This is a genomic window from Vineibacter terrae, from assembly GCF_008039615.1.
GTDB classification, from domain to species: Bacteria; Pseudomonadota; Alphaproteobacteria; order Reyranellales; family Reyranellaceae; genus Vineibacter; species Vineibacter terrae.
On record NZ_VDUZ01000029.1, the window covers coordinates 55,781 to 111,392 of the forward strand.

General features: G+C 68.5%; 50 protein-coding genes and 1 pseudogene (1 of these 51 only partly in view). 29 read left to right on the forward strand and 22 right to left on the reverse strand.

Going from position 1 to position 55,612, the window contains the following annotated elements:
• On the forward strand, positions 1 to 770 hold the 3' end of the coding sequence (locus tag FHP25_RS23435; protein WP_147849393.1) for a DUF3987 domain-containing protein. The gene continues 1,435 nt to the left of window position 1, outside the view; the window shows 770 of its 2,205 coding nt (coding positions 1,436–2,205); its start codon lies off the left edge, out of view; the stop codon is at positions 768 to 770.
• Positions 771 to 827: 57 nt separating this feature from the next.
• Here the strand turns inward: FHP25_RS23435 and FHP25_RS23440 are convergent, their stop codons facing one another.
• Complete coding sequence (locus FHP25_RS23440) at positions 828 to 1,037, reverse strand: hypothetical protein (protein WP_147849394.1); 210 nt, start codon at positions 1,035 to 1,037, stop codon at positions 828 to 830.
• Between FHP25_RS23440 and FHP25_RS23445 the strand changes: the two genes are divergently transcribed.
• The 8 genes from FHP25_RS23445 to FHP25_RS23475 all read left to right on the forward strand — a co-directional run bounded on the left by FHP25_RS23445 (position 1,024) and on the right by FHP25_RS23475 (position 10,646).
• Positions 1,024 to 2,112: a M14 family metallopeptidase gene (locus tag FHP25_RS23445; protein WP_147849395.1), complete on the forward strand. Its 1,089-nt coding sequence runs from the start codon at positions 1,024 to 1,026 to the stop codon at positions 2,110 to 2,112. The genes FHP25_RS23440 and FHP25_RS23445 overlap by 14 nt on opposite strands.
• Positions 2,113 to 2,241 (forward strand): hypothetical protein, encoded by a 129-nt coding sequence (locus FHP25_RS42280; RefSeq protein ID WP_269434403.1) that lies wholly within the window; start codon positions 2,113 to 2,115, stop codon positions 2,239 to 2,241.
• Between the two features lie 19 nt (positions 2,242 to 2,260).
• Positions 2,261 to 3,775, forward strand: coding sequence for a M81 family metallopeptidase (locus FHP25_RS23450; protein ID WP_147849396.1), 1,515 nt, complete (start codon positions 2,261 to 2,263; stop codon positions 3,773 to 3,775).
• A gap of 176 nt (positions 3,776 to 3,951) precedes the next feature.
• The gene (locus FHP25_RS23455; RefSeq protein WP_147849397.1) at positions 3,952 to 5,907 is read left to right on the forward strand and encodes a glycoside hydrolase family 17 protein; all 1,956 of its coding nucleotides are present in this window, start codon (positions 3,952 to 3,954) and stop codon (positions 5,905 to 5,907) included.
• Between the two features lie 77 nt (positions 5,908 to 5,984).
• Positions 5,985 to 6,656, forward strand: a complete 672-nt coding sequence (locus FHP25_RS23460) for an SRPBCC family protein (protein ID WP_147849398.1) — start codon at positions 5,985 to 5,987, stop codon at positions 6,654 to 6,656.
• Positions 6,657 to 6,933: 277 nt separating this feature from the next.
• Complete coding sequence (locus tag FHP25_RS23465; RefSeq protein WP_408068539.1) at positions 6,934 to 7,413, forward strand: (2Fe-2S)-binding protein; 480 nt, start codon at positions 6,934 to 6,936, stop codon at positions 7,411 to 7,413.
• 52 nt (positions 7,414 to 7,465) lie between these two features.
• Entirely contained in the window at positions 7,466 to 9,826 is a 2,361-nt protein-coding gene (locus FHP25_RS23470) for a xanthine dehydrogenase family protein molybdopterin-binding subunit (RefSeq protein ID WP_147849400.1), read from the forward strand.
• Positions 9,827 to 9,851: 25 nt separating this feature from the next.
• Entirely contained in the window at positions 9,852 to 10,646 is a 795-nt protein-coding gene (locus FHP25_RS23475) for an FAD binding domain-containing protein (protein WP_147849401.1), read from the forward strand.
• 85 nt (positions 10,647 to 10,731) lie between these two features.
• Here FHP25_RS23475 and FHP25_RS23480 read toward each other — a convergent pair whose 3' ends face one another.
• The 9 genes from FHP25_RS23480 to FHP25_RS23520 all read right to left on the reverse strand — a co-directional run bounded on the left by FHP25_RS23480 (position 10,732) and on the right by FHP25_RS23520 (position 15,999).
• Positions 10,732 to 11,757: a methyltransferase gene (locus FHP25_RS23480; RefSeq protein WP_147849402.1), complete on the reverse strand. Its 1,026-nt coding sequence runs from the start codon at positions 11,755 to 11,757 to the stop codon at positions 10,732 to 10,734.
• Positions 11,754 to 12,233 (reverse strand): SRPBCC domain-containing protein, encoded by a 480-nt coding sequence (locus FHP25_RS23485; RefSeq protein WP_147849403.1) that lies wholly within the window; start codon positions 12,231 to 12,233, stop codon positions 11,754 to 11,756. Before FHP25_RS23485 ends, FHP25_RS23480 begins: the two co-directional genes overlap by 4 nt.
• Positions 12,230 to 12,586 carry an ArsR/SmtB family transcription factor gene (locus FHP25_RS23490; protein WP_147849404.1) on the reverse strand — a complete coding sequence of 119 codons (357 nt, stop codon included), beginning with the start codon at positions 12,584 to 12,586 and terminating at the stop codon, positions 12,230 to 12,232. Before FHP25_RS23490 ends, FHP25_RS23485 begins: the two co-directional genes overlap by 4 nt.
• A complete protein-coding gene (locus FHP25_RS23495; RefSeq protein WP_147849405.1) occupies positions 12,583 to 13,035 on the reverse strand; it encodes a VOC family protein in 453 nt (150 codons plus the stop codon). Before FHP25_RS23495 ends, FHP25_RS23490 begins: the two co-directional genes overlap by 4 nt.
• A gap of 83 nt (positions 13,036 to 13,118) precedes the next feature.
• A complete protein-coding gene (locus tag FHP25_RS23500) occupies positions 13,119 to 13,709 on the reverse strand; it encodes a GNAT family N-acetyltransferase (protein WP_218578538.1) in 591 nt (196 codons plus the stop codon).
• A complete protein-coding gene (locus FHP25_RS23505; protein WP_178133734.1) occupies positions 13,706 to 13,987 on the reverse strand; it encodes a DUF427 domain-containing protein in 282 nt (93 codons plus the stop codon). The genes FHP25_RS23500 and FHP25_RS23505 overlap by 4 nt, the downstream gene beginning before the upstream one ends.
• Positions 13,988 to 14,047: 60 nt before the next feature.
• A complete protein-coding gene (locus FHP25_RS23510; RefSeq protein WP_147849407.1) occupies positions 14,048 to 14,755 on the reverse strand; it encodes a DUF899 domain-containing protein in 708 nt (235 codons plus the stop codon).
• A gap of 41 nt (positions 14,756 to 14,796) precedes the next feature.
• Complete coding sequence (locus FHP25_RS23515) at positions 14,797 to 15,501, reverse strand: DUF899 domain-containing protein (protein ID WP_147849408.1); 705 nt, start codon at positions 15,499 to 15,501, stop codon at positions 14,797 to 14,799.
• 132 nt (positions 15,502 to 15,633) lie between these two features.
• Positions 15,634 to 15,999, reverse strand: a complete 366-nt coding sequence (locus FHP25_RS23520; protein ID WP_147849409.1) for a YciI family protein — start codon at positions 15,997 to 15,999, stop codon at positions 15,634 to 15,636.
• Positions 16,000 to 16,197: 198 nt separating this feature from the next.
• Between FHP25_RS23520 and FHP25_RS23525 the strand changes: the two genes are divergently transcribed.
• The 5 genes from FHP25_RS23525 (at position 16,198) to FHP25_RS23545 (ending at position 22,540) form a co-directional block, all read left to right on the forward strand.
• Positions 16,198 to 16,989 (forward strand): N-acyl homoserine lactonase family protein, encoded by a 792-nt coding sequence (locus FHP25_RS23525; protein ID WP_147849410.1) that lies wholly within the window; start codon positions 16,198 to 16,200, stop codon positions 16,987 to 16,989.
• A 28-nt stretch (positions 16,990 to 17,017) separates the two neighbouring features.
• The gene (locus FHP25_RS23530; RefSeq protein WP_147849411.1) at positions 17,018 to 18,166 is read left to right on the forward strand and encodes a 2-methylaconitate cis-trans isomerase PrpF family protein; all 1,149 of its coding nucleotides are present in this window, start codon (positions 17,018 to 17,020) and stop codon (positions 18,164 to 18,166) included.
• Positions 18,167 to 18,197: 31 nt separating this feature from the next.
• Complete coding sequence (locus tag FHP25_RS23535) at positions 18,198 to 20,147, forward strand: oxidoreductase (RefSeq protein ID WP_147849412.1); 1,950 nt, start codon at positions 18,198 to 18,200, stop codon at positions 20,145 to 20,147.
• Positions 20,148 to 20,227: 80 nt separating this feature from the next.
• Positions 20,228 to 21,724 carry an FAD-dependent tricarballylate dehydrogenase TcuA gene (gene tcuA / locus FHP25_RS23540; protein ID WP_147849413.1) on the forward strand — a complete coding sequence of 499 codons (1,497 nt, stop codon included), beginning with the start codon at positions 20,228 to 20,230 and terminating at the stop codon, positions 21,722 to 21,724.
• Positions 21,725 to 21,790: 66 nt separating this feature from the next.
• Complete coding sequence (locus FHP25_RS23545) at positions 21,791 to 22,540, forward strand: GntR family transcriptional regulator (RefSeq protein WP_147849414.1); 750 nt, start codon at positions 21,791 to 21,793, stop codon at positions 22,538 to 22,540.
• Positions 22,541 to 22,647: 107 nt separating this feature from the next.
• On the opposite strand, the gene prpB is transcribed toward FHP25_RS23545, so the two are convergent.
• Together prpB and FHP25_RS23555 are read right to left on the reverse strand one after the other, a co-directional pair.
• Positions 22,648 to 23,577, reverse strand: a complete 930-nt coding sequence (gene prpB / locus FHP25_RS23550) for a methylisocitrate lyase (RefSeq protein ID WP_147849415.1) — start codon at positions 23,575 to 23,577, stop codon at positions 22,648 to 22,650.
• A 34-nt stretch (positions 23,578 to 23,611) separates the two neighbouring features.
• Positions 23,612 to 25,090, reverse strand: coding sequence for an aldehyde dehydrogenase (locus FHP25_RS23555; protein WP_147849416.1), 1,479 nt, complete (start codon positions 25,088 to 25,090; stop codon positions 23,612 to 23,614).
• A 150-nt stretch (positions 25,091 to 25,240) separates the two neighbouring features.
• Here FHP25_RS23555 and FHP25_RS23560 point away from each other — a divergent pair, with 150 nt between their 5' ends.
• The 5 genes from FHP25_RS23560 to FHP25_RS23580 all read left to right on the forward strand — a co-directional run bounded on the left by FHP25_RS23560 (position 25,241) and on the right by FHP25_RS23580 (position 29,990).
• Positions 25,241 to 26,407, forward strand: a complete 1,167-nt coding sequence (locus FHP25_RS23560) for an ABC transporter substrate-binding protein (RefSeq protein WP_147849417.1) — start codon at positions 25,241 to 25,243, stop codon at positions 26,405 to 26,407.
• Positions 26,408 to 26,677: 270 nt separating this feature from the next.
• Complete coding sequence (locus FHP25_RS23565) at positions 26,678 to 27,547, forward strand: branched-chain amino acid ABC transporter permease (RefSeq protein WP_147849418.1); 870 nt, start codon at positions 26,678 to 26,680, stop codon at positions 27,545 to 27,547.
• A 3-nt stretch (positions 27,548 to 27,550) separates the two neighbouring features.
• A complete protein-coding gene (locus FHP25_RS23570; protein ID WP_147849419.1) occupies positions 27,551 to 28,507 on the forward strand; it encodes a branched-chain amino acid ABC transporter permease in 957 nt (318 codons plus the stop codon).
• Positions 28,504 to 29,277: an ABC transporter ATP-binding protein gene (locus FHP25_RS23575; protein ID WP_147849420.1), complete on the forward strand. Its 774-nt coding sequence runs from the start codon at positions 28,504 to 28,506 to the stop codon at positions 29,275 to 29,277. Before FHP25_RS23570 ends, FHP25_RS23575 begins: the two co-directional genes overlap by 4 nt.
• Positions 29,274 to 29,990: an ABC transporter ATP-binding protein gene (locus FHP25_RS23580; protein WP_147849421.1), complete on the forward strand. Its 717-nt coding sequence runs from the start codon at positions 29,274 to 29,276 to the stop codon at positions 29,988 to 29,990. The genes FHP25_RS23575 and FHP25_RS23580 overlap by 4 nt, the downstream gene beginning before the upstream one ends.
• Positions 29,991 to 30,195: 205 nt before the next feature.
• Here the strand turns inward: FHP25_RS23580 and FHP25_RS23585 are convergent, their stop codons facing one another.
• The 6 genes from FHP25_RS23585 to FHP25_RS23610 all read right to left on the reverse strand — a co-directional run bounded on the left by FHP25_RS23585 (position 30,196) and on the right by FHP25_RS23610 (position 38,712).
• Entirely contained in the window at positions 30,196 to 31,092 is an 897-nt protein-coding gene (locus tag FHP25_RS23585) for an NAD(P)-dependent oxidoreductase (protein WP_178133735.1), read from the reverse strand.
• Positions 31,093 to 31,209: 117 nt separating this feature from the next.
• On the reverse strand, positions 31,210 to 32,685 hold the full coding sequence (locus tag FHP25_RS23590) for an MmgE/PrpD family protein (protein WP_218578539.1): 1,476 nt from the start codon (positions 32,683 to 32,685) through the stop codon (positions 31,210 to 31,212).
• Positions 32,686 to 32,838: 153 nt separating this feature from the next.
• Complete coding sequence (gene tcuA, locus FHP25_RS23595) at positions 32,839 to 34,323, reverse strand: FAD-dependent tricarballylate dehydrogenase TcuA (RefSeq protein WP_147849424.1); 1,485 nt, start codon at positions 34,321 to 34,323, stop codon at positions 32,839 to 32,841.
• 172 nt (positions 34,324 to 34,495) lie between these two features.
• Complete coding sequence (locus FHP25_RS23600) at positions 34,496 to 35,761, reverse strand: RNA polymerase sigma factor (RefSeq protein WP_147849425.1); 1,266 nt, start codon at positions 35,759 to 35,761, stop codon at positions 34,496 to 34,498.
• A gap of 671 nt (positions 35,762 to 36,432) precedes the next feature.
• Positions 36,433 to 37,713 (reverse strand): LLM class flavin-dependent oxidoreductase, encoded by a 1,281-nt coding sequence (locus FHP25_RS23605; protein ID WP_147849426.1) that lies wholly within the window; start codon positions 37,711 to 37,713, stop codon positions 36,433 to 36,435.
• Between the two features lie 39 nt (positions 37,714 to 37,752).
• Complete coding sequence (locus tag FHP25_RS23610) at positions 37,753 to 38,712, reverse strand: alpha/beta hydrolase (protein WP_147849427.1); 960 nt, start codon at positions 38,710 to 38,712, stop codon at positions 37,753 to 37,755.
• Between the two features lie 324 nt (positions 38,713 to 39,036).
• Here FHP25_RS23610 and FHP25_RS23615 point away from each other — a divergent pair, with 324 nt between their 5' ends.
• The gene (locus FHP25_RS23615; protein ID WP_147849428.1) at positions 39,037 to 40,974 is read left to right on the forward strand and encodes a sigma-54-dependent Fis family transcriptional regulator; all 1,938 of its coding nucleotides are present in this window, start codon (positions 39,037 to 39,039) and stop codon (positions 40,972 to 40,974) included.
• A gap of 21 nt (positions 40,975 to 40,995) precedes the next feature.
• Here FHP25_RS23615 and FHP25_RS23620 read toward each other — a convergent pair whose 3' ends face one another.
• Entirely contained in the window at positions 40,996 to 44,241 is a 3,246-nt protein-coding gene (locus tag FHP25_RS23620; RefSeq protein ID WP_147849429.1) for an efflux RND transporter permease subunit, read from the reverse strand.
• A 290-nt stretch (positions 44,242 to 44,531) separates the two neighbouring features.
• Positions 44,532 to 45,689, reverse strand: coding sequence for an efflux RND transporter periplasmic adaptor subunit (locus FHP25_RS23625; protein ID WP_178133736.1), 1,158 nt, complete (start codon positions 45,687 to 45,689; stop codon positions 44,532 to 44,534).
• 138 nt (positions 45,690 to 45,827) lie between these two features.
• On the opposite strand from FHP25_RS23625, the gene FHP25_RS23630 reads away from it, so the two are divergent.
• The gene (locus FHP25_RS23630) at positions 45,828 to 46,499 is read left to right on the forward strand and encodes a TetR/AcrR family transcriptional regulator (protein ID WP_178133737.1); all 672 of its coding nucleotides are present in this window, start codon (positions 45,828 to 45,830) and stop codon (positions 46,497 to 46,499) included.
• Between the two features lie 39 nt (positions 46,500 to 46,538).
• Here the strand turns inward: FHP25_RS23630 and FHP25_RS23635 are convergent, their stop codons facing one another.
• Positions 46,539 to 47,288 (reverse strand): SDR family NAD(P)-dependent oxidoreductase, encoded by a 750-nt coding sequence (locus tag FHP25_RS23635; RefSeq protein ID WP_147849432.1) that lies wholly within the window; start codon positions 47,286 to 47,288, stop codon positions 46,539 to 46,541.
• A 160-nt stretch (positions 47,289 to 47,448) separates the two neighbouring features.
• Between FHP25_RS23635 and FHP25_RS23640 the strand changes: the two genes are divergently transcribed.
• Positions 47,449 to 48,372 carry an AAA family ATPase gene (locus tag FHP25_RS23640; RefSeq protein ID WP_147849433.1) on the forward strand — a complete coding sequence of 308 codons (924 nt, stop codon included), beginning with the start codon at positions 47,449 to 47,451 and terminating at the stop codon, positions 48,370 to 48,372.
• Positions 48,373 to 48,704: 332 nt separating this feature from the next.
• On the opposite strand, the gene FHP25_RS23645 is transcribed toward FHP25_RS23640, so the two are convergent.
• On the reverse strand, positions 48,705 to 49,136 hold the full coding sequence (locus FHP25_RS23645) for an endonuclease domain-containing protein (protein ID WP_331461700.1): 432 nt from the start codon (positions 49,134 to 49,136) through the stop codon (positions 48,705 to 48,707).
• A gap of 92 nt (positions 49,137 to 49,228) precedes the next feature.
• Between FHP25_RS23645 and FHP25_RS23650 the strand changes: the two genes are divergently transcribed.
• From FHP25_RS23650 to FHP25_RS23680, 7 genes and pseudogenes are all read left to right on the forward strand, one after another.
• Positions 49,229 to 50,485: a vWA domain-containing protein gene (locus tag FHP25_RS23650; protein WP_147849434.1), complete on the forward strand. Its 1,257-nt coding sequence runs from the start codon at positions 49,229 to 49,231 to the stop codon at positions 50,483 to 50,485.
• Positions 50,486 to 50,585: 100 nt separating this feature from the next.
• Positions 50,586 to 50,918 (forward strand): XdhC family protein, encoded by a 333-nt coding sequence (locus FHP25_RS23655; RefSeq protein WP_147849435.1) that lies wholly within the window; start codon positions 50,586 to 50,588, stop codon positions 50,916 to 50,918.
• Between the two features lie 36 nt (positions 50,919 to 50,954).
• Positions 50,955 to 51,680: an XdhC family protein gene (locus tag FHP25_RS23660; protein ID WP_147849436.1), complete on the forward strand. Its 726-nt coding sequence runs from the start codon at positions 50,955 to 50,957 to the stop codon at positions 51,678 to 51,680.
• Between the two features lie 9 nt (positions 51,681 to 51,689).
• Positions 51,690 to 53,357 carry an NTP transferase domain-containing protein gene (locus tag FHP25_RS23665; RefSeq protein ID WP_147849437.1) on the forward strand — a complete coding sequence of 556 codons (1,668 nt, stop codon included), beginning with the start codon at positions 51,690 to 51,692 and terminating at the stop codon, positions 53,355 to 53,357.
• A gap of 136 nt (positions 53,358 to 53,493) precedes the next feature.
• A complete protein-coding gene (locus FHP25_RS23670) occupies positions 53,494 to 54,717 on the forward strand; it encodes an aminotransferase class V-fold PLP-dependent enzyme (protein ID WP_147849438.1) in 1,224 nt (407 codons plus the stop codon).
• Entirely contained in the window at positions 54,714 to 55,124 is a 411-nt protein-coding gene (locus tag FHP25_RS23675; protein ID WP_147849439.1) for an iron-sulfur cluster assembly scaffold protein, read from the forward strand. The genes FHP25_RS23670 and FHP25_RS23675 overlap by 4 nt, the downstream gene beginning before the upstream one ends.
• Before the next feature lie 63 nt (positions 55,125 to 55,187).
• Positions 55,188 to 55,612, forward strand: a pseudogene (locus FHP25_RS23680) (hypothetical protein); the annotation flags it as partial.

Below are 55,612 nucleotides of genomic sequence, written 5' to 3' on the forward strand. Positions count from 1 at the left end.
GCGGGCCGGTGCGGCGTGCCGGCGATCAGGCCTGCGGCGCCGCCAGCGTCCTGGGCGCGATCGAGCCCGATGCGCTCGCCGCCGCGCTGGCCGGCGACGACGACAGCGTCGGGGCGCGGCTGCTGTTTGCGCAGCCCGGGCGCGGCCCGGTGGCGGTGTTGGGGGAAGGGGCGGCGGCGTTGGCGGCGCCGGCGCAGGCAGCGCTGCGCCTTTTGCGCGACATACCCGACACGCCGCGCACCCTGGCGTTGTCCGCCGGCGCGCAGGCGGCCTTCGAAGGCTTCCGGAAGATGCTCGATATCGATGGGCTGGAGGATGCCGAAGCGGCGTGGTGCAGCCGCGGGCCCAGCCTCGTGCTGCGCCTCGCCGGCATCTGGACCTTCCTCGACTGGGCGGCGCAGGCCACGGGCAATGAGCCTCGCGCTGTCGGGGCGCCGGCGCTGACGGCGGCAAGCGATCTCTGGCTGCGCTATCTGTGGCCGCATGCCCGATCGGTGCTGGGCACGATCGGTACTGGCGGCCGGCGGCGCCGGATGCGCAAGGTGCTGCTGTGGATACGGCGCCGGGGATTGGCCGAGATCGGGCGCGAGGATGTGTGGCGCCACGCCCGCGCCGCCCGCAACGCGCCGGACGCCGATCTCCTGCTGGATGGGCTCGTGGCCGCCGGTTGGCTGCGGCCGGTCGATGCCATCAGGGCAGGGCGGGGCCGGCCGCGGCTGCGCTGGCAGGTGAATCCCGGGCTGCTGGATGGGGTGACCCATGAAGCGTGACAACGAATTTTCGTATTTTCCGATATTTGCGTCACGCTGCTCCGAGTATGAAAAATGCTATGCCCCTGATTCGCCGTTATTTTTTCGGCTGTGGTCGGGCCGCGCCGCTCCAGCGGCGCTCTTTCTCCTTGATGATTGAAAATGAAGAAGAGCGCCGCTGGAGCGGCGCGGCCCGACCATCATGATCGTCACCCCCTCTTTCGCTGCCGCGCCGCCGGCGGCCATAATGCCGGCCAACTGTCCCGGAGCGCCGATGTCGACCTTCACCTCCTTTTCCGCCGACTACAGCGAGGCCCGCGAGAAGTTCCTCGCCGCCGCGCGCATCGCCGGCGCGGTGACGGCGCGCTACGACACCACGGCCAAGGGCCCCCAGGGCGAGTCCCTGTCGACCGATGTCGCCTGGCTGGGGCCGCACGACGCCGGCAAGGTGGTCGTGGCCGTCTCCTCGACCCACGGCGTCGAGGGGTTCTGCGGCTCGGGCTTCCAGGTCGACTGGCTGGCGCGCAAGGGCGCGGCGGCGCTGCTGCGCGGCACGGCGGCGCTGTTCGTGCACGCCATCAATCCCTATGGCTTTGCCTGGCTGCGGCGCGTGACGGAGGAGGGCAACGACCTCAACCGCAACTTCGTCGACCATGGCAAGCCCTATCCCGACAATGCCGGCTATGCCGAGATCGCCGATGCCCTGGTGCCGCCGGCGCTGAGCGGACCGGCGTTCGAGGCGGCGGAGGCCAGGCTCAAGGCCTACCGGGCGCAGGTCGGCGACACCGCCTTCCACCGCGCCATGTCGGGCGGGCAGTACACCCACGCCGACGGCTTCTTCTTCGGCGGCGGCGGGCCGTCCTGGTCCAACCGCACGACGCACGCCATCATCGCCCGCTACCTCGCCAGCCGCGGCGACATCGCCGTGATCGATTTCCATACCGGTCTGGGGCCGTTCGGCTATGGCGAGCTGATCACGCATTACGATCCCGACACCGACGGCTCGCGGCGCGTGCGCGCCTTCTGGGGCGAGTCGGTGACGGAGTCCAAGCGCGGCCAGACGGCATCGCAGGCGCGCGACGGGCTGGGGCACTACGGCTACAACCGGGCACTGCCGCAGGCGCGGGTGACGATGGCGACGCTGGAGTTCGGCACCTACGACCGCGAGAGCGGCCGGCGCGCCTTCCGCGGCGATCACTGGCTGCACAAATACGGCGATCCGCTGGGCCGCGAGGCCGGCCCGATCCGCGCCGCCATGCGCAAGCAGTTCTATCCCGACACCGACGAGTGGAAGGAGATGGTGCTGTTCCGCGGCCACCAGGCCATCCGCCAGGCGATCGCGGGATTGAATGCGCCGCTTTGAATGAGCACGAGCGTTGCTGGTGACGGCTGGGACCGCGCCGCTCCAGCGGCGCTCATGATCCGGCGCTGCGCGCCGGTGCGTCGCTGGAGCGACGCGGTCCGGCCCGTCATGCCCACCGACATCGACTGAACAAGTAGAGGAGCAGCCCGTGCCGCCCGCATCGCCGCGCATCGCGCTTCTGGGGTTCGCCATCGAGTGCAACCGCTTCGCGCCGGTCAGCACGCGCGAGGATTTCCGCGACATGCGCGGCAACGAGCTGCTGGTCGAGGCACGCAAGCCGGCGCCCGCCATGATGCCCGACATGCCCGGCTTCGTGACCGAGATGGACCGCAGCGGCGCCTGGACGCCGGTGCCGCTGCGCACCGCCGCGGCGCAGCCCGGCGGCCCGGTGGAGCAGGGCTATTTCCGCGAGCTGATGGCCGAGTTCGAGGACGGCCTGCGCCGCAGGGGACCGTTCGATGGCGTCTACGTCTCCTCGCACGGCGCGGCGCTCACGACCGACAGCGATGACCCTGACGGCGACCTCTACGAGGCCATCCGCGGCATCGTCGGGCCGGACGTGCCCATCATCGGCACCTTCGACCTGCATGCCAACGTCTCGCGCCGCATGGTCGACAACATCTCCGTCTTCGTCGGCTATCGCTGCAATCCGCACACCGACATCCGCGAGCGCGGCGTCGAGGCGGCGCAGCACATGCGCACCCTGCTGGGCGGCGTGCGCACGGCCACCGCGATGGTGAAGATTCCGCTGGTCGCGCCGCAGATCTCGCTGCTGACGGCATCGGGCCCCTATGCCGACGTCATGAGCTACGGCCTGTCGCTGGTCGGCGGCAAGGTGATGAACGTGTCGGTGATGGCCGGGTTCTCCTACAGCGACAGTCCCAAGAACGGGCTCACCGCGATCATCACGACGCGCGATCGCGACCTGGCGCTGGCGCAGAAGCTGGCGCTCGACATCTGCAGCCGTGCCTGGGACATGCGCGCGCGCTTCAAGCGCACGATGACCGCGCTCGAGGAGGCGGTGCGCATGGCCGTCGCCGTCGGCAACGACCCGGCCCAGCCGCCGATCATCCTGGCCGACGTGGCCGACAACCCCGGCGGCGGCGGGCGGGGCAACACCGTGCATCTGCTGCGGGCCCTGAAGGACGCCGGCGCCAGGGGCGTGATCTTCGGCGTGTTCAACGACCCGGCCGTGGCGGCCGAGGCCCATCGCCGCGGCCGCGGCGGCGCCTTCCGGGCGCGCTTCAACAGCCGCGAGCAGGATGCGTTCTCGCAGGCCTGGGAATGCGATGTCCGGGTCAAGGCGCTGTCCGACGGCCGCCATGTCGGCCGCCGCGGCCTGGCGCGTGGCATGTCCTGCCAGATGGGGCCGTCGGCGCTGCTCGACCTCGACGGCATCTCGCTGGTGGTGATCACCCACCGCCAGCAATGCCTCGATCCGATGCAGTTCGAGCAGTTCGGCCTCGATCCGGCGCTGGCGCGCACCATCGTGGTGAAGAGCCGCGGTCATTTCCGTGCCGGCTTCGACGGCTTCGTGCCGGCCGAGCGCACCTACGAGGTCGATTGCCCGGGCCTGACCTCGCCCAACCTCGCGACCTTCCCCTGGAGCCGCCTGCCGCGCCCGGTCTACCCCCTGGACGAGCACACGACATGGACGCCTTGATCTTCCTCCCCACGCAGTGGGGAGGTGCCCCGAAGGGGCGGAGGGGACCCGACGTGGTTTATATAACTGAGACCACGTAGGCTCCCCCTCCGGCCTTCGGCCACCTCCCCCAACTTCGTCGGGGGAGGGAAGATTTTTCCCCATCGACCTTCAGAGCAAGGCTGCTAAAACGAACCATGACGCGTGTGCTGGCCGCCATTATCGCCCTCGTCGCCGTGACGGCCCTGAACTGGTTGTGGTGGAGCGTTCCCAACGAGCCACGCACGATCGACTGGCAGCCGGGACCCGTCCAGGGCCTGTCCTTCGCGCCGTACCGCCCCGGCCAGAGCCCGCTGACCAAGACGTTCCCCACGGCGGCCCAGATCGAGGCCGACCTCAAGCTGCTGCAGGGCAAGACCCAGTCGGTGCGCACCTACACCAGCCTGGAGGGCATGGAGGCGGTGCCGCGGCTGGCCGGCAAGTACGGGCTGAAGGTCTGGCACGGCGCCTGGCTCAACAACGTCGAGCGCGAGAACCTCGAGCAGATCTCGGCCCTGGTCGAGCATGCCAACCGCTACTCCGAGAACGTCGAGCGCGTGATCGTCGGCAACGAGGTGCTGCTGCGCAAGGATCTCACGGCCGACCAGCTGATCCGCTACATCCGGCAGGTCAAGCGCGCGGTGAAGCAGCCGGTGACCTATGCCGAGGTCTGGGAGTACTGGCTGCGCAACCCGCAGGTGGCGGACGAGGTCGACATCATCACCATCCACATCCTGCCCTACTGGGAGGATGAGCCGATCGGGATGGACCGGATCGACCCCAACGGCGATCCGGCCTATGGCAAGCTGGCGATCAAGACGCACATCATGGATGTCATGGCGCGCGTGAAGAACGCCTTTCCCGGCAAGCGCGTGGTGATCGGCGAGAGCGGCTGGCCCAGCGCCGGCCGCATGCGCGCCGACGCGCGGCCGGGGCTGGTCGAGCAGGCCCGCTACTACGCGCTCTTCAAGCGCCTGGCCGAGACCGAGAAGCTCGAATACAACCTCGTCGAGGCGTTCGACCAGCAGTGGAAGAGCTACCAGGAGGGCACGGTCGGCGCCGAATGGGGCCTGTTCGACACCGCCCGCGAGCAGAAATTCCAGATCGGCGCCAAGGTCAGCGCCGACCCGCACTGGCGCACGCCGCTGGTGATCTCCAGTGTCGCCGGCGTGCTGCTGGTGCTGGCCTTCGCCCTGTCGCGCGGCCGGCCCGGGCCGCTGGCCATCGTCGCCTTCGCGCTCTTCGCCCAGGCCGTCGCCACGTGCCTGACCCAGGCGACCTGGCTCAACTATGCGCATGCCTTCTACACCACGCGCATGATCGGCACCGTGCTCTACCTCATCGCCGGGGCCGTCTTCGGCTACGCGCTGCTGCGCGGCATCGGCGACATCCTGACCGCGCGCATGACGGATGCCTCGCTCTACGGCGCCCGGGTGCGCGAGGCGTGGTCGTCGTGGCGGGCGCTGCCGCGCGCCCATATCCTGCAGCGGCCCGACCTGCTGCTGCAGATCGCCTTCCTCGGCTTCACCGTGCTGTGCATCTTCCACCTGATCGTGCTGACGGTGGACTGGTACATCGCCGCCATCCCGATCGGTGATTCGGTGCGCGTGATCGCCATCGACGGCCGCTATCGCGACTTCCCGATCATGGATTTCGCGGTGCCCGCGGTCGTGCTGATGACCTGGAAGCTGGCCACGCTGCTGCGCACCGGCGGCGTGCCGCGGGCGCAGGCGGTCGCCAAGGCGCTGTCGTTCGGGCGGCTGCTGGGCTACGACGGCGGCAAGGGCTATGTGCGCATGGAGCCGACCCATAGCCGCTGGGCGCCGCTGTGGCCGGAACTGCTGCTGACGGCGTTCCTGGTGGGCGGCGCCGTGGTACTCACCCTGACCGAAGGGGCCATCAAGATCCATGGCGCCGCCGCGCTGCTGGCCTCGGGCTGGCCGGCCCCGGACGGCGGCAAATGGGTGATCCGGGCTTTGTTCACCAATGTGCAGTCCAACTGGTTTTCGGCCATGGCATTGCTGATGGCGGTGCCCTATATCGCTACGATCTACGTCTCCCTGCGCCAGCCACTGGCCGAGCCGCCGCCGGAATCCTTTACCGGGAAGTGGTGAGCGCAGCTTCGGTCGCCACCCCGAGCCCTGATCGTCTGCGGACCGGTTGCCTGGCGTCGCTGTGAAAGGAATGAACCATGGAATTTTCCGGCGAGTACCGAATCCCGGCGTCGCGCCAGAAGGTGTGGGACGCGCTCAACGACGCGGCGGTGCTGCAGCAATGCATTCCGGGCTGCGAGACGCTGGAGAAGGTCAGCGACACCGAGCTGAAGGCGACGGTGCGGATGAAGATCGGGCCGGTCAGCGCCAAGTTCGGCGGCAAGGTGACCTTGTCCGACATGGACCCGCCCAACGGCTACAAGATCACCGGCGAGGGGCAGGGCGGCGCCGCCGGCTTCGCCAAGGGCGGTGCTGCCGTGAAGCTGACCGAGGCGGACGACGCCACGGTGCTGAACTACACGGCAGACGCCCAGGTCGGCGGCAAGATCGCGCAGATCGGTGCCCGGCTGATCGACGGCACGGCCCGCAAGCTCGCCGACGAGTTCTTCAGCAAGTTCTCGGAGGTTGTCGGCGGCGAGGCGCCGGAAGCGGCGCCCACGGCCACCGACACGCCGAGCATGGCGGATGTTCCGCCGGTGGCGGATCCGACGCCAACGCCAGCCCCCGCCGCTTCGACCGGCAGCGGGGTCAACGGCGCCGGCTCGCCGGCGCGGCCCGCGACCGATTCGGCCGAGCGCGGCTACAAGCACTGGCTGCTGATCGGCGCCGGTATCGCGCTGCTGGTGATCGCCTACATCGCGATCCGGTGATTTGCCCCTCTCCCGCAAGCGGGAGAGGGAGGGGCCCATTGCGCGCAGCGCAATGGGAGGGTGAGGGGCCACAGTCGCGGCGCTTCGTCCTTGGGCCCTCACCCGCCGAGCGCTGCGCGCTCGGCGACCTCTCCCGCAAGCGGGAGAGGTGAACGCCAATCCCCTTGACCCATCCAGCTGCAAATTGCCATGCTGAGCATGATCTGCGGACGCACGGCGCGTCGCCACGACGGCCGTCCTTCAACACTGTGGCGGTAGGGAGCACTCCAATATGACGATGTCCGTGTCCATGTCCGTGAACGGCAAGACCGTCTCCGGCAATGTCGAGGCGCGCACGCTGCTGGTCCAGTTCCTGCGCGAGAACCTGGGCCTGACCGGCACGCATGTCGGCTGCGACACTAGCCAGTGCGGCGCCTGCGTCGTGCATGTCGACGGTATCTCCGTGAAGTCGTGCACCCTGCTGGCCGTGCAGGCCGACGGCGCCAAGGTCACCACGATCGAGGGCCTGGCCAAGAGCGCCGAGCAGCTGCATCCGATGCAGGAGGCGTTCCGCGAGAACCATGGCCTGCAGTGCGGCTTCTGCACGCCCGGGATGGTGATGAGCGCCATCGACCTGGTGAAGCGCCACAACTACGAGGTCACCGAAGAGATCGTGCGGCACGGCCTGGAGGGCAACATCTGCCGCTGCACCGGCTACCACAACATCGTCAAGGCGATCGTCGCAGGCGCGTCGGCCATGAAGGCCGCCGGCGTCTGAGCTCCGTCCGAAACAAGACAAGCAAGCGGACTGTTCCTCGAGGGAGGGCACGATGGCCAAGATCGGTGACCGCATCAAGCGCACGGAGGACCGGCGATTCCTGACCGGCGCCGGCCGGTATGTCGATGACCTGCAGCTGGCGCGCTGCACGCACGCGTATTTCCTGCGCTCGCCGCATGCGCACGCCAGGATCAAGAGCATCGACGTGGCGGCCGCCAAGGCCGCGCCGGGCGTGGTCGAGATCTTCACGGGCAAGGACGTCGCCGACTCCAAGGTCGGCAGCCTGATCTGCGGCTGGGTGGTGAAGGACAAGCACGGCCAGCCGCACAAGGCGCCGGCGCATCCCGCGATCGCGCTCGATACGGTGCGCTATGTCGGCGACACCGTGGCCATGGTGATCGCCGAGACCTACGCCCAGGCCAAGGACGCGGCTGAGCAGATCGCGGTCGACTACGAGGTCCTGCCGGCCAGCATCGATCCCGTGAAGACGCTCGATGCGGGCGCGTCGCAGGTGCACGCCGATGTGCCCGGCAACCTGTGCTACGACTGGGAGCTGGGCGAAAAGGCGAAGGTCGATGCGGCGTTCGCCACGGCGGCCCACGTCACCAAGCTCGACCTGGTCAACAATCGCCTGATCCCCAACGCTATGGAGCCGCGCGCGGCGGCGGCCGAGTATGACCGCGGCACCGGCAATTACACGCTCTACACCACCAGCCAGAACCCGCACGTGGCGCGCCTGGTGCTGTCGGCCTTCGTGCTGGGCATTCCCGAGCACAAGCTGCGCGTGGTGGCGCCGGATGTCGGCGGCGGCTTCGGCTCCAAGATCTTCATCTACGCCGACGAGACCCTGGTGGTCTGGGCCGCCGGCAAGATCCAGCGTGCCATCAAGTGGACGGCCGAGCGCGGCGAGTCGTTCATGACCGATGCGCATGGCCGCGACCACGTCACCCACGCCGAGCTGGCGATGGACAAGGACGGCAAGTTCCTGGCCTTCAAGGTCGACACCATCGCCAACCTGGGCGCGTATCTGTCGACCTTCGCGACCGCGGTGCCGACCTATCTGTACGCCACCCTGCTGGCGGGCCAGTACACGACGCCGCTGATCTACTGCAACGTGCGCGCAGCGTTCACGAACACCGCGCCGGTCGATGCCTATCGTGGCGCCGGCCGGCCCGAGGCGACGTACCTGGTGGAATCGATCGTCAGCAAGGCGGCGAGCGAGATGAAGATCGACGCGGCGGAGCTGCGCCGGCGCAACTTCATCGCGCCCGATGCCTTCCCCTACCAGACGCCGGTGGCGCTGACCTACGACTCGGGCAACTACGCGCCGATCCTCGACCAGGCGATGCAGCTGGCCGACTATGCCGGTGCCGCCGGCCGCAAGGCGACGGCCAAGGCCAGCGGCAAGCTGCGCGGCGTCGGCATCTGCTCCTACATCGAGGCTTGCGGCATCGCGCCGTCGGCGGTCGTGGGCTCGCTGGGCGCCGGCGTCGGCCTGTGGGAGAGCGCCGAGCTGCGCTTCAACCCGACCGGCAACCTGCAGATCCTCACCGGCTCGCACAGCCACGGCCAGAGCCACGAGACGACGTTCGCGCAGATCGTGTCGGACAAGCTCGGCATCCCGATGGACCAGATCGAGGTCGTGCACGGCGACACCTCGCAGGTGCCGTTCGGCATGGGCACCTACGGCTCGCGCTCGCTGCCGGTGGGCGGCTCGGCGATCATGAAGGCCGCCGACAAGATCATCGCCAAGGGCAAGACGATCGCCGCCCATCTGATGGAGGCGTCGGAGGCCGACATCGTGTTCGAGGACGGCACCTTCAAGGTCGCCGGCACCGACAAGGCGGTGCCGCTGGGCCAGGCCGTGTTCGCCGCCTACGTGCCGCACAACTACCCGTCCGACAAGCTCGAGCCGGGCATGGACGAGAACGCGTTCTACGATCCGTCGAACTTCACCTATCCGTCGGGCACGCAGATCTGCGAGGTCGAGATCGATCCCGACACCGGCGTGGTCGACATCGTGAACTTCGTGGCGGTCGACGATTTCGGCAACATCGTCAACCCGATGATCGTCGAAGGCCAGGTGCATGGCGGCATCGCCCAGGGTGTCGGCCAGGCGCTGCTGGAGAACGCGGTCTACGACAAGGAGTCGGGGCAGCTGCTGAGCGGCTCGTACATGGATTACTGCATGCCGCGCGCCGACAACCTGCCGTCGTTCAAGCTCGGCTACCAGGTGACGCCGTGCCCGCACAACCCGCTGGGGGTGAAGGGCTGCGGCGAGGCCGGCGCCATCGCGGCGCCGGCGGCGGTCATGAACGCCGTGCGCGACGCGCTCGCGCAGGTCGGCGCCCAGGACCGCATCGAGATGCCCGCCACGCCGCGTGCGGTGTGGGAAGCCATTCACGCGCAATAGGCGCCCGGGATTCCAGGAGGAAGCTATGTACGATTTCGAGTACCACAAGCCGAAGTCGGTGGCCGATGCGGTGGCGGCGCTGAAGAAGGCGTCCGACGGCAAGTTCATGGCCGGCGGCATGACCTTGATCCCGACGCTCAAGCAGCGCCTGGCGCAGCCGTCCGACGTGATCGACCTGGGCGCCATTGGCGACCTGCGCGGCATCAAGGTCGACGGCAACACCGTCACCATCGGCGCCATGACCAAGCATGCCGAGGTCGCGGCCTCGGCCGAGGTCGCCAAGGCGATCCCGGCGCTGGCCAAGCTCGCCGCCAATATCGGCGACGGCCAGGTGCGCAACCGCGGCACCATCGGCGGCTCGGTCGCCAACAGCGATCCGGCGGCCGACTATCCGGCGGCGGTGCTGGCGCTGGGCGCCACCATCACCACCAACGAGCGCAAGATCGCGGCCGACGACTTCTTCAAGGGGCTGTTCGAGACCGCCCTGAAGGAAGGCGAGATCATCACGTCGATCAGCTTCCCGACGGCGACCAAGGCCGCCTACATGAAGTTCCCCAACCCGGCCTCGCGCTATGCGATGGTCGGCGTGTTCGTCGCCCAGACCGCATCGGGCCCGCGTGTCGCGGTGACCGGCGCCGGGGCGTGCGCCTTCCGCGTCAAGGAGATGGAGGACGCGCTGGCCAAGAACTGGTCGCCCGATGCCGTCGCCGGCGTCAAGGTCCCGGCCGACGGGCTGAACGGCGACATCCACGGCAGCCCGGAATACCGGGCGCACCTGGTCACCGTGATGGCCAAGCGCGCGGTGGCGGCCGCGGGCTGATCTTGAGAGCCTTCATGGTGAGCACAGGTGAATGCTGCGCATTCACCGAGTCGAACCATGAAGGCTTCAGCCTGGAGCCAGGGCGTTACAGCTTCACGCCCTCGATCACGCTGACGCGCGCCGGCGTCGGGATGATCCGGGTGAGCCGGAAGCCCGCTTCCCGATAGAGGTCGCGGAACTCGGCTTCCGAGCGCTGCCGGCCGCCGGTACAGACCAGCATGTTCACGTCGTTCGATGCCGCCGCGAAGGCGGCATCCGACTGGTCGACAAGCGGCGGGTACACACCTTCGACCAGCAGCAGCGTGCCGTCGGCGGCCATGGCGCGGTGGCAGTTGCGCAGGATCGTGGTGGCGCGCGCGTCGTCCCAGTCATGGATGACGTGCTTGAGCATGTAGGCATCGGCGCCGCCGGGGATGTCGGTGAAGAAATCGCCGGCCGCGACGGCGCAGCGGTCGGCAAGGCCCACCGACGCGATCCGCGCCCGGGCGCGCTCGGCGACGTGCGGCAGGTCGAGCAGCAGGCCGTGCAGGCCGGGGTTCGCGCCCAGGATGCCCTCCAGCAGCATGCCGTTGCCGCCGCCGATATCGGCCACGCAGGCAAAGGGCGAGAAGTCGTAGGTGGCGGCGACGGCCCGGGCGATCATCTGGGTGAAGCCGGCCATGGCGGCGTCGAAGATCGCGGCCTCCTCGGGATGCTCGGCCAGGTGGGCGAACGCATCCCGGCCGAAGACGTGGCGGTAGGCCGGCTCGCCGGTGCGCACGCTGTGCTGCAGCGCGCTCCAGGCCTGCTGGGTGCTGCCGCCGAACAGCAGCGCGGCGGCATGCATGGAGCCGGGCACGTCGCGGCGCAGGCAGGTGCCGATGGCGGTGAGCGAGAACCGTCCATCCGCATCCTCGGCCAGCACGCCGGCGCCGACCAGCAGCCGCAGCACGCGGCGCAGCGAAGGGGCATGCGTTCCCGTGCGCTCGGCCAGCGCCGCGTGGTCGAGCGGGTCCGGGGCCAGCAGGTCGGCGATGCCCAGCGCGGCCGCGGCGTGGACCGCGCGCGACACGTAGTAGCCGGTGACCATGCGGAAGAGGGCGATCGGTGGTGGAAGCTCCTGTGCCGTCATGTCGTGCTCCTCGCTGCCTTGAGGCTGGCAAGCTGCTCCTGCCACCAGCCGGCCATGCTGTGCAGGAACGGCACGTCGTCCATGCCGTGGCGTGCCGGGTGTCGGGCCGGCAGGTTCTCCCAGCCGCTGTGCTCGACCACGACGCGCGTGCCCTTGGCGGCGGCGGTGAAGCGCACCTCGACCGTCGTGGCCTGGCCTGGCCGGTAGTTGGGGCCGCGCCATTCGAAGGCCAGCCGCGATCCGGGCTCCCAGGCCAGGATCCGGCCGACCTCGTAGAGATCGCGGGCGGCATCGTCGTAGACCTCGACCAGCCGGCCGCCGACACCAGGCTCGAAGCGCATGGTGCCGGTGCGCTTGCCGCGGAAGCGGTATTTCGGCCCGCGCCGCCACCAGGAGTCGACCTCCCGGGTGAAGATGTCGAAGGCATCGGCCGGCGTGGCGTCGACGAGCACCGCCACCATCACCTTGGCGCTCACCGCGGACTCCGCCGGCGGCGCGCGACATGGTCCTTGAAGGCGTCGAGCTGGTCGCTCCAGAAGGCCTGCACCTCTTCGAGCCAGGCGCCGAGATCATCGAAGGGCTCGGGCCGCAGCCGGTACAGGCGCATCCGTGCGTCGTCCTCGACCGGCATCTCCTCGATCAGCCGACCCTGGCGCAGCACCCGCAGGTGCTTGCTCATCACCGGCAGGCTGACGTCGAAGGCGGCCGCCATCTCGGCCGGGCGGCGCGGGCCGCGGCGCAGCATGTCGATCGCCTGCCGGCGCACCGGATCGGCCAGCGCCGCGAGCGTGCGGTCGAGGTCGCTGGCGGCAGGGGCGGGCGAGGTCACGGCCGCTCCCGCACCTTCAGGCCGGTGGCGGCTTCCATCTCCGCCGCCGACACCTCCCGCACCGGCTGCGCGAAGGTCCAGACATGACCCTCGCGGTCGCGGGCGCGATAGGTGCGGTGGCCGTAGAACTGGTTCTCCGGCTCGGCCAGGATGTCGGCGCCCGCCGCCCGCGCCTGCCGGCAATGGCCATCGACGTCATCGACCTCGACATGGACGCTTTGCGTGTTGGCCCCCGACACCGCCTGCGGGCTTTTCGCCCAGTCGGCCCAGCCCACCGGTCCCAGCATGATGCGGCCGCCGCCATAGGTGAGCTCGGCATGCTGCACGCGGCCATCGCCATCGGTGATGCAGAGCCCGGGCTCGAAGCCGAACGCGGCTTCGAGGAATGCCACGGCGGCATTGGGATCGGCATAGCTCAGGGCCGGCACGATCGTGACGCGATCAGTCATGGGGGCCTCGATTCTGTTGGCGGGACAATAATTTCCATAATTGGAAATGATTGTCAATATCGCCAACTATATCGACGGCTCTCTCAGCGTGCCTTGCGCAGCATGGCAGTCATCGGCGGCGATGATCCTGCCTGGATGGTGCCCAGGACATCGAAGCCGTGCCGCCGGTACAGCGGAATGTTGGCCGGATTGCTCGACTCCAGATAGGCCGGCACGTGGTCCTCGTCGCAGCGACGCAGCGCATGGCGCAGCAGCGCCGAGCCGTAGCCCCGGTGCTGGCATGTCGGGTCGACGCCGATCAGGGGCAGGAACCAATGCGGTTCAGCCGGGTGAAACTGGGCCATCTGCTCGACCACGGCCGATACCTCGGCGTGCAGCCGCTCGGGGACGCCGGCCATCGTCCCGGCCAGCGCCGCGTGATCGGGCGCGACACCGGGTGGCAGCCACAGCGCCACGCCGGTGCAGCCATCGATGTGATCGGCGCTGCCATGCGCGAAGCCCTGGCCGCCCATGGCCCGCACCACGGCCGGGAAATGCGCCAGGTAGAGATGCGGGTCGGGATAGCTCCAGCGCGCCATCGGATCGCGGCTGAAGGCGAGCACGATCACGGCGATCGCCCGCTCCCGGTCGGACGCGGGAACGGACGTCACCGGCGGCGTCGAGGCCGCGGTCACGTGACCTCGACGTCTTCCCAGAAGCCGATCCAGTGATCGACCGGCTTCATCGCCGCGCGCGGCGCCTCGTACGACCACGCTGCTCGCGGGCTGCGCGCGCCGTCGCCCGCGACGTCGTAGAACTGCACGCCGTGCGGGCACTTCAGATCGTTCTCGGTCTTGGGTGTCAGGTGCAGCAGGTCCATGCGGACCGTTTCCCGCGGGAAATACCGGTAGCCGCCGACCTCCAGGGTGCGATCGCTGTCGGCGATCACCTGGCCATGCCATATCGCCTTCATGGTGAGATCCTCCATTGGCGCTCAGGGGCACCCGAAACATAGGGTGGCTGAGCGCAGCGCTCAATCGCCGTAGCGGTCGTGGTGGCGCACCCAGGCCATCGGGAATTCCAGGCCGCCCTCGTTGCGTCCCTTGGGCACGAGGTCGAGGTAGTTGTAGGTGCCGATCAGCGGCTCGCCGCCGCGGGCGTAGGCCGAGTAGGTGTGGAAGATGTCACCCGCCTCGTCCTTGTAGAACACGCTGATGCCCGGCGCCTCGCCTTCGGCCTGCGCGCTCCGGACCTCGTAGTTGTAGACCGTCGCGCCCTGGGCCAGGTCGGCGGCGGTGAACGACACGTGATAGTCGCTGTTGAAATCGCTGCCATGGGACGACACCCAGGGGAAGCGCCAGCCCATGCGGGCCTTGAAAGGCAGCAGCTCAGCCAGCGGCGCGCGCGACACCGCGACCACCATCACGTCGTGGTTCTCCAGGTGTGGCCGCGCGCCGTCGAGGTGATCGACGAGGAACGAGCAGCCCGCGCAGCCTTCCTGCCAGCCCGGGCCGAACATGAAATGATAGACGATGAGCTGGCTGCGGCCCGCGAAAAGCTCGGCCAGCGACCGCTTGCCCTCGGGGGTGTCGAAGACATAGGCCTTCTCGACCTTCACCCAGGGCAGCGCCCGGCGCTCGGCGCTCAACTGGTCGCGCAGGCGGGTGAATTCCTTCTCCTTGGCGAGGAAGCGGGTGCGGGCGGCAAGCCATTCGTCCCGGGATACGATTTGATGCTGCATGATCAGATCTCCATCCGATGGTTGCTGTGCAGAAAGCGGTGTCAGCTGCCGTAGCGGTCGTGATGGCGCACCCAGGCCTGCCAGTGCCCTTCCTCCTCCTGGCGGCCCAGCGGTGTGAGGTCGATGTAGTTGTAGGCACCGCACAGCAGCTCGGCGTCGCGGCCGTAGGCGGAATAGGTATGGAAGACGGTGCCCCAGGGGTCCTTGTGGAAGACGCTGACGCCGGGCAGGTCCTCGCTCGCGAACTCGCGCATTTCATAGTTGTAGTAGACCGTGCCCATAATCATGGCGTCGCGCGTGAACGACACGTGGTAGTCGTAGTTGAAGTCGCTGCGAAACGACGACACCCACTTGAAGCGCCAGCCCATGCGCTCCTTGAAGGCTTCGATCTGGGGCAGGGGCGCGCGCGCCACCACCACCAGCGTGATGTCGCGATGCTCGATATGAATGCGCGCGCCGTCGATATGGTCGGCGAGGAACGAGCAGCCGACGCAGCCTTCCTTCCAGCCCGGGCCGAACATGAAGTGGTAGATGATCAGCTGGCTGCGGCCGGCAAACAGGTCGTCCAGCGTCTCGATGCCGTCAGGCCCCTCGAAGCGGTAGGCCTTGTCGACCCGGACGCGCGGCAGGCTGCGGCGCTCGGCGCTCAGCTCGTCGCGCAGGCGCAGAAATTCCCGCTCGCGCTGCAGGTGCTGCCGGCGGGCGGCCAGCCACTCGGCGCGGGACACGGTTCTCTGGACATCCATCCGACGCTCCTCCGGTTGATCGCGAGGCGCCGGGCGCCGTCGCGATCACTCTGAGGACGGATGACGGCCCGGCGGTCCGACACAGGGCCGCAAATTTTTAGCGACCGAGGTGCTCGGGCGAGAGGTGGCGCATCATCCCTGCTCCGGCAGGGCGCTGCCGGGAAAGAACCGGTGCACCGGCCGGACCTCGAACGTCCCCCAGGGCATGCTGCGTGCGATCGCCACCGCCTCGTCGAGGGTCGCGCAGTCGACGACATAGAGCCCCATGAGCTGCTCCTTGGTCTCGGCGAACGGGCCGTCCGTCACGATCGACTCGGCGCCGTTGCGCACCGTGACGGCCGTGGTCGTGGGCATCAGGCGGACGACGGGTCCGACCTTGCCGGCTTCGGTCAGCTTCTGCCGCACCGCCGTGTGCTGGGCCACGACCGCATTCTCCTGCTGCGCGCTCCACGAGGCGACCTCGGCCTCCGGACCATAGATGAAGATGGAATACAGCATGCGAGCCCTTTCCTGATTGTCGCCGAACTACGTCCTACGGACGGCCGGCAACGGTCAATCGATGATCAAGGACGAACGCGGCGGCACCGCTCCGACAACGCGGCAAGAATTTCCCATCGCTGCTGAAGGTCGGCAGTCAACTGTTGACAGAAACACGGGGCGCGCACAAAAGTTGGCGTGCGTCGCAAGGGAGTGACCATGTCCGAGTACGAGATCTGGGCGATCCGCTATGCCCACAACGAAGCCCGGCGCACGCCGGAAAACTTCCTGGGCGGTGATCCGCACGACGATCTGATGCCCATGGATTTCTTCGTGTGGGTGCTCAAAGGCGGCGGACGCACCATCGTGGTGGATACCGGCTTCGACGAGGCCATGAGCCGCAAGCGCCAGCGCCGCATCGTGCGGCCGGTGGCCGAGGGGTTGAAGGCGGTCGGTGTCGACCTCGCGAGCGTCGAGGATGTCGTCGTCACGCACATGCATTACGACCACGCCGGCAACCATGACCTGTTCCCCCGGGCCCGCTATCACGTGCAGGACCGCGAAATGGAATACTGCACCGGTCGTTGCATGTGCCATGGCGCCCTGCGCCACGCCTTCGAGGTCGACGACGTCACGGCCATGGTGAAGCGCCTGTTCGAGGGGCGGGTGAAGTTCCACAACGGGGCAGGCGAGATCGCCGACGGCGTATCGGTCCACCTGGCCGGGGGCCATACGCGCGGCCTGCAGTTCCTGCGCGTGCGCACCAGGCGCGGCTGGGTGGTGCTGGCGTCGGATGCCTCGCACTACTACGCCAACTTCGAGCAGGGACGCCCGTTTCCGGTTGTCTACGATGTGGGTGAGACGCTGGAAGCCTACGAGGCAATGAAACGCCTGGCGTCGTCCATCGACCATGTCGTGCCCGGCCATGACCCGCTGGTGCTGCAGCGCTATCCGGCCGAGGCCGGGCGGCCGCTGGACATCGTTCGCCTGGACGCCACGCCGACACGCTAGAGTGGCCGAACCAGCGAAAGAGGATCCCATGCCGAACCGGCGATTGAGGGCGGTGTTCATGCGGGGCGGCACGTCCCGGGCCGTGATGTTCCGGCAGGAGGATCTGCCGGCGGACCGCGTGGGCTGGGATCCGATCTTCCTGCAGGTGATCGGCTCGCCCGATCCCAACGGCCGGCAGCTCGACGGCATGGGCGGCGGCATCTCTTCGCTGTCGAAGGTCTGTGTCATCGGGCCGTCCAGCCGGCCCGATGCTGATGTCGACTACACCTTCGCGCAGGTGTCCGTGCGCGAGCCGCTGGTCGACTACAGCGGCAATTGCGGCAACATGTCATCGGCTGTGGGGCCGTTTGCGATCGAGGAGGGGATCGCCACGGCGCCGCGCGACGGTGAGGCGGTGGTGCGCATCCACAACACCAACACCTCCAAGATCATCGTTGCGCGCTTCCCGGTCGAGGCTGGCGAGCTGGCCGCCACCGGCGATCTCGAGATCGACGGCATCGCCGGCAAGGCTGCCCCGATCCGGCTGGAGTTCCTTGAGCCGGGCGGCGCCAAGACCGGCAAGCTGCTGCCCACAGGCCGCGTCTGCGACAAGCTGGAGGTGCCCGGGCTCGGGACAGTCGATGCGTCCTGCATCGACGCCGCCAATCCCTGCGTCTTCGTCGCGGCCGAGCAGGTGGGCAAGACCGGCACCGAGCTGCCGGATGCCTTGGAGGGGGACGCCCGCTTCCTGCAGGCGATGGAGGGTATCCGCCGCGCGGCGTCCGTGCGCATGAGCATTGCGCCCGACATCGATGCGGCCGGCCGGGTGACGGGCGTGCCCAAGGTCGCGATGGTGTGCCGTCCCCAGGTGGCGCCGACCCTGTCGGGGCGCCAGCTGACGGCGGCCGATGCCGATATCGTCGTGCGCATGATCTCGGTCGGCCAGCCGCATCGCGCGGTGCCGATCACCGGCGCCATATGCCTTGCGGTCACGACGCGGGTTGGGGGCAGCATGCCGCAGCTTTTGAGCACAGCGTCGGCCGGGCCCATCCGCATCGCTCATCCTTCGGGTGTCACGCTGGTCGACGCCAGCGTCACGGCCGGCAACACGCCCGAGGCGATCCACGCCAAGTACGGCGCGGTCTACCGCAGCGCCCGCCGCCTGTTCGAAGGCAAGGTGCTCTATCGCGGCCCGTGACGGCCGGCATCCCAGCAGGAGGAAAGCGCGCATGGCGACCTTCCCGTGTCTGTTCAGCCCCGGTCGGATCGGGTCGCTCGCTGTGCCCAATCGTATTGTCTTCGCGGCCACCAGCTCGGAGCTGGCGGACAAGGACGGGTTCGTCGGCGACGATGTCGTCGAGTACTATGCCGAGCGGGCGCGTGGCGGTACCGGCCTGATCGTGGTCGAAGCGACCTATGTCGAGCAGGAAGGCAAGCGGCTGCACCATAACGCGATGCTGCACGAGGATCGCTTCATCCCCGGCATGCGCAAGATCGTGCAGGCGGTCCACGCCCAAGGCGCCAGAATCGCGCTGCAGCTCAATCACGGGGGCCGCGAATCGACCGTGGCTGTTTGTGGCTCGATCCCGTTGGCGCCGTCGCCGCTGGCCTCGCCCTTCACCGGCGTGGGTGGCGAGGTGGTGCCCAAGGAGCTGACGGTCGGCGAGATCGAGCGGATCGTGGGACGCTTCGCCGACGCGGCCGTCCGGGCTGCGGAGGCCGGCTACGACGCCGTCGAGCTGCATGGCGCCCACGGCTATCTGATCGGCGAGTTCCTGTCGCCCGAGGCCAACAAGCGCGAGGACGCCTATGGCGGCGACACCAAGCGACGGGCGCGCTTCTGCATCGAGCTGGTGCAGGCGATCAAGGCGCGGCTCGGAGCCGATTACCCCGTGATCGTCCGCATGAACGGCCGCGACCATGTCCCCGGCGGCCTGGAGCTCGACGAGGCGATCGAGATCGCGACCCTGCTCGAGGCGGCCGGGGCCGATTCGATCAGCGTGTCCGGCGGTGTGCATGCCTCGCGGCCCTATATGGTGGTGCCCGGGATGTCAGTCGAGCGCGGCTGCTACATCGCCTACAGCGAGGCGATGCGGCAGCGGCTCGATGTGCCGGTGATGACCGTCGGCCGCATCAACACGCCTGAACTGGCCGAGGAGATCCTCGCCCGAGGCCAGGCCGACTATATCTGCCTCAGCCGGGCGTTGATCGCCGATCCGTATTTCCCTGCCAAGGCCAGGACGGGACGCGTCGAGACCATCGCGCCCTGCATCGCCTGCAACGAATGCATCGCGACCGTGCACCGCCACAAGGGGCTGGCCTGCACGGTGAACCCGATGGTCAGCCGCGAGCTGGAGCTCAAGCCGCTGGTCGCCGCGAAGCCGATCCCCCGGCGCATCGCGGTGGTCGGCAGTGGCGCTGCCGGCATGTCGGCGGCGGTGACGGCGGCGCGTCGCGGCCATGAGGTCCATCTCTTCGAGAAGGAGGCCCGGGTCGGCGGCCAGCTGCTGCTGGCCTACCAGCCGCCGCACCGCGAGGAGATCGAGAACGCCTTGCGCTACTTCAGGGCCGAGGTGGCACGCCTCGGCGTTTCGGTGCGGCTCAACGCACCGTTCTCGCTGGATGATGCGCGTACGCTTGATCCCCAGGCGATCATCGTCGCGACCGGCGCGGCGCCCTTGCGTCCGGACGTGCCCGGCGCCGACCTGCCGCACGTGCTCACCGGCTGGCGGGTGCTGGCCGGGCTGGAGGAGACGGGCCAGATCTGCGTCGTCGTGGGCGGCGGCCTGGTCGGCATGGAGGTCGCCGACCACCTGGCCGAGCAGGGCAAGACCGTCGTGCTGATCGCGCGCTCGGAACTCTTGAAGAAAGCCGTGCATGCCGACCGCGTCTACTTCCTCGACCGCATCGCCGCGCTGAACATCGAGGTGCTGACGCATACCCGTCTGCTGGCGGTGGGCGAGGGCTGGGTCGAGATCGCACCCGAGAACCGCATCCGCCGCACGCTGCAAGGTGTGGACAGCGTGGTCTTCTGCACCGGGTATGCGCCGCGCAAGGCCGAGACCGATGCCCTGGAGGGGCTGGGCGTGCCGGTCCATTATGCCGGCGATGTGCTGGGCTCGCGCAAGTTCTTCCAGGCCATTGAGGAGGGCACGATGGCTGCCTTGAATATCCTCTAAGCGTCAACTGTTGACAGTTTGCGAGCGGACCGCTAGCTTCCGACCACGCTGAAACGGACAATCGGAAAAGGAGAGACGCGATGGCCGCAGCCGCCGTTTACGACGTGATCGTGGTGGGCGCCGGCAACGCGGCGATCTGCGCGGCGCTATCGGCGTCGGAGCAGGGCGCCAAGGTGCTGATGCTGGAGAAGGCGCCCGAGGCGGAGCGCGGCGGCAACTCGTTGTTCACGGCTGGCGGCTTCCGCTTCGTGCATGACGGGCTGGACGACCTGCGCGGCGACATCCTGCAGGATCTCTCCGAAGCCGAGGTGGCGCAGATCGTGCTGCCGCCGCTGCCCAAGCAGACCTTCGTCGACGACCTCATGCGCGTCACCGAGAACAACGCTGACGAGGGACTGGCCGAGCTCCTGACCGGCCGCTCGCGCGACACCATGCGCTGGATGCGCCACCACAAGGTGCGCTTCGTGCCCATGTTCGGCCGTCAGTCCTACAAGGTCGACGGCAAGCACCATTTCTATGGCGGCGTCAACATCGAGGCCGTCGGCGGCGGCTGGGGCCTGGTCGACCAGCTCATGAAGGCGGCCGAGCGCAACGGCATCGACATCCGCTACGACACGGGCCTGGTCCGCCTGATCCAGGACAAGCGCGGCAAGGTCGTGGGCGTGACGGCCAAGGGGCCCGAGGGCTTCGAGGACCTCAAGGCACGGGCCGTGGTGCTGGCCTGCGGCGGCTTCGAGGCCAACCCGGAAATGCGCACCCGCTATCTGGGGCCGGGCTGGGAACTGTGCCGGGTGCGCGGCACGCGGCATAACACCGGTGACGGCATCAGGGCCGCCCTCGACATCGGCGCCCAGCCGTTCGGCGGCTGGTCGACCTGCCATGCCGTGGCCTGGGACATCAGCGCGCCACCCTATGGCGACCGGGTCATCCTCGACAACTTCCAGAAGCATTCCTATCCGATCGGCATCGTCGTCAACATGAAGGGCGAGCGGTTCGTGGACGAGGGTGCCGATTACCGCAACCATACCTACGCCAAGTACGGCCGCGAGATCATGAAGCAGCCGCAGCGGGCGGCGGTGCAGATTTTCGATGCCAAGACGATCGGCATGGTGCGCGACGAGTATCGCATCCGCCAGGTGACCAAGGCCGAGGCCAACAGCCTCGAGGAGCTGGCCCAGAAGCTGGAGATTGACGTCGAGGGCCTGACCCGGACCGTCCGGGAGTTCAACGCCGCCTGCCAGCCCGGCACCTACAACCCGTCCATCCTCGACGGCAAGGGCACCAAGGGCATCACCCCGCCCAAGTCCAACTGGGCCCTGCCCATCGACACGCCGCCATACGCCGGCTTCGTGGTCACCTGCGGCATCACCTTCACCTTCGGCGGCCTGCGGATCAGCACGGAAGGAGAGGTGCTGGACCTCGTGGACCGGCCGATCCCGGGCCTCTACGCCGCCGGCGAGCTGGTGGGCGGCATCTTCTACGGCAACTACCTGGGCGGCGCCGGCCTGATGTCAGGTGCCGTGTTCGGTCGGCTGGCTGGACAAAGCGCCGGGCGGCATATTAAGAACGCGCGCTGAGTTGACCGAGTGCGCGCCGGGTCTTCTCGCGCAGACTGAACGACCAGGCGAAAAGGGCCTCCCTTGATGAGCGGCCTTCTGAACAACAAGGTTCGGGCACAATCACTCGTTGATGTCGTCGCCGAAAGGATCGAGGCGGCGATCATCAGCGGAGACCTTCAACCGGGCAGCAAGATCAGCGAGCAGGCCCTGGCCGCCTCGCTGGGGGTGAGCCGCGGTCCCCTGCGCGAGGCCATCAGGCGGCTGGAAGGCCGCAAGCTCTTGCAGCGCACGGCCAATATCGGCGTGCGCGTCGCCGAATTGTCGCTGCAGGACCTCCATGCGGTGCTGCAGGTGCGGGAAGCGCTGGAGGGCATGGCCTGCGCGCTCGCCGCTCAGAACATGACCGATGCCGAGCTCAAGGCGTTGGCCGAGCTGCTGGACGCGCACCAGCAGCAGAAGAGCATCCGGGACGGCACCGGCTACTACCAGGAATCGAAGGATTTCGATTTCCACTTCCGGATCGCCAAGGGCAGCCGCAACGAGCGCCTGGTGCAGATGCTGTGCGAGGATCTCTACTACCTGCTGCGGGTCTATCGCTACAAGTCGAGCACCAAGGCCGGTCGCGCCAAGAGGGCGCTGCAGGAGCACAAGGATATCGTCGCCGCGCTCATGCGCCGCGATCCCGTCGACGCGGAGCAGAAGATGCGCCAGCACCTGCGCAACGCCCGCGAGTTCGTGGAGGAGCAGCTGCGCGACGCCGAGGCCGCTCCCAAGCCGGCACCCGTCAAGGGGCCGGAGCCGCGCGTGCGTTCGCTGAAGCCAACGGGGGCGTGACGAGCCAACCGGTCATCCCGAGCGAAGCGAGGGATCTCCTGAGGATCGAGGCTCCCTTCGCAGGAGATCCCTCGCTGCGCTCGGGATGACGTGGTGATCTTCGGCGCTTACCGCTTCGCGATGGTCTGCGGCATGCCCTCCGGGACCACCGACGTGATGATCGAGGAGTCGAGCGCCTCGTACTGGTGGTAGCCGATCGTGGCGTAGAGCTCCGACCGTGTCTGCATGCGGTCGATCAAGCGATGCGTGCCGCCGTCGTGGCGGATGCCGGCGAACAGCTCGCCATGGGCCTTGGCCGCCATGCGCAACGCGCTCACCGGCCAGATGATCATCTTGTAGCCCAGCGCCTCGAACTCCGACGCCGTCATGAACGGCGTGCGCCCGAACTCGGTCATGTTGGCAAGCAGCGGCACCTTGATGGTCCGGGCGAAGGTACGGAAGGCCTCGGCGTTGCCCAGAGCCTCGGGGAAGATCGCATCGGCGCCGGCATCGATATAGAGCTGCGCCCGCCTGATGGCACCTTCCAGGCCCTCGCTGTCGGCGGCATCGGTGCGCGCGATGATGTAGAGATGCCGGCGTGCGCGCGCGGCGGCCGCGATCTTCGCCGCCATGTCGTTGGGGGCCGCCAGCCGCTTGTCGTTGAGGTGGCCGCACTTCTTGGGCAGCAGCTGATCCTCGATCTGGACGGCGGCGGCGCCGGCATCCTCGAACGCACGCACCATGTGCATGACGTTCAGGGCTTCGCCGAAACCCGTGTCGCCGTCGACCACGACCGGCAGCTGGGCCGCGCGCGCCACCTGGCGCACGAAAAAGCAGACGTCGTCGATCGTGAGGATGCCGAGGTCGGGCAGCCCCATGGAGGCGGACATCGCTGCGCCCGACAGGTAGAGCGCCTCGAACTGCGCTTCCCTGGCTTGCAACGCCACCAGGCCATTATAGGCGCCGGGGATCTGCAGGATGCCGGGCCGATCCAGCAGCTTGCGAAGGCGAAGGCCGGCCGGCTCGGCCGGCAGGTCCTGGGCGACCAGATAAGTCATCGGGCATCCATGCCTGTGTGAGAGTCGGGTCGCCTCACGCCTTCACCGCGAAGGGGTCGCGCGTCTCGTCGGAGAAATCGATCATGACGTTCTTGCTGGTGGTGAACTCCAGCAGGCCTTGCTCGCCGCGCTCGCGGCCGAAGCCGCTATGCTTGACGCCGCCGAACGGCGCCTGGGCCGCGACCATGCGGTAGGTGTTGACCCAGACCACGCCGGTGCGCATGGCGCGGATCATGCGCAGCGCGCGTGACACGTCGCGGGTCCATACGCCGCAGGCAAGGCCGTAGGGCGAGGCATTGCCGATCGCCACGGCCTGCGCTTCCTCGTCGAACGGGATCACCGAGAGCACCGGCCCGAAGATCTCCTCCTGGGCCACGCGCATCGTGTTGTCGACGTCGGCGAAGATCGTGGGCTGGATGAAGAGGCCCTTGGCGAGATCGCCGTCGCGCGCCGGGCCGCCGCCGGTCACCAGCCGCGCGCCTTCCTTCCGGGCGATGTCGATGTAGTCGAGGATGCGGCGGAACTGCGGCTCGTTGGCCGCGGTGCCCATCTCGGTGGCAGGGTTGCGCGGATCGCCCATCACGATCTTCTGCGCCCGCTCGGCCAGGCGCGTGACCATCCGGTCGTAGACCGGCCGCTGCACGAGAAGCCGGGAGCCGGCGATGCAGGTCTGGCCGGTGGCTGCGAATATCCCTGCCAGCGCGCCGACCACGGCCTTGTCCATGTCGGCATCGGCGAAGACGATGTTGGGCGACTTGCCGCCGAGCTCCAGCGTCACCGGCGTGAGGTTGCGGCCAGCGGTGGCCGCGATCTCGCGTCCGGCGTTGGGGCTGCCGGTGAAGCTCACCTTGTCGAGGCCACCGCCGGCCACGAGCGCGCGTCCGATCCTGGCATCGCCAGTGACGATGTTCACGACCCCGGGCGGGAAGCCTGCCTGCTCGACAAGCTTGCCGAACTCCAGCGTGGTGGCCGACGCATGCTCCGATGGCTTGATCACGACGCAGTTGCCGGCCGCCAGCGCCGCCGGCAGCTTGTTGGCCAGCAGCGCGATAGGGGAGTTCCAGGCCGTGATGATGCCGACGACGCCGTAGGGCTCGCGCACCGCGAAATCCATGATGTCGGGCTGGTCGAGCGGGATCACGTTGCCCCAGATCTTGTCGGCGTAGCCGGCGAAGAAGCGGTAGACGCGGGCGGCGAAGAACATCTGCGAGCGCGTCTCGCGGATCACCTTGCCGTTGTCGGTGGTCTCCAGCAGCGAGATGCGGTCGGCGTTCTCCTCCAGCAGCGCCGCCAGCCGGTTGAGCAGGGTGGCACGCTCAAGGCCGCTGGTGCGGCGCCACGTGGCTTCGAAGGCCTGCCGTGCCGCCGCCGTGGCGGCCGCGACATCGGCCTCGGTCGCGGCCGGGATGTGAGCCCAGACCTCCTGGTTGAAGGGGTTTATCGCCTCGAATGTTCCGCCGTCCGCGCTGTCCCGCCACTTGCCATCGATGAAGAGCTGATACTTCGCGACCATGAACGCGGATCTCCTGCGGCGCTGAGTAGCCGCATTGTCGACAAACTCAACAAAAGTGTCAACAGTTGACTATAAGCAGACAACTGCCTAAAGTCCGCGGCCAATGCCGCTTTCGAATGCGCGATTGCCGGCGGTTCCAAGGAGGAAACCATGAAGCGGCTTCTGACGGCTGCGCTGCTGCCCGCGGCGTGCGCGATCGCCATCCCGGCGGCGCAGGCCGAAACCCTGAAGATCGGCGTGCTGGCCACCCTTTCCGGGGCGGGTACGGCCTGGGGGATGTCGATGCAGGGCGCCGCGGATCTCGCCGCCGAGGACGTCAACGGCAAGGGCGGCCTTGAGGTCGGCGGCAAGAAGTACAAGATCGAGGTCGTGGCCTACGACGACAAGTACAAGGCAAGCGACGCGCTGACCGCCATCAACCGCCTGGCGTTCGACGACCGCATCAAGTTCGTGGTCGGGCCCGTGGGCTCGGCGCCGGCGCTGGCCATCCTGCCGGTGAGCACGGAGAACAAGGTCATCACCATGACCATGGGCTTCACGCCCAAGGCGCTGTCGCCGGATTACAAGTACAGCTTCCGTCCGGTGCTGCCCTCCGACGTCTTCTCCGACCCGCAGATCAAATGGGTCGTCGAGAAGCTGGGCGGCAAGCGTATCGGCGGCCTGTTCCCCAATGACGAGAGCGGCCAGCAGGTGGCGGCGGCCAACGAGAAGGCCTACGAGGCCGTCGGCGCCAAGTTCGTGGCCAAGGAGTTCTTCGAGCGCGAGCGCGTCGATTTCGTGCCGCTGCTGACACGCGTCCTGGCGCAGAAGATCGATGCCTTCGAGCTCGACGGCAACTCGCCGCAGACCGCCGGCCTGCTGGTGAAGCAGCTGCGCGAGCTCGGCTTCAAGGGGCCGATCATCCGCACCGGCGGCGATGCCACGGCCGACATCGTGAAGATCGCCGGCAAGGAGGCGACGGAGAACGTCTATGTCCACCAGCCGATCGACCTGTCGTCGCCGGCCATCCAGCAATACACCAAGCGCTTCGAGGACAAGTACAAGATCCCGCTGAACGCCTTCAGCCCGTTCTTCTATGCCAACCTGCAGATGCTGTTCGAGGCCATGCGCAAGGCCGGCACCGTCAGCGACACCGACAAGATCCGCGACGCGATGCTGGCGCTGAAGGATTTCGACACGGTCCTGGGCAAGGTGAACTGGACCGGGCAGGCGCAGTGGAAGTCGAACCAGCAGCTCGACGCGCCGTTCTACGTGGCGCTGATCAAGAATGGCGCGCCTGTGGTCGTCGCCAAGTGCACGCCCGCCAAGTGCGAGTAGCCAGCACCAGGTGAGCCATAGCGGTCAGCCCGAGCGTGTGCAGCTTAATCCTTCCCCCGGAGGGGGAAGGTGCCCCGAAGGGGCGGATGGGGGATGTTTGAACGAATTCGCTGATCCTAAGCCACATCGAATCCGTTGCAACATCCCCCTTCCGGCGCTTCGCGCCACCTTCCCCCTCCGGGGGAAGGAAAAGATCGCAAGCTCCGAGCGAGCGTGGTGATGCTCGCTGTGCCCGGGATGACAGCCGTTATCTGACACAAGGCGACGCCAATGGACTACCCGACGCTCCTGGCGCAGGCCACGGTGAACGGCCTCGTCATCGGCACGATGTACATGCTGATGGCCGTAGGCTTCACCCTGGTGTTCGGAATCATGCGCGTGGTCAACTTCGCGCATGGCGAATTCTACATGCTGGGCACGTTCGTGGCGTTCTTCACGTACGCCCAATGGGAGCTGCCCTTCATCGTTGCGCTGGCTGCGGCGGCATTGTGCATCGGCATCCTGGGCGCGCTGGTGGAGCGCGCCGTCATACAGCCGTTCCGCACCGATGAGCTGTCCGGCATGATCGCCACGCTCGCGGTCTCGGTGATCATCCAGAACGGCGCCGTGCTGGCCTGGGGGCCGACGCCGCGCTCGATGCCCAATGTCATCGACGGCGTCCTGACCATCGGCCCCTTCACCTTCCCGTGGTCGCGGCTGCTGGTGATCGCGGCTGCGGCGCTGATCTTCGCGGCGTTCTGGTTCTTCATCCAGCGCACCCGGATCGGGCGGGCCATGCGCGCGGTCGCGCAGGATACCGAGACCGCGCTCATCCAGGGAATCCGCGTCAATACCATCTACCCGATCGCCTTCGGCATGAGCGTGGCGCTGGCGGCCCTGGCGGGTGCGCTGATGGCGCCGATCTTCTCGGTATCGCCGTTCGTGGGCCTGACGCCGATGCTGAAGGCCTTCGTGGTCGTGATCCTGGGCGGGCTGGGCTCCGTGCCCGGCGCCGTGGTCGGCGGCCTGCTGCTGGGCCTGATCGAGAGCTTCACGGCGACCCTGTTCGGCTCGCTGGTGGCCGATATCCTGCAGCTGCTGCTGGTGATCCTGATCCTGCTGGTGCGGCCCTGGGGCCTGCTCGGCCAGAAGGAGGCGTAGGCGATGTCCCGCAAGACCCTGGGATACGCCGCGGCGGCCGCCGGGCTTGTGCTGGCGATCGCCGTGCCGCAGCTCACGGCCAATCAGTTCTACCTGCACCTCGCGAACCTGGCGCTGCTCAACGCCATCTTCGCGATGAGCCTGGGGCTGATCGCGGCTGTCGGGCAGCTTTCGCTGGGCCATGCCGCCTTCGCGGCCATCGGCGCCTATCTCTCGGCCCTGGGCGCCATGCAGCTCAAGATCCCGCCCATCCTGGGCATCGTGCTGGCCGGCCTGGTCACCGGGCTGCTGGCGGCGGCGCTCGGCCGGGTCATCCTGCGCCTGCGTGGCGTCTATTTCGTGCTGGTCACGTTCCTTGTCGGTCAGGTCTGCACGCTGGTGGCGCTGAACTGGGAAAGCGTGACGCGCGGCGCCAACGGCCTGGTGGGCATCCCGCCCATCAGGGTGTTCGATCAGGCGCTGGGCTCGCGGGCATATTTCTACTACGCCGCGCTCACGGCCTTCGCGACCGTCTTCGTTTTCATCTGGGCGCTGATGCGCTCGCAGTACGGCCGTGCCTTCCGCTCGATCGCCGAGAACATCCAGCTGGCCGAATCGAGCGGCATCGACACCAGCCGCTACCAGGTGATCGCTTTCGCGCTCGGCAGCGGTATCGCCGGCGCTGCCGGCGCCGCCATGGCGCACTACATCCGCTACATCTCGCCCGATACGTTCACCTTCCACGACTCGGTGGCCTACATCACCATGCTGGTCGTCGGCGGGCGCCAGACATTGGTCGGCGGCGTGCTGGGCGCCGCGTTCCTGACGCCGCTGCCGGAGCTGCTGCGCGGCCTGGAGGGCGTTCAGCACATCATCTACGGCGCCATCCTGCTGGGTGTGCTGCTGTTCCTGCCTGGCGGCCTGGCCTCGATCGGCAAGCGCGTCCTGCGGCGCAAGAAGGGCGTGGAGACGCCGACATGAGCGCGCTGCTGGAGGTCGAGCAGCTGAGCCGCCGCTTCGGTGGCCTGAACGCCCTGAGGAATGTCACCTTCTCGGTGAAGGCCGGCGAGATCGTCGGCCTGATCGGCCCCAACGGCGCCGGCAAGACCACGTGCTTCAACGTGGTCAGCGGCGTGCTGCCGCCGTCGGATGGCAGCATCCGCTTCAAGGGCCGCAGCATCGTGGGCATGAAGCCCAGCGCCGTTGTGGCTGAAGGCCTGGTGCGCACATTCCAGGCGACCACCGTGTTCCCGGCCGCGTCCGTGCTCGAGAACGTCATGCGCGGCGCCTTTGCGCGCACGCCGGTGTCGCTGATCGGCTCGGTCTTCAACACCCGCGCCGCGAGGGATGTGCTGGCGGCGGCCCGGGAGCGCTGCGAAGGGCTGCTCGACCGTCTGGCGCTGGCCCGCTTCAGGGACCAGCCCGCGGGCGAGCTGCCCTATGGCTACCAGCGGCGCCTGGGCGTGGCCATCGCGCTGGCCGCCGAGCCGCAGCTGCTGATGCTCGACGAGCCGGTCGCCGGCCTCAACCCCGAGGAATCGGCTGAAATGGGCCGCCTGATCGAGACGGTGCATGAGACAGAGAACGTCACCGTGCTGCTGGTCGAGCATCACATGCGGCTGGTGATGGGCATCTGCGATCGCATCGTGGTGCTCGATCACGGCGAGAAGATCGCCGAGGGCCTGCCGGCGGAGATCCGCGCCGACCGCAAGGTCATCGAGGCCTATCTCGGCACCGAGGATGTGACATGACCGGCGCGCTGCAGATCCGCGACATCCACGTCGCGTACGGCCCGCGCATCGCGCTCAGCGGCGTCAGCCTCGACGTCGCGCCGGGCCGGATCGTGGCGCTGGTCGGAGGCAACGGCGCCGGCAAGACCAGCACCCTGCGCGCAATCATGGGGCTGCGCCCGCCGAGCCGGGGAGAGATCGTGTTCGACGGCACGCGGATCGACCGCCTGGCGCCGCCGGACATCGTGGCGCGCGGCATCGCCCTGTCGCCCGAGGGCAGGCGTGTGTTCCCGCGCATGACCGTGCACGACAACCTGCTGCTGGGCGGCTACCTGCAGCGCGACAACGCCGTCCTGCATGCCGGCGTCGAGCGCATGTTCGAGCACTTTCCCAAGCTGCGGCAGCGGCGCGGCCAGCTCGCGGGCTCGCTGTCGGGCGGCGAGCAGCAGATGCTGGCCATCGCCCGCGCATTGATGGCGCAGCCGAAGGTCCTGCTGCTGGACGAGCCGTCGCTGGGGCTGGCGCCGATCATGGTGCAGGAGATCTCCCGGCTGATCGTGGCCATCAGCCGGGAGCAGGGGCTGTCGATCGTTCTGGTGGAGCAGAACGCCAACCTCGCGCTGCGCCTGTGCCATCACGCCTATGTGCTGGAGAACGGCCGCATTGCGCTGAGCGGCAGCGGCAGCGAGCTGGCGAAGAGCGAGTACGTCCAGCGCGCCTATCTCGGGGTGTAGCTTGCTCTCCTCTCCCCGCGCTCGCGGGGAGAGGAAGGGGCCCATGCCGAAGGCATGGGAAGGTGAGGGGTAGGAACGATCAAGCCATGCGGCAAAGAACAGGGACTGATCGCTCGTACCCCTCACCCTCCCATCGTGCTGCGCACGCTGGGCCCCTCCCTCTCCCCGCGCTCGCGGGGAGAGGTGTTGATGGTACGTCTACCGCTCACTTCTGGTTGCTGCCGTCGGCGCGAGCCCAGCGCTGGTACATCGCCAGCAGGGCGACGATGTCCTGGCCGCGGAAGCCTTCCGCCAGAGCCATGGCGTAGAGCTCGCGCACGGTCGAGGCGGTCGGTGTCGGCAGCCGCAGGCTGCGTCCCAGGTCGATGGCCAGGGCCATGTCCTTCTCGCCCAGCTCCATCTTGAAGCCGGGGTTGAAATCTCCCTTCAGCGCGTTGGGGAAGCGCTTGGTGAAGTGATGCGAGCGGCCGCCGCTCACCGACAGCACGTCGTAGAGCTTCTCGGGCTCGACGCCGGCTGCCACGCCCAGCGCAAAGGCCTCGGATGCGACCAGCACATTGCCCATCGACATCATGTTGTTGACGATCTTCACCACCTTGGCGGTGCCGACGCCGCCGGTGTGCTTCCAGTCGCTGCCCAGCAGCTTCAGCACCGGCTCGGCGCGGGCGAGATCCTTCGGTTCGCCGCCGGCGATCAGCACCAGCTTGCCGTTGCGCGCCTCGGCCGGGCTGCCGCTGACCGGGCAGTCGATCACGGCCACGTCGCGCTCGACCGCGGCAGCGGCGACATCGCGCATGGTCTGCGGGTCGATGGTGCTGAGCTCGATGCACAGGGTGCCGGGGGCGGCATGGGCGACGATGCCGTCCGAACCCAGCCAGGCCTCGCGCACGGCCTTGGGGTCGGGCAGGCTGGTCAGCACGATCGAGCGGCCGGCCAGCGCCTCCTTGATGCTGGCCGCCATGTGGAAGCCGGCGGCGGCCTGCCGGCTGCGCTGCTCGGCGCTGATGTCATAGCCGACGACATCATGGCCGGCTTCCTTCAGCCGGCCGGCCATGCCGGAGCCCATCTGTCCCATGCCAATGACGGCAATCAGCTCAGCCATCCTGTCCATCTCCTGAAAAGTTCGCTGTCATCCCGAGCGCAGCGAGGGATCTCCCGAGGGTGGAGACTCCGTGCGCGGGAGATCCCTCGCTGCGCTCGGGATGACAGTCCGTAGCTTCTACGGCACCCAAGTCGTCTCTGGCGCATCGTACGCGTCATGGCGCGCGAACGACACCCGCCCGGCGTGCGGTCTGTCATGCAGCCGGCTCACTGCAGCCAGCTGCGTGACCTGGCCGATGTCGGCGGCGCTGTCCAGCGTCTCCAGGCGCTCGAACAGCGGCGCGATCTGCTCCCGTGGCAGGGCACGGGCGGCGCAGTCGCTGAACTTCTCCCACAGCTCGTCCGATGTCATGGGGTTGTCGCCGCCGCGTCCGACCAGGTTGTCGACACGGCGCGCCAGGCGTCGGCCATCCTTCAGCGTGACGATGACCTCGGCGCCCCATTGCGCCGGGGCGTCATCGGCCATGTCCGGATGCGGGCGTGCCTCGGTCACGGCCAGCAGCCGCGTGACCGCCGGCTCGAGATGAGCCTCGCCCTCGAAATCCTTGAGCCGCACCGTGCCGTCGAGCAGGGCACGCACGACGGCATACTGCACGCTGAACTTGGCCTGCAGGCTGGTCTTGGGCTGCGGTGTGTTGGTGTGCCGCAGCCGCCGGCCGTGCGGCAGGACCTCGATACGCGCCACGTCCTCGGCGCGGATCGCCGCGTCGCGCGCCAGCGCCAGCATCATCATGATCGCCGGGTGCGTGCTGCCGCAGCAGGGGAACTGCTTCAGGGCAATCGACTCGTGCTCGACCTCCAGCGGCGCGCCCCAGTCGGCCAGCGCCTTTTCGGCATCGAACAGCCCGGGGCCGTTGAAGACGTTGAAGAAGCCCTGGTGATGCTCGAAAACCCCGGGATTGGCGTCGAAGCCGCCCTCGGCCAGCAGGGTCGCCATCAGGCCGTTGCGGCCGCACTGGCCGATATGCAGCGGCTTGGTCATGGTGCCGAAATTGGCCTTCAGCCCGCTCGACAGCGAGGCTGCGATGGCCAGCGACAGGGCCGTGCGCCGTGCATCCAGGCCCAGCAGATGCGCCGTCGCCGCGGCGGCGCCGATCGTGCCCAGGGTCGATGTCGGGTGCCAGCCCTTGTCGTAGTGATGGAAGTTCACCGCGCGCGACAGGCGGATCTCGGTCTCGACACCCACCAGGTAGGCCAGCATGAGCTGCTGGCCGGAGACCTTGCGTTCCTCGCCCAGCGCGAACAGCGCCGCGACCAGCGGTACCGACTGGTGGCCACCCAGCAGCCCGCTGAAATCGTCATAGTCCAGCGCATGCGAGGCGGTGCCGTTGACAAGGGTGGCGTCGAGCGCGCTGGTGCGCTGGTCGGTGCCGAAGATGACGGCGTCGCCCGGCGCGGTGGCGATGCCCGGCGTCTGCAGCAGCACTTGGGTGCAGGGCTCGGGAACGCCGGCCAGGGTGACGGCAATGGTGTCGATGATGGCCGTGCGCGCCTGCGCCAGCGCCCGCACGGTCGCGGCCTTGGCGTGGAAGCCGCAGATCTTCTCGGCCAGGCGGGCCGCAAGCGGCGGGGTGGGATCGGGCATGTCGGTCATGGACTTCCCCTCCATTCAGGCGCTGACGTTGCTGGCGACGGGTCGGACCGCGTCGCTCCAGCGACGCTCATGGACAATCGTCGGAAAGAGCGCCGCTGGAGCGGCGCGGTCCCAGCCGTCACCAGGATTGTCGGTGACTGGAACATGCTGTCGCTACCGTGCGGCCAACGCCGCGTTGCGTCCGGCGATGCGGCCGAAGGTGGCGCCGGCCACCAGGCCCGTACCGGCCGGATAGTTGTCGTAGAACAGTCCGCCCACCATCTCGCCGCAAGCGTAGAGGCCCGGTATCGGGCGCCAATCCGTGCCCATGACCTGCGCGCCCTCGGTGATCTTCAGGCCGCCGAAGGTGAAGGTGATGCCGCCGGTGGCGCTGTAGGCGTAGTAGGGCGGTTGGTCCAGCCGCAGCGCCCAGTTCGTCTTTTCGGGGTCCAGGCCGCGCGTGGCCAAGCCATCCTTGCGCGTGGGGTCGAAGCCCTGGTCGGCATCGCATGCCGCCTTGTTGTAGTCCGCCAGCGTCCGCAGCGCCTGCGCCTTGTCGTCGATATCGAGCTGCGCGATCAGGCTCTCCAGCGTGTCGGCGGTGATCGGCTTGCTGGTCTGGTAGCGCGGCTCCAGCAGATGCACGACCTTGGAGTCGAAGATCTGATAGGCCTTGGCGCCGGGCTCGGCGAGGATGGCGCGCCCGAACTTGGCGTAGGTGAACAGCGCCGTGTCCTCGCCCTCGTCGAGGAAGCGCCGGCCCCGCTTGTTCAGCATCACGCCATAGAGATAGCTCAGCCGGTTGCTGCGGTCGGTCATCTCGCGGGGCGCGAAATCGCCCCAGTCGGCGCTGATCGGCGTCGCATGGCAGCCGGCCCACTGGCCCCAGGGCATGGCGCCGATCGCCATCGCCATGCGCAGCCCGTCGCCCTGGTTGTGCGGCGTGCCGCGCACCTTCGCCTGGCCGATGAGCGGCCCGATGTGCTGGGTGCGCATCTGCACGTTGGCCTCGAAGCCGCCGCAGCCCAGCACGATGCTGCGCGCGGTGTAGGTCTGCAGGCCGTCGGCATCGCGCACCTTTACGCCGCTCACGGCACCGCGCTCGTCGAGCAGCAGCTCGACGGCGGCGGCGCCGTAGCGCACGGCGATGCCCATCCTCTCGGCGGTCGAGAACCAGCTGCGCGACAGGCCGACGCCTTCGTGCTCGGCGCGCACGACCAGGCCGCGCGCCCAGACCATCACGTTGCCCTTGCGCACGGCCGACAGCGTGATGGCCGGCTCCATCTTGATGCGTCCCGTCTGGTGCATCCAGAACACGGTGTCCTTGGAGTTGTCGACCAGCAGACGCGAGAGGACCGGATCGGTGCGGCCGTTGGTGACCCGCATCAGGTCACCGTGGAAGTCGGCGCGGGTGTAGGGCGCGATGCCGTCGTAGAAATTCTCGTACTGGCTCTCGGCCTCCGGCACCAGTGGCGCGATCTCGCGCGGCTCGTCGAAGGCGAAGCGCAGCACGCCGCCGCTCCAGTGGGTGTTGCCGCCGCGCATCTCGCGCGGCGCCTTCTCCAGCACTACCACGCGCGCGCCGTTCTCCCGCGCCGAGACCGCGGCAGCCAGCGCCGCATTGCCCGCCCCAACCACAATGACGTCGAAATCGTTCACCGGTCGTCCCCTGCGATGGAAGGCAATGCCGCAGTATCGCGCGATCCGGCGGCGGCCAACACTCGCAGACGACCTATCAACTGTCAACAGTTAGCAGTTTGGTGGTCATCGGTCGGGCCGCGCCGCTCCAGCGGCGCGGCCCGACCAAAAAGTGCCGCGCTCCCCGCTACGCTCAACCGGCATCGCCGGGCTTCTGGCTGTCGCGCATGAGGCGGTCGATATGCAGCCGGATATGCGCGGCTTCCGCCGCGGTGTTGGCCAGCGCGATGGCGCGGTCGAAGGCCTCGCGGGCCTCGTCGTTGCGGCCGAGCTGCATCAGCAGCGCGCCCTTGGCGCCGAAGAAATGGAAATAGCCGTCCAGCCGGGACGCCAGCGGCTCGATCATGGCCAGCGCCGCGGCCGGACCGCGCACCTTGGCGACGGCCACGGCCCGGTTCAGCGTGATCACGGGCGAGGGCAGCAGCGCTTCCAGCACGGCGTAGAGGCGGTCGATCTCGGCCCAATCGGTGTCCGTCGGCCGGGCGGCGCGGGCATGCACCGCGGCGATGGCCGCCTGCACCTGGTAGGGACCGGGGCGCCGATGGCGCAGCGCCTTCTCGACCAGCACCAGGCCTTCGGCGATCAGGCTGCGGTTCCAGCGGCGCCGGTCCTGGTCCTCCAGCAGCACGATGGCGCCATCCGAGTCGAGCCGGGCCGGCGCGCGTGCATGCTGCAGCAGCAGCAGGGCGGTGAGGCCCATCACCTCGGTCTCGCCGGGAAAGAGACGCAGCAGCAGGCGTGCCAGCCGGATCGCCTCCTCGCACAGCGGCACCCGCACATGCACGTCGCCGCCACTGGCCGAATAGCCCTCGTTGAACAGCAGGTAGATCATGGCGCTGACGGCGGCGAGCCGCTCGACGCGCTCGGGCGCGCCCGGCGTCTCGAACGGGACGTCGGCCGCCGCCACGCGGCGCTTGGCACGGGTGATGCGCTGCTCCATGGCGCTCTCGCTCACCAGGAAGGCGCGCGCGATCTCCTTGACCGACAGGCCCGACACGACGCGCAGCGCCAGCGGGATCTGCTGGGTCGCCGGCAGGTCGGGATGGCAGCAGATGAACAGCAGGCGCAGCACGTCATCGCGATAATGCGATGCATCCAGCCGCTCGGCGGCATCGGCCTCGGCATCGTCCAGGTCGGAGATCAGCTCGTCCGGCGGCAGCGCCTGCTGTTTGGTGCGCCGGCGCAGCTCGTCCAGCGTGACGTTGCGGCCGACGAAGATCAGCCAGGCGGTGGGATCGCGCGGCGGGCCTTTCTCGGGCCACGTCTTCAGCGCCCGCAGGCACGCTTCCTGGAACGCCTCCTCGGCGGCATCGAGGTCGCGGAAATACCGCAGCAGGGCGCCGACGGCCTGGGGACGCGCCGACGTCAAGGCACTGTCGATCCACGCCAGGTCGGTCACGCGCCGCTGCTCCCGGGATCGGACGACAGCAGCGGCGGGACGCCGACGTCGAGCTTCCCGGATGCGATCAGCGTCTGCGCCACTGCCCTGAACCCGTCCATGAGCGTGTCTTCCTCTTGCCTGGCCCGACTAGCAGCTGGGAGCGGTGACACACCTGTCATCCCGAGCGCAGCGAGGGATCTTCGGCGAATGGCGCACTGTGCGCCCCTCGCGGGAGATCCCTCGCTGCGCTCGGGATGACGGTGGCGCTCACCTTCCAGCGAGCTGGCATCAGGGACCACAGCTTGCAGACTGTAGCAGAGGATTGCGTTGGGCATGGCCATTCCTTCGTCCTTCGCTCCAAGGACGACGGCATGGGGCCGACTCCGACAACGCGGTTGGAGAATTTGCCGCTTGTCATCCCGAGCACAGCGAGGCAGGGCATTCGCATCTGCCCCTACCGTCATCCCGAGCGTAGCGAGGGATCTCCCGCGAATTGCGCACCGTGCGCCTTGCCGCAGGAGATCCCTCGCTGGCGCTCGGGATGACAGCGAGGGGTATGCGAATGCCCTGCCCCTCCGGGGGAAGATTAAAATCACGCTCGGGATGACAGAACGTGCCGCACGGCGCTGCGTCCGTGCCCGGGAGCCAGAGCCCTTCCACGCTTGGAGGGAAGGGCTCCGCGATAGCCGCTACACCTTCTCGGGGGCGCGTGCCTTGGTCTCCGTCGAGCGGAAGGCCGGGATGATGTGCTTGGCGAACATCTCGATCTGGCGCATCTCCTCGTCCCACGACATGAAGCCCTGGTCGAAGAACCAGCCGAACCATTCGAGCTCGCCCTTGCCGCCGATCGTGTGCAGCGCCTCGATCTCGGCCTTCACTTGGTCGACCGTGCCGGCCAGCGCGTATTTCACCTTGCGCATCCGCTCCAGCGTCCACTCCGACTGCGGCAGGAGCGCGGGAGCGGGATATTTCGTAAGATCCTCCTGCGTGCGGAACGCCTCCCAGAACCCGAAGCCGCCGAAATAGGCGTTGAAGCCGGCATAGTTCGTGTCGCGCAGCAGCTGTACGGCCTCGGCCTCGGTGCGCCCGAAATGGACGGCGCGGAAGGCGCCCACGCTCTCGCCCAGGCCCAGCGTGCGCCCGGCCTGGCCGGCGACCTCCTGGTAGACCTGGCACAGGCGCTGGAAGTCGGGCGGGTTGGCGACCAGGATCCACGGCACGATGCTGGACTGCGCCGTGTAGCGGATCGTGTTCTCGCTCACCGAGAAGGGCTGGAACAGGGGCGGGTGCGGCTGCTGATAGGGGCGGGGCACGACGCAGATCTTGCGGATCACGCCCTTGTCGTCGATCTCGCCCGGCGCGCCGTACTTGCGGGTCCACTCATGGACCGGCCAGCGCGTGATGCCTTCCTTGTAGGGGTAGGGCACCTTGTAGTACTCGCCGTCATAGTCGAAGGCTTCCTCGGTCCAGGCTTTCTTGATGACCTTCAGCGTCTCCTCGTAGACCTTGCGGTTGTGGTTGTCGATCGACGAGCCGTCCATCGGCGCGCCGGTGACGTGGTATTGCTGGCCGAGCACGTTGACCCAGCGGTCCTGGTAGCCGCGCGCGAAGCCGGCGTACATCCGTCCCTTGGTCAGGTGGTCCAGCACCGCCAGCTCTTCCGCCGCCCGCATCGGATCCCATGACGGCAGCACCAGCCCCAGCGGCGAGAACTTGATGCGCTTGGTGCGCGCGGCAAGGTCGGCGTAAAGCAGCAGCGGCGCCACCGAGGTCTCGTAGCCCTCCGAATGGAAGTGGTGCTCGGTGGTCGCGAAGACGTCGAAGCCGACGTCGTCGGCGAACACGGCAAGCTTGCGCAGCTCGTCGAGCATCTGCTGGTAGCGTTCGTTGTTGCGGCCGATCGGGCGCAGCCGCTCACGGTCCGCCAGGGTGCCCGGCACCGTCGGCAGAACGAACAGCATGAACTTCATGGTGTTTCCTCCTCTGCATTGAGCCGTGACGTGACGCGCTCAGCCGGCGCGCCGCGCGGTTGTCCTGGCGTCCTCGCGTGAGGACATTTCGCCCAGCCCCAGCTTCGGGCGGACCCACGCCGCGAGCCGCTCGATGGCGTCGTCGGCTTCGGGTGCTGCGCCAGCGAGGAAGTGGTAGACGTGCTGCATGTGCGGCTCGGTCTCCAGCGTGACCGCGACGCCGGCGCGGCGCGCCACGTCGGCGAGATTGCGGCTGTCGTCGAGCAGGGTCTCGTCGCCGCCGACCTGGATCAGCATGGGCGGCAATCCCTTGAGATCGCCCAGCAGCGGATTGGCCAGCGGGTCCTTGCGGTTGCCGCCTTCGCCCAGGAACGTGCCGGCCATCACCAGGACGATATCTCGCTGCACCAGGGCATCGCGCTCGCGATTGGACTCGAATGTCGGCGACGTCGCCTCCATGTCGAGCCAGGGCGACAGCGGCATGGTCGCGGCCGGCATCGGCAGCCCGCGCTCGCGCGCGCGCAGCAGCGTGGTGACGGCCAGTCCGCCGCCTGCCGAATCGCCGGTGAAGGCGATGTGGCCGGGCTCGATGCCCTGATCGAGCAGCCAGCGATAGGCCGTCGTCGCATCGTCGACCGGGGCGGGATGCACATGCTCCGGCGCGCGGCGATAGTCCAGGATCAGCGCGCGGCAGCCGATCGCCTTGGCGAAATGGCCGTACACCTTGCGGTGCGAGTACATCGACCCGGTGACGTAGCCGCCGCCATGCGTGCATTGCAGGACGCGATCCTGCGCGCATCCCTTGGGCACGGCCCAGAGCGCCGGCACGCCGCCGGCATCGACCTCGATGTAGTCGACTCCGCCGGGCTCGGCGGTGACGTCACCCCAGTGGTCGAACAGACGCCGCAGCTCGTCCAGCGGCATCGTCGGATTCTTCGCCAGCGAATCGGACCAGTGTCGATAGAGCGATTTCAATGCTTCGGATTGCGGGCTTGGCATGGGCGTCCTCCGGGTATCGCCGCATCACGCACATGACGGGCGTTGCCGAAAGCGCACGGCAAGGTCCATGCCATGCGCCGATGCCGGGAAAACCCAGCCGATTGCGTGACGGACACCGTGCGACGCGACAGGTGTGCTGTCTCAACTGTTGCAGATTGAGACACCGTGGCGTCGTTTACCGATGCGCGCGTTGTGCTACGGTTCACGGTCGCCATCGTCCGTGCAGGCGTGATTGCGTATCGGTGAAGCGACTTGCATCGGCGTGGCTGGCGCCAACGCAAAGAGGCATGCCTTTGAAGGCAGGTCCACGGGAGGAACGCGGTCATGCGTGGCGTTCCGCGTCAGGAGCTGTACACGCGCGAATATTTCCGTGATGTCGGTCGCGCGTGGGAGCGCTTTCTCAGCGCCTGTCCGATCGACGGATCGGGCGTGCGCAACGTCGTTCTGGAATCATGGGCGCGTTGCCGCCGGCAAGGCGTCGACCCGCATCGCCGCGCCGCGCCGGTCACGGTCGATGGCGATGCGCTGGCGCGGTTCTACGACCAGAACGGCCGGCTGTACGATGCGATCAAGACCTGCATGGCGCCGGCCGTCGACCAGCTCGCCGGCACCGGCATGGTGCTGATCACCAGCGACGCGCGCGGCACGTTGCTGACGGCCGACGGCGATCCGCCGCTGGCCGATCAGATGGTGGCCAACCGCATCATGCCCGGCGCATGCTGGGGCGAGGGCCATGGCGGGACGAACGCCGTCGGCACGGCGCTGACCCTGGGACGGCCGGTGCAGATCCTGGCACAGGAGCATTTCTGCGAGGCGGGCAAGCCATGGAGCTGCAATGCCGGTCTGATCCGTGACCCGGTCGACGGGCGCATCCTGGGTGTGGTCGACGTGACAGGCCCCAACAACATGATGGTCCTGCATGCCGGGCCGCTGGTGGCCACGCTGGTGAACCGGATCCAGTCGCACATCCTGATGCAGGAGACCGCCGAGCGCTGCCGGCTGATCGAGATGTTCCATGAGGAAGCCGGACGTGGCGAGGCCGTGATCCTCTGCGATGCGCGCGGGCGCGTCGTCAAGGCGACCTCGGACGCAGGCGCGATCCTGGACAGGCTGGGTTGCGCGATACAGTTGCAGCCGGCGGCAGCGATTCCGGGCCTCAGCGCCGATGTCATCGACAGCCCGACGCTTCGCGGCCTGCCCGAATGGATCAGGGCGGATTGGCTGACACCATTGCGGGTCGATGGCCGCTGCATCGGCGTGCTGCTGCGCCTGCCGCTGCCGGCGCGCGCATCGACGCCGTCCGCGGCGACCATTGTGCCCGCCTTCAGGCCGATCGCCGAGGCGTCGCCGTCACTGGCGCCGCTGCTGCGCCAGGCGGAGATCTTCGCGGCGCAGAAGGTGCCGATCCTGCTGGAGGGTGAGACCGGGACCGGCAAGGACATGTTGGCGCGTGCCATCCACGCCGCCAGCCCCATGGCCGCCGGGCCTTTCGTCGCGCTCAACTGTGCCGCCTTGCCCAAGGAGATCCTGGCCAGCGAGCTGTTCGGCCATGCCGAGGGCGCCTTCACCGGCGCGCGGCGCGGCGGCGCCAAGGGCAAGCTCGAGCATGCGCATGGCGGCACCTTGTTCCTCGACGAGATCGGCGACATGCCGCTGGAGCTGCAGCCCTACCTGCTGCGCGTGCTGGAGGAGAAGACGGTGTGCCGTCTGGGCGAAGCGACGCCGCGGCGCATCGACGTGCGGGTGGTCGCAGCCAGCCACAGGCCGCTGGCGCAGGAGATCGCCGAAGGCCGCTTCCGTGCCGACCTGCGCTATCGCCTCGATGTCGCGAGCCTCACGCTGTCGCCGTTGCGCGATCGGGCGGCCGACATTCCGCATCTGGCGCGGGCCCTGCTGCGCCGCATCGCTGCCGACGCCGGGCAAGATCTGCGCCTCGACGAGCCGGTGATGGATGTGTTCCGCCGGTATCACTGGCCCGGCAACGTGCGCGAGCTGCGCAACGTGCTCGAGCGCATGGCGCTGCTGGCGCCGCACGGCGTCCTGCAGTGGCAGCACCTGCCGCCGGCGCTGCTGGATGGCGCCGCCCCGCGCCCGAGCGATACCGTGCCGGCAGCATCCATGACGCTGAAATCGGCGGAGCAGCAGATGGTCCTGGCGGCGCTGCAGAACGAGGGCGGCAACGTCAGTCATGCGGCACGCGCGCTCGGCATTTCGCGCGCCACGCTGTATCGCCGGCTCCTGTCCTATGGCGTCCAGCCCTGAGCGCGGCGTGGCGGGGTGCTGCTATTCCGCCGCGGCCGCCGTGGCCGGCGCCAACGGAACATCGGCCGGCAGCGTTGCTGCCTGGCGCGCGTCCGGCTTCCTGACCCTGAACCAGGCGGCGTAGAGCGCCGGCAGGAACAGCAGGGTGAGCGCCGTGGCTACCAGCAGGCCGCCCATCAGCGCGATTGCCATCGGTCCCCAGAACACCGAGCGCGAGAGCGGCACCATGGCGAAGATCGCCGCCGCCGCCGTCAGCAGGATCGGCCGGGCGCGGCGCACGGTGGCGTCGATGATGGCATCCCAGGGGCTGTGGCCGGCGGCGATGTCCTGGTCGATCTGGTCGACCAGGATCACCGAGTTGCGCATGATCATGCCCGACAGCGCGATCACGCCCAGCAGCGAGACGAAGCCGAAGGCGGCGTCGAAGGCGAGCAGGAACAGCGACACGCCGATCAGGCCCAGCGGCGCCGTCAGCAGCACCAGCGCCACGCGCGAGAAGCTCTGCAGCTGCAGCATCAGGAAGGTCAGCATCAGCAGCAGCATCAGCGGCATCAGGGCGAAGATCGAGCGCTGGCTCTTGGCGCTTTCCTCCTGATCGCCGCCGATGTCGATGCGGTAGCCGGGCGGCAGCGCCGCGCGCACCGGCGCCAGCGCCTTGTCGATCTGCGCCGTCACATCGGGGCCCTGGACCCCGTCGATGACCATGGCGCGCACCGTCATCAAGGTCTCCTTGTTGCGGCGCCAGAGGATCGGCTCCTCGAGCTGCGGCACCAGGCGCGCCACCTGCGACAGCGGCACCGGCCCGTTGGCGCCGCGCACCGTGACGCTGTCGAGCCCGTCGAGGCTCAGCCGCTCGGCCGCGACAGCGCGGGCCACGACGTCGATCGACTCGTCGCCCTCGCGGTATTGCGTGACGGTGACGCCCGACAGCAGCGTGTTCAGCGCCGTGGCGAGGTCCTGCGGGTTGACGCCCAGCGCGCGGGCCTTGGCGTGGTCGATATCCAGCCGCACCGACTTGCCCAGCTCGAACCAGTCGAAATTGATGTCGCGCGTGCTGGGATTGGCCTTGAACACCTCGCGCACCTGGCCGGCGATGCGGCGGATCTCCTGCGGGTCGGCACCCAGCACGCGGAACATCACCGGATAGGCGGTGGGCGGTCCGTTTTGCAGCCGCTGCACGCGCGCATGCACGGCCTCGAAGTCGCCGGCGAACAGGCTGTCCATCTCCTTGATCAGCGCCTCGCGGGCCTCGATGCCTTTGGTGACGACCACGACCTGGCCGAAGTTGCTGTTGCGCAGCTCGGGCACGGTCGGCAGGTAGAAGCGCGGCGAGCCGGCGCCGATATAGGAGACGTAGGTCGACACCTTGTCGTTGCGCGCCAGCCAGTCCTCGAAGCGGCGCACCTCGCCGTCGGTGGCCGCGTAGGAGGATTGCTGCGCCAGCTTCAGGTCGATGATCAGCTCCGGCCGCGCCGCCAGCGGGAAGAACTGCTTCTGCACGAACTGGAAGGCGAACAAGGCGCCCACGAAGGCCGCGCCGGTCACGCCGATCGTGAGCCAGCGATGGCCGATGCACCAGGCCACGACCCGCCGGAACGCCCGGTACAGCCGCGTGTCGTAGGGATTGTGGTGCCCTTCCTTCCCCCGGAGGGGGAAGGTGCCCGAAGGGCGGAAGGGGGATGTTGGGTCATCTTCCACTGTACGGGCTGATATCGAATCCGCTCGAACATCCCCCTTCCGGCGCTTCGCGCCACCTTCCCCCTCCGGGGGAAGGGCGTGCCGCGCCGGCAGCAACCGATACCCGATCAGCGGCGTGAACAGCACGGCCACGAACCACGACACCACCAGAGCGATGGCCGTGACCCAGAAGATGGCGTTGGTGTATTCGCCGGCGCTCGACTTGGCGAAGCCCACCGGCACGAAGCCGGCGGCGGTCACCAGGGTGCCGGTCAGCATCGGGAAGGCCGTCGAGGTGTAGGCGAAGGTGGCAGCCTCGAAACGGCTTTTGCCTTCCTCCAGCTTCACCAGCATCATCTCGACGGCGATGATGGCGTCGTCCACCAGCAGCCCCAGCGCGATGATCAGCGCCCCCAGCGAGATGCGGTGGAAGTTGATGCCCATGATCTCCATCACCGTGAAGGTGATGGCCAGCACCAGCGGCACCGACAGCGCCACGACGATGCCGGTGCGCAGGCCCAGGCTCAGGAAGCTCACCGCCAGCACGATCGCCAGCGCCTCGGCCAGCGATGTGGCGAACTCCGAGAACGAGCTGTCGACCACGGCCGGCTGGTTGGCGACCTTGTGCACCGTGACGCCCACCGGCAGCTCGGCCTGGATGCGCGCCATCTCGGCGTCGAGCGCCTTGCCCAGGGTGGTGATGTCGCCGCCGCTGGCCATCACGATGCCCAGCCCGGTCACCGGCTTGCCCATATAGCGCATGGAGAAGGCGCGCGGATCGACATAGCCGCGCTTGACCTGGGCGATGTCGCCCAGGGTGAGCGTGCGGCCGCCGGCCTCGATCGGGATGCGGGCGAGCGCCTCGGGCGTGGCCGGCGCGCCGTCGACGCGCACGGCCACGCGCGCGGAGGCGCCCTCGACCACGCCCGCCGGCACGACATTGTTCTGCTTCTGAACCGCGTCGATCACCTGCTGCACACTCAGGCCGAGCATGGCGAGCTTGGCGTGCGAGAACTCGAGGTAGATGCGCTCATCCTGGGTGCCGAACAAATCGGCCTTCACCACATCGCGCACCCGCAGCAATCGCAGGCGCGCCGCCTTCACCATCTCCTTCAGCTCGGCATCGCTGAAGCCGTCGGCCTCGAAGGCCCAGATCAGCGAATAGGTGTCGCCGTACTCGTCGTTGAAGGAAGGGCCCAGCACGCCCTGCGGCAGCGTGCTGCGGATATCGCCGATCTTCTTGCGCACCTGGTACCACAGGTCGGGCACCTGCCGGGGTGGCACGTCGTCACGCAGCGAGACGAAGATCACCGTCTCGCCGGGCTTGGTGTAGCTGGTGACGTTGTCGAAGAACGGCAGCTCCTGCAGCTTGGTCTCGATCTTGTCGGTGACCTGCAGCTGCATCTGCGGCGCCGTCGCGCCAAGCCATTGCGCCGACACCACCATCTGCTTGATGGTGAAGGGCGGGTCCTCGGCGCGGCCGAGGCTGAAATAGGAGAAGATGCCTGCGACGCTCAGCGCCACCATGAAGAAGATGGTGAGCGCGCGATGCTGCAACGCCCAGCGGCTGAGATTGAAGCGGTCGGTCATGGCGGGTTCAACCCTGTCACTGACTGTCATCCCGAGCGCAGCGAGGGATCTTTGGATACAGGGGCACCCTGCGCTACTCGCGGGAGATTCCTCGTTGCGCTCGGAGCCTGTGATCTCTTCCTTCCCCCGGAGGGGGAAGGTGGCGCGAAGCGCCGGAAGGGGGATGTTCGAATGGATTCGATGTGGCTTAGGACCATCGAATTCGCTCGAGCATCCCCCTTCCGCCCCTTCGGGGCACCTTCCCCCTCCGGGGGAAGGATTAAGCCACACACCTCTCGGGATGACGTGAATCAGCCGCCGGCCTGGTTGCGGGCGAGGCTTGTGCCGGCCGGGCGGGGCGTGACGCGCTGGCCGGCATCGAGCTTGTGCACGCCAGCCGTGACCACCAACTCGCCATCGCTCACGCCGGCGGCGATCAAGGCCGTGTCGTCGCGCCAGCGCAGGATGGTGACGGGGCGCAGCGCGACGGCGCCGGTGGCGGGATCGACCACCCACACGGCCGGCGCGGCGCCCTGCTGGAAGATCGCCGTGATCGGCAGCTCGGCCACGCGCTCGTCGGAGCGGCGCTCCAGGGCCAGGGTCGCGGTCATGCCCAGCGCCGTCACCGGCGGGCGCTCAAGCAGGGCAAAGCGCGCGGCATAGGTCCGGGTCGCCGGATCGGCGGCGGGCGCCAGCTCGCGCAGCCGCGCCTTGAAGCTGGCGCCCGGCTGCGCCCACAGCTCGAAGGCGACGTCCGTGGCCTCGCTCACGAAGCCCAGGCGCTGCTCGGGAATGTTGACCAGGATCTCCAGCTCTTCGGTGCGCGCCAGGCGTGCCACCTGCTGGCCGGCGGACACTACCTGGCCGACCTCCATGGAGAGGCCGGTCACGACGCCGGCGGCATCGGCCACCAGCGCGGCGTAGCCGAGATTGTTCTCGGCGGTGGCCAGCTGCGCGCGGGCCTGGTCGAGCCGTGCCTTGGCGGCATTGGCTGTCGACAGGCGCTGGTCGTAGGTCTGGGCGACGAAGGCGGCCGATCCGCGCAGGCCGGCATAGCGCTCCAGGTCGGCCCTGGCGCGCGCGTCCTCGGCCTCGGCCGCGACCAGCGCCGCGGCGGCGTTGTCGCGTGCCAGCCCCAGGTCGTTCGGGTCCAGCCGCGCCAGCACCTGTCCGGTGCTGACACGGGCCCCGACATCGACCTCGCGGGCGACGATCTTGCCGGCAACCCGGAAGCCCAGGTTGGTCTCAATCCGGGGCGTCACCACGCCGGCCAGGGTCATGCGTCTTGTTTCGGTGCGGAAGGCCACCGCCTGCACACGGGCGGGGCGGGGCGATGCAGCAGCGTCGGCCGTGGCCGGCGGCTTGCTGGCCGCCGCCGTCGTCGACCGCCACATCACGGCCCCGGCCGTGCCGCCGGCGATGGCCACGGCCGCCACCCCGACCAGCAGAAGGGTCCGTCGAATGCGCATCAGGGCTCCTCCTCGGCTCACCGATGGCGCAGCCATGCCGCCAGCGGTAAAATGACGCGACGCCTCGAATTCGATATGAACAGTGTTAACTTAGCAGTGATTACATACAAACGGGCGAGAGGGCGTCAAGGGGACGAAATGGGTTTTTCTAGCAAGGCGGCTGCGACAAAGACGCCTTCCCGCAAGGCGCGGGGCGAGGGCCACACACGGCGTGACGAGATCCTGGCAGCCGCCAAGGCGCTGTTCCTGGAGGAAGGAGTGCGCGCCACGACGATCCGGCGCATCGCCGAGCGCGTGGGGGTGTCGGCGCCGGCTTTGTATTTGTATTTCAAGGACAAGGACTCGATCCTGATCGAGCTGTGCGATCGCATCTTCGCGCGCCTGCTGGCCCGGCTGGAGGAGATCGAGCGCGAGCCGCTGCCGGCCGGCCAGCGCCTGCGGCGCATGGGCGAGGCCTATATCCGCTTCGGGCTGGAGCACCCCGACGAGTATCGGATCACGTTTCTCGAAGCCACGGCGCCGGAGCCAGTGCGCTTCACCGGGCATCGCACCGACACCAGCGACCTCAGCCGGCCCGGCGCCAAGGGCGCCCTGGTGTTCAGCAAGATCGTGCAGGTCTATGAGGCGGTGGCCAAGGAAGGCACCCGTCTGCCATACCCGCCGGTGACCTGCGCCGAGTTGAGCTTCCTGGCCTGCCATGGCCTGGTGGCGGCGCTGATCGCCGAGCCGGATTTCCCCTGGTCCGACCGCGAGACCCTGATCCGGGGCATGGTCGAGGCCAGCGTCCGCGGTGTCGTGCCGACGCTGTGATTCTTTTGGACCGCGCGCGTCCACGCGCGCGGTCCAAAATCAATACGTGGCGCGGCCGCCCGAGAGGTCGAAGACGGCGCCGGTGTTGAAGCTGCAGAGCGGCGAGGCCAGCCAGGTCACCATCGCGGCGGCTTCCTCGACCGTGGCGAAACGGCCCATCGGGATCTTCGACAGCATGAAGGCGATGTGCTGCTCGGTCATCTGCTTGAAGATGTCGGTCCTGATGGCCGCCGGACAGACGCAGTTGACCAGCACGCCGCTGGCCGCCAGCTCCTTGCCCAGCGACTTGGTGAGCCCGATCACGCCGGCCTTCGAGGCCGAGTAGGCCGAGGCGTTGGGGTTGCCTTCCTTGCCCGCGATCGAGGCGATGTTGACGATGCGGCCCCACTTGCGCGCCACCATGCCCGGGACGACGGCGCGGTTGCACAGGAAGAGGCCGACCAGGTTGACGTCGATGACCTGCTTCCACTCCGCCACGCCGTAGTCCGCCACGGTCTTGTTGGGGCCGGTGATGCCGGCGCTGGCGACCAGGATGTCGACCGGCCCCAGGGCCTTCTCGGTCTCGGCCAGGGCGCGGGTGACGTCGGCTTCCGACGTCACGTCCATGCCGATGCCGGCGCCGCGGGGCAGGGTTGCGGCGGCAGCGGTGGCTTCTGCCGCATCGCGGTCCCACAGCGCCACGCCGGCGCCGAGGCCGGCCAGGCTCTGCGCGCAGGCCAGGCCGATGCCGCGCGCGCCGCCGGTGACCACGGCGACCTTGCCCTTGAACGTATCGTCGTACATGCGCATTTCCCCCTGGCGTTGACCTCGGCGGCTGCGACCGACTGTAGCGGCTCTGCGATCGGTCCCGGAAGGGGGCATCGGGGCCGCGAAAACCGCATGGGCAAATCGTTGTGACAGCGCCACGGCCTCCGTTAATATCCGCCGCCCCATGATCATGAGCTTGTGAATGACCCGCCGGATTCCTGCTTCGATTGACGCCACGCTGGAGCTGCTGCGTGGCGGCGACTACGTCGCCGACCGCAGCCTCGCGACCGTCCTTTATCTGGCGCTGAAGCTGGGGCGGCCGCTGTTCACGGAGGGCGAGGCCGGCGTGGGCAAGACCGAGATCGCCAAGGTGCTGGCCCAGACCCTGGGCCGTCGCCTGATCCGGCTGCAGTGCTACGAAGGCCTCGATGCCGCTTCGGCGGTCTACGAGTGGAACTATGCCCGGCAGATGATCGAGATCCGTCTGGCCGAGGCGCAGGGCACGGTCGACCGCGACATGCTGGGCAACGACGTCTTCAACGAGCGCTTTCTGATCCGCCGGCCGCTTCTGGAGGCGCTGCAGCCGCAGCCCGAGGGGCCGCCGGTGCTGCTGATCGACGAGCTCGACCGCACCGACGAGCCGTTCGAGGCCTACCTGCTGGAGGTGTTGTCGGACTTCCAGGTCACGATCCCCGAGCTGGGCACGGTCAAGGCGCCGGAAGCGCCGATCGTGGTGATCACGTCCAACCGCACGCGCGAGATCCACGACGCGCTCAAGCGCCGCTGCTTCTATCACTGGGTCGACTATCCCGACGCGGCACGCGAGCAGCAGATCCTGGCGGTGAAGGCGCCCGGCGCGCCGGCGCGGCTGACGCGCCAGGTCGTGGGCTTCGTGCAGGAGCTGCGGCGCATGGACCTGTTCAAGGCGCCGGGCGTGGCCGAGTCGATCGACTGGGCCACGGCGCTCAGCGAGCTCAACGTGCTCGACCTCGATCCGCGCACCATCAACGACACGCTGGGCGTGCTGTTGAAGTACCAGGACGACATCCAGCGCCTGCAGGGCAGCGAAGCCGCCCAGATCCTGGAGCGCGTCAAGAGCGAGATGCTGGTCGGCCAGGCGGGGTGATGAGGAAATCGCTCCAATCCCATTCCTTCCCCCGGAGGCCAGGGCATTCGCATATGACCTCGCTGCCATCCCTCGCTACGCTCGGAGCTTGTGATCCTATCCTTCCCCCGGAGGGGGAAGGTGGCGCGAAGCGCCGGAAGGGGGATGTTGCAACGGATTCGATGTGGCTTAGGATCATCGAATTCGCTCAAGCATCCCCCTTCCGCCCCTTCGGGGCACCTTCCCCCTCCGGGGGAAGGATTAAGTCACACGCTCTCGGGATGAGGGGAGTGGCATATGCGCATGCCCTGCCTCGGAGGGGGAAGGTGCCCGAGGGGTGGAAGGGGGATGTTTCAACGCGTTCGGAGCGTTGGTGCGAGGTTCCTTCCGCCGCGTTTGGCGCGCAAGTCCTGCACGACGATCCAGATGGCGTCGACTACGGCAGCTGGGTCTCGCATGACGTCGGATGCCCAGAATCGAAGCACGTGAAAGCCGAGCGCTTCGAGCTGCCGCGTCCGGGCAGCATCATATGCTTCCTGTTCGACGTGCTGGCTGCCGTCAACTTCAACGATCAGCCGCTCGCGCAAGCACGCGAAGTCGGCGATGTATCGATCAATGGGCACTTGGCGGCGGAAGCGAAGTTCACCGCCGCGATAGTCGCGTACGGCGCGCCAGAGTACAGCTTCGGCTTCCGAAGGCACCCGGCGAAGGCGGGCAGCTGCAGACCGCGCAAAATCATTGGCTGTTGGTCTCATTGTCGGATAGGGCGCAACGGATTGCACCATCCCCCTTCCGGCGCTTCGCGCCACCTTCCCCCTCCGGGGGAAGATGAAGCGCTAGTGGCGATCTCACAATCGACCTATGGTTGAGTAACGCCATGTCCGAGACGATTTACAGCGCAAGCACCAGCCAGAAGCCGCCCGCTGAAGGCAAGCTGGTCGCCAATATCATGAACTTCGCGCGCACCCTGCGTGCGGCCGGGTTGCCGATCGGGCCGGGCCGGGTGATCGAGGCGGTGCGTGCCGTCGAGACCGCCGGCTTGCAGCGGCGCGAGGATCTCTACTGGACGCTGTTCAGCGTGTTCGTGAACCGGCGCGACCAGCGCGAGATCTTCGACCAGGCGTTCCACATCTTCTGGCGCAATCCCAAGCTGCTGGAAAAGATGATGGGCATGCTGCTGCCGCAGATCGACACCGGCGCGGCGTCCGAGAGCCAGAAGCAGATGAGCCGGCGCCTGCAGGAGGCGCTGCAGCCCGGCCAGGGTGAATCGCCGGAGGATACCGACACGCCGCCGGAAGTGGAGATGGAAGCGACGCTGACCTTCTCCGACCGCGAGCTGCTGCAGAAGAAGGATTTCGAGCAGATGTCGGCGGCCGAGATCGCGCAGGCGATGAAGGCGATCCGGCGCCTCACCCTGCCGATCCGCGAGGCGCGCACGCGGCGCACGGCGCCGTCGCCGCATGGGCCCAAGATCGACATGCGGGCCACGTTCCGCCACTCGCTCAAGCCGCACGGCGTGATCGAGCTGGCACGGCGCGTCCAGCGCCGCCGGCCGCCGCCGCTGGTGATCCTGTGCGACATCTCCGGCTCGATGAGCAAGTACAGCCGGATGTTCCTACATTTCATGCACGCCATCACCAACGACCGCGACCGCGTGCACTGCTTCACCTTCGGCACCAGGCTGACCAACATCTCCCGGGCGCTGCGCAACAAGGATGTCGACGTGGCGCTGGCCAAGGCCTCGGCCCAGGTCGAGGACTGGTCGGGCGGCACGCGCATCGGCACCACGCTGGAGGAGTTCAACCGGCTGTGGTCGCGCCGCGTGCTGGGCCAGGGCGCGGTGGTGCTGCTGATCACCGACGGTCTGGATCGCGACGGCGCGGTGGGGCTGGACGAGCAGATGGAGCGGCTGCACAAGTCCTGCCGCCGGCTGATCTGGCTCAATCCGCTGCTGCGGTATGAAGGTTACGAGCCACGCTCCCTGGGCAACCGGGCCATGATCGCCCATGTCGATGAGTTCCGGCCGGTCCACAACCTCGATAGCCTGGGCGAGCTGGTCGACGCGCTGAGCGCGCCGGGCGCCCGGCGGATGGATGGCCTCGTCGCGTGGCAGGCCCGCGCCCGCGCCGCGTGAGAATTCTTGCCGGCGCGCAAAGACAGGCTCGATTGAAGGCGCGATATACTGGACTATATATAACGTAGATATAGCGTGGCGGCAGCCTGTGGAGGGGAAGATGGCGGCGACAGCGACGGCAGCGGAAGACATTCTCGGGACGGCCGCCTCATGGAAGGCCGAGGGCCGCGGCGTGGCGCTGGCGACGGTCACCCTGACCTGGGGCTCCTCGCCGCGTCCGGTCGGCAGCCAGCTCGTGGTCGACCAGAACGGCAATATGATGGGGTCGGTATCCGGCGGCTGCATCGAGGGCGCTGTGGTCCGCGAGGCGGTCGAGGCGATCAGGGACGGCAAGCCGCGTATGCTGGATTTCGGTGTCACCGACGAGCAGGCCTGGGACGTGGGCCTGGCCTGTGGCGGCAAGGTGCAGGTGTTCGTCGAGCGCGTGGGGTAGGGTTGGCGGCGCAGGACAACAAGAGGAAGCGGCACCATGAAGCTCGAAACCCTCCAGGCCGTGCAGGCCGCACGCGAGAACCGACGGGCCGTCGTTCTGGCCAAGCGCATCGCTGACGGCGCCGAGGCCCTGGTCTATGGCGACGCTGCAGACGGCGAGCTGGCGGCGCACGCCGATGTCGTGGCCGCCGCGCGGGCGGCGCTGGCCAGTGGCCGCAGCGACACGATCGACACCAGCATTGGCAAGGTGTTCCTGCATGCCTACGTCCCGCCGCCGCGGCTGATCGTGGTCGGCGCCGTGCATATCGCGCAGGCGCTGGTGCCGATGGCGGCGATGGCCGGCCTGGACGTCATTGTCATCGATCCGCGCCGTGCCTTTGCCGCCGACTATCGTTTCCCCAACGTCACCGTGATCCAGGACTGGCCCGATGAGGCGATGGAGCGGTTGAAGCCCGACAACACCACCGCCGTCGTGACACTGACCCACGATCCCAAGCTCGACGACCCGGCGCTGGAGGTGGCGTTGCGGTCCGATGCCGCCTATGTCGGCTCCCTGGGCAGCCGGCGCACGCACGAGAAGCGCAAGGCGCGGCTGCTCGAGGCCGGCATCACCGAGGCGCAGTTCGCGCGCATTCACGGTCCGGTCGGGCTGAACATCGGCGCCAAGTCTCCGGCCGAGATCGCGATCTCGATCCTGGCCGAGATCATCCAGACCCGCGCCGCGCTCACCGAGCCTGCCGAGCGCAAGGTCAGGGCAGCGTGAGGCCGTGAGATGAAGTTCGGCGAGATTCCCATCGATGCGGCGGAAGGTGCGATCCTGGCGCATGCGCACCGTGACGGCGGGCTGAACTTCGCCAAGGGACGGCGCCTGTCGGCAGACGACGTGGGCAAGCTGAAGAGCGCCGGCATCACGCGGGTGGTCGGTGCCACGCTCGATCCCGAAGACGTGCACGAGGACGAAGCGGCGCGCGCCATCGCCCTGGCCGCGGGTGGTGGTGGCCTGACGCCGACGGCGCCATTCACGGGTCGCGCCAACCTGTTCGCCAGCGCTGCCGGGATCGCGACGGTCGACGTGGCGCGCATCGATGCGCTCAATGCGCTCAACGAGGCGATCACCATCGCGACCTTGCCGGCCTTCGCCGTGGTCACGCCCAAGCAGATGGTGGCGACGATCAAGATCATCCCCTTCGCCGCGCCACGTACGGCGGTGCAGCGGGCGCTGGACTTGATCGGCAGCACGCCTCTGGTGGCAGTCGCCGCCTTCCAGCCGCTCAAGGCCGGCTTGGTGCAGACCAGCCTGCCGGGCACGCGCGCCAAGGTGCTGGACAAGGCCGTCGAGACGACACGCGCGCGCATGATGGGTATCGGGGGCACGCTGCAAGGCGAGCGGCGTGTGGCGCATGACGAGGCCGCGATCGCGCGCGCGATCGAAGAGCTCAAGGCCGAAGGGTGCGACCTGTTCCTCGTCGCCGGTGCCTCGGCCATCGTCGACCGGCGCGACACGGTGCCGGCCGGCATCGAGGCCGCCGGTGGCCGCATCAACCATTTCGGCATGCCGGTCGATCCCGGCAACCTGCTGCTGATGGGCGAGATCGACGGTGCGCCGGCCATCGGCCTGCCCGGCTGCGCCAAATCACCCAAGTTCAACGGCTTCGACTACGTGCTGCAGCGGCTGGCGGCGCGCCTGCCGGTCGGCCCGCGCGAGGTGATGGGCATGGGCGTCGGCGGCTTGCTGGCCGAGACCACCAGCCGCGGCGTGCCGCGTGCCGCGACCAGCGCCAAGGAGGAGAGCCAGGCCGCTGAGGCGCCACCGCGGGCCCCACGCATCGCGGCGCTGGTGCTGGCGGCCGGCCGCTCCAGCCGCATGGGCGGACCCAACAAGCTGCTGGCCGAGATCGACGGCATGCCCATGGTGGCGCGTGCGGTCGCCGCCGCGCTGGCCTCGCAGGCCGTGTCGGTGACGGTGGTGCTGGGCCACATGGCGGCGGAGGTGAAGGCGGCGGTGGCATCGCTGGGCGCGTCGGCCGACAAGGTCCGGTTCGCCGAGAACCCGGATTTCGCCGACGGGCTCAGCGCCTCGCTGCGCGCTGGCCTGGGCGCGCTGCCTGCCGATGTCGACGGCGTGCTGGTGTGTCTGGGCGACATGCCGGCGGTATCGTCGGCGCAGCTCGACCGGCTGATCGCGGCCTTCAATCCGGTCGAGGGCCGCTCGATCTGCGTGCCCACGGTGGGCGGCAAGCGCGGCAATCCGGTGCTGTGGGATCGTCGTTTCTTCGCCGAGATGACCGGCGTGTCGGGCGATTCAGGCGCCAAGCACCTCATCGGCGAGCATGCCGACCTCGTGTGCGAGGTCGAGATGGGCAGCGAGGGCGTGCTGATCGACCTCGATACGCCGGAAGCGCTGGCGGCTTTCCGCGCCCGCGCGACGGAGGCGGCATGAGGGTTCCTCGTTTTGGACCGCGCGCGTCCACGCGCGCATCGGTGCGTCAGCGCCGATACCGCAGGTCGCCCTCCGCTGTCGCTACGGGCGAGTGCGCGCGTGGACGCGCGCGGTCCGAAATGCAGACGGAGACGCCATGAGCTTCGACGTTGCGGCGCTGCGCCGGCAGTTCCCGATCCTGGGGCGGCCGGTGAACGGCAACGCGCTGCATTATTTGGACAATGGCGCCTCGGCGCAGACGCCGGACGCTGTCCTCGACGCGGTGCGCCTCTACGAGACCACGGCGCGCGCCAACGTGCTGCGCGGCGTGCATGCGCTGGCCGAGGCGGCGACCGAGGCCTACGAAGGTGCCCGCGCCGATGTCGCGCGCTTCCTGGGCGGTGTTCCCGCCGAGGAAGTGATCTTCACCGGCGGCTGCACGGCGGCGATCAACCTGGTGGCGCAGAGCTATGGCAGCCTGCTGAAGCCCGGCGACGAGATCGTGCTGTCGGTGCTGGAGCACCATTCCAACATCGTGCCCTGGTATCAGCTGGCGCAGCGCATCGGCGTGAAGCTGCGGCCGTTGCCGGTCACGGACGAGGGCCGCATCGATGTCGCGGCCCTGCCGCAGGTCGTGAACGCGCGCACGCGCCTGATCTCGGTGGCGCATGTGTCGAACGTCACCGGCGCTGTCGTCGACGTCGCTGCGGTCGTGGCCGCGGCGCGCGGCGTGGGTGCCAAGGTGATGCTGGATGGCGCCCAGCGGGCGCCGCACGGCCCGGTGGACCTGCCGGCGCTGGGTGTCGACTTCTATGTCTTCGCGGGCCACAAGGCCTATGGTCCCAATGGCATCGGCGTGCTGTGGGCACGGCGTGAGCTGCTGGAGGCGATGCCGCCGTTCATGGGCGGCGGCTCGATGATCGGCAGCGTGACGTTCGAGGCGATCACGTGGGCGCCGCCGCCGCGGCGCTTCGAGGCCGGCACGCCGCCGATCGGTCCGGCCGTCGGCCTGGGTGCCGCCTGCCGCTGGATGATGGGGCTCGACTGGACCGCCATCGGCAGCCACGAGATGGGGCTGACCCAGCGCCTGATGGACGGATTGGCGGCAGTGCGCAGCGCGTGGTTGATCGGCCCGCCCGGGCTGCAAGGCCGCCTGCCTGTGGTCTCCTTCGTGCTCGACGATGTCCACCCGCATGACGTGGCGCAGATCCTGGACTCCTTCGGCGTGGCGGTGCGCGCCGGGCATCATTGCGCGCAGCCGCTGATGGAACGCTTCGACATCGCCGGCACGACCCGTGTCTGCATCGCCCCCTATAACGACATCGGCGATATCGATGCGCTGCTGGCCGGCGTGGATGAAGCCGTGCGGAGGTTTGCGTGAGCGACGCGCTGTATCATGACCGCATTGTCGCGCTGGCCAAGAGCCGGGCGGGTGCCGGCAAGCTGGAGGCGCCCACGGCATCGGCCCGGCGCGATAATCCACTATGCGGCGATCGCGTGACCATGGACGTGCGCCTGGATGATCAGGATCGCATCGTCGAATTGGCTCACCAGGTGCGCGGCTGCGCCCTCTGCCAGGCCTCGGCGGTGGCGCTTGCCGCGCGCGCCACGGGCCTGCCGAAGGCGGAAATCGGCACGCTGCGCGCCGAGATCGATGCTGTCCTCGACGGCACGGCGGCGGGCGAGGGGGATTTTGCGGCGTTTGCTCCCGTGCGCCCGTATCGCAGCCGGCACGACTGTGTCACCTTGCCGTTCGAGGCATTGCAGGACGCTCTGAAGCCGCGCTGAGCGCCGCGAAATCGTCACGATCAGCTGTGAGTATCTGCTCGGTTTTGTCCGGGAGATATGCGCATGTCACAAGCGAAGAAGGTGCCGGGTCGTCGCCTGGCGGCGGTAGCGGGTCTGACGGCGACGCTGCTGGCGTCGACGTCGGCGTTGGCGCAGGAGCTGGCGCTGAAGCGTGTGATGCTGTCGTCGGGGGGCGTGGGGTATTTCGAGTACGAGGCGTCGGTGGAGAACGACGCGACGCTGAAGCTGACGGTGAACCTGGATCAGGTCGACGACGTGCTGAAGAGCCTGGTGGTCTATGACGACAAGGGCGGTGTCGGGGGTCTGAGCCTGCCGGGTCGCGAGCCGCTGTCGCAGGTGTTCCGTGACCTGCCGTTCGACCAGGCGGCGCTGGGCTCGCCATCGGCATTGCTGAACGCGCTGCGCGGGGCGGAGATCACGGTGGGCGGTGCGCGCAGCGCGACGGGCCGTGTCGTGGCGGTGAATGG

What these genes read in the sequence shown, in the direction of transcription:
- FHP25_RS23585 (WP_178133735.1), bottom strand. Translation starts at nt 31,092, where the DNA reads ATGGCTGAGCTGATTGCCGTCATTGGCATGGGACAGATGGGCTCCGGC.
- FHP25_RS23520 (WP_147849409.1), bottom strand. Translation starts at nt 15,999, where the DNA reads ATGCTGTATTCCATCTTCATCTATGGTCCGGAGGCCGAGGTCGCCTCG.
- FHP25_RS23530 (WP_147849411.1), top strand. Translation starts at nt 17,018, where the DNA reads ATGCCGAACCGGCGATTGAGGGCGGTGTTCATGCGGGGCGGCACGTCC.
- prpB (WP_147849415.1), bottom strand. Translation starts at nt 23,577, where the DNA reads ATGACTTATCTGGTCGCCCAGGACCTGCCGGCCGAGCCGGCCGGCCTT.
- FHP25_RS23570 (WP_147849419.1), top strand. Translation starts at nt 27,551, where the DNA reads ATGTCCCGCAAGACCCTGGGATACGCCGCGGCGGCCGCCGGGCTTGTG.
- FHP25_RS23560 (WP_147849417.1), top strand. Translation starts at nt 25,241, where the DNA reads ATGAAGCGGCTTCTGACGGCTGCGCTGCTGCCCGCGGCGTGCGCGATC.
- FHP25_RS23605 (WP_147849426.1), bottom strand. Translation starts at nt 37,713, where the DNA reads ATGAAGTTCATGCTGTTCGTTCTGCCGACGGTGCCGGGCACCCTGGCG.
- FHP25_RS23645 (WP_331461700.1), bottom strand. Translation starts at nt 49,136, where the DNA reads ATGGTGCAATCCGTTGCGCCCTATCCGACAATGAGACCAACAGCCAAT.
- FHP25_RS23670 (WP_147849438.1), top strand. Translation starts at nt 53,494, where the DNA reads ATGAGCTTCGACGTTGCGGCGCTGCGCCGGCAGTTCCCGATCCTGGGG.
- FHP25_RS23480 (WP_147849402.1), bottom strand. Translation starts at nt 11,757, where the DNA reads ATGACGGCACAGGAGCTTCCACCACCGATCGCCCTCTTCCGCATGGTC.
- FHP25_RS23615 (WP_147849428.1), top strand. Translation starts at nt 39,037, where the DNA reads ATGCGTGGCGTTCCGCGTCAGGAGCTGTACACGCGCGAATATTTCCGT.
- FHP25_RS23640 (WP_147849433.1), top strand. Translation starts at nt 47,449, where the DNA reads ATGACCCGCCGGATTCCTGCTTCGATTGACGCCACGCTGGAGCTGCTG.
- FHP25_RS23575 (WP_147849420.1), top strand. Translation starts at nt 28,504, where the DNA reads ATGAGCGCGCTGCTGGAGGTCGAGCAGCTGAGCCGCCGCTTCGGTGGC.
- FHP25_RS23505 (WP_178133734.1), bottom strand. Translation starts at nt 13,987, where the DNA reads ATGAAGGCGATATGGCATGGCCAGGTGATCGCCGACAGCGATCGCACC.
- FHP25_RS23635 (WP_147849432.1), bottom strand. Translation starts at nt 47,288, where the DNA reads ATGCGCATGTACGACGATACGTTCAAGGGCAAGGTCGCCGTGGTCACC.
- FHP25_RS23475 (WP_147849401.1), top strand. Translation starts at nt 9,852, where the DNA reads ATGTACGATTTCGAGTACCACAAGCCGAAGTCGGTGGCCGATGCGGTG.
- FHP25_RS23620 (WP_147849429.1), bottom strand. Translation starts at nt 44,241, where the DNA reads ATGACCGACCGCTTCAATCTCAGCCGCTGGGCGTTGCAGCATCGCGCG.
- FHP25_RS23495 (WP_147849405.1), bottom strand. Translation starts at nt 13,035, where the DNA reads ATGACTGATCGCGTCACGATCGTGCCGGCCCTGAGCTATGCCGATCCC.
- FHP25_RS23555 (WP_147849416.1), bottom strand. Translation starts at nt 25,090, where the DNA reads ATGGTCGCGAAGTATCAGCTCTTCATCGATGGCAAGTGGCGGGACAGC.
- FHP25_RS23525 (WP_147849410.1), top strand. Translation starts at nt 16,198, where the DNA reads ATGTCCGAGTACGAGATCTGGGCGATCCGCTATGCCCACAACGAAGCC.
- FHP25_RS23545 (WP_147849414.1), top strand. Translation starts at nt 21,791, where the DNA reads ATGAGCGGCCTTCTGAACAACAAGGTTCGGGCACAATCACTCGTTGAT.
- FHP25_RS23535 (WP_147849412.1), top strand. Translation starts at nt 18,198, where the DNA reads ATGGCGACCTTCCCGTGTCTGTTCAGCCCCGGTCGGATCGGGTCGCTC.
- FHP25_RS23655 (WP_147849435.1), top strand. Translation starts at nt 50,586, where the DNA reads ATGGCGGCGACAGCGACGGCAGCGGAAGACATTCTCGGGACGGCCGCC.
- FHP25_RS23665 (WP_147849437.1), top strand. Translation starts at nt 51,690, where the DNA reads ATGAAGTTCGGCGAGATTCCCATCGATGCGGCGGAAGGTGCGATCCTG.
- FHP25_RS42280 (WP_269434403.1), top strand. Translation starts at nt 2,113, where the DNA reads ATGAGCACGAGCGTTGCTGGTGACGGCTGGGACCGCGCCGCTCCAGCG.
- FHP25_RS23630 (WP_178133737.1), top strand. Translation starts at nt 45,828, where the DNA reads ATGGGTTTTTCTAGCAAGGCGGCTGCGACAAAGACGCCTTCCCGCAAG.
- FHP25_RS23625 (WP_178133736.1), bottom strand. Translation starts at nt 45,689, where the DNA reads ATGCGCATTCGACGGACCCTTCTGCTGGTCGGGGTGGCGGCCGTGGCC.
- FHP25_RS23650 (WP_147849434.1), top strand. Translation starts at nt 49,229, where the DNA reads ATGTCCGAGACGATTTACAGCGCAAGCACCAGCCAGAAGCCGCCCGCT.
- FHP25_RS23465 (WP_408068539.1), top strand. Translation starts at nt 6,934, where the DNA reads ATGTCCGTGTCCATGTCCGTGAACGGCAAGACCGTCTCCGGCAATGTC.
- FHP25_RS23460 (WP_147849398.1), top strand. Translation starts at nt 5,985, where the DNA reads ATGGAATTTTCCGGCGAGTACCGAATCCCGGCGTCGCGCCAGAAGGTG.
- FHP25_RS23580 (WP_147849421.1), top strand. Translation starts at nt 29,274, where the DNA reads ATGACCGGCGCGCTGCAGATCCGCGACATCCACGTCGCGTACGGCCCG.
- FHP25_RS23515 (WP_147849408.1), bottom strand. Translation starts at nt 15,501, where the DNA reads ATGGATGTCCAGAGAACCGTGTCCCGCGCCGAGTGGCTGGCCGCCCGC.
- FHP25_RS23455 (WP_147849397.1), top strand. Translation starts at nt 3,952, where the DNA reads ATGACGCGTGTGCTGGCCGCCATTATCGCCCTCGTCGCCGTGACGGCC.
- FHP25_RS23565 (WP_147849418.1), top strand. Translation starts at nt 26,678, where the DNA reads ATGGACTACCCGACGCTCCTGGCGCAGGCCACGGTGAACGGCCTCGTC.
- FHP25_RS23445 (WP_147849395.1), top strand. Translation starts at nt 1,024, where the DNA reads ATGTCGACCTTCACCTCCTTTTCCGCCGACTACAGCGAGGCCCGCGAG.
- FHP25_RS23610 (WP_147849427.1), bottom strand. Translation starts at nt 38,712, where the DNA reads ATGCCAAGCCCGCAATCCGAAGCATTGAAATCGCTCTATCGACACTGG.
- tcuA (WP_147849413.1), top strand. Translation starts at nt 20,228, where the DNA reads ATGGCCGCAGCCGCCGTTTACGACGTGATCGTGGTGGGCGCCGGCAAC.
- FHP25_RS23590 (WP_218578539.1), bottom strand. Translation starts at nt 32,685, where the DNA reads ATGACCGACATGCCCGATCCCACCCCGCCGCTTGCGGCCCGCCTGGCC.
- FHP25_RS23660 (WP_147849436.1), top strand. Translation starts at nt 50,955, where the DNA reads ATGAAGCTCGAAACCCTCCAGGCCGTGCAGGCCGCACGCGAGAACCGA.
- FHP25_RS23470 (WP_147849400.1), top strand. Translation starts at nt 7,466, where the DNA reads ATGGCCAAGATCGGTGACCGCATCAAGCGCACGGAGGACCGGCGATTC.
- FHP25_RS23510 (WP_147849407.1), bottom strand. Translation starts at nt 14,755, where the DNA reads ATGCAGCATCAAATCGTATCCCGGGACGAATGGCTTGCCGCCCGCACC.